The sequence below is a fragment of the Chitinophaga japonensis genome, assembly GCF_007830125.1.
Lineage (GTDB): Bacteria > Bacteroidota > Bacteroidia > Chitinophagales > Chitinophagaceae > Chitinophaga > Chitinophaga japonensis.
This window is the reverse complement of record NZ_VLLG01000006.1, coordinates 115,344-173,014: the sequence shown is the minus strand read 5'-3', so window position 1 is coordinate 173,014 and position 57,671 is coordinate 115,344. Positions and strand designations below refer to the sequence as shown.

Below are 57,671 nucleotides of genomic sequence, written 5' to 3'. Positions count from 1 at the left end.
TAAGACACCACCGAAGCAGGAGCATGGAAGCAAGACCGGCTATCATCCACGTATCGCAGGTTTCCTGTAGAAATTATTTCCCTGGGATCACACCTCCTTACCAAAATCTTATTGTAATGACGCAAATTACATTTACTCCGTATAGGCGTATACTTAACAGCATCCTGATCCTTGTGATATTACAAGGTATGTTCCCCGCCAGGACGCTGGGGCAGGCGCCGCCCGTGTTCAATTGCTCAACCGGCAAAGCCTATTTACTGCAGGGTAACCCCACAGTGCCTTACGAGGTGAACCTGGCTACCGGCGCCTCCTCCCAGGTAAGCGGGCCATTGATATCCGGCGCTAATGCCAGTCTCAATGCAATTGGTTATAACCCTACGGATAATTATATATGGGGCAAGGTAGAAGGAACCAGCCAGGTTGTGCGCATTGCCGGCGACTGGTCTGTTGATGTGTATACAGTGCCCGGGCTGATCGCCAACGGCATTAATGTGGGGGATGTCAGCAGCAATGGCATCCTGTACCTGTTTGGGAATGTGAACAACAACAACACCATTCAGCGGGTGGATGTGAACCCCGCTTCCCCCACCTACCTGCAGCGGTTGCCCAACCTGACCACCACTGCCAGCGACATTACCGACTGGGCTTTCAGCCCGGTGGATGGAAACCTGTACGCGCTGGGCAATGGCGGCAGTTATAACCTGTTCCGGTTTGACACCGCCACCGGCGCACGCACTGTTGTGGGCACAGTGAGCGGCGGCGGCATCCAGGGCGCTAACGAGGCGCCCTATGGCGCTGCCTACATGGATATTGATGGTAACCTGTACTTAAGCAGCAATACCACCGGCAGGATCTTCAGGATCGCCAGTCCGCACACCGGCGGGGTAACAGCGGTTTTAATGTCGCAGGGCCCTGCTTCTGATAATAACGACGGCGCGCGGTGTCCCGCAGTAGTAGCTGACGTGCAGACGGACCTGTCCATTGTAAAGAAAGGACCGGCCACAGTAATGCCGGGTGGAGTGCTGAGCTACCAGCTTTTAATATCAAACAACGGCCCCGCTGCTGTGGCCAACGTGATTGTAACAGATCCGGCAGCGCCCAATTTCACCGCTACCGGTGTCACCTGTGCCGCTGGTAGCGGGGCAGGAGGTAACGCCGTTTGTCCTTCCGGCCTTACGGTGGCCGCGTTACAGGGGAGCGGGCTGCTGGTCCCTTCGTTGCCCGCGGGGGCTTCCATTACCCTGACCGTTACCGGTACGGCAGGAGACAGCGGCACTATTACCAATGAGGCTACCGTGTCGGCATCGGCTGCTGTTAATGACAGTTTGCTAACCAACAATCTAAGTACTTTTACAACCGTCATCAGGCCCCCCTGCACGGGCACTTCATCCGTTTATTCTTTTGATCCGGCTGCCACCCTGAGCGGCGCCGGTACGATCGGCGCCAACGGCGGCACGGTAGACCTGGTATTTACGCTTAGCAGCGGACCCGCCGTTCCCGGGCTGGGCGCCAGCTTTACCATCCCGCTGACCTATTCAGACTTCCACCAGCGCTTCAGCGGAACGGATCATACCTGGCGCGGTTTTAACAACCTGGGACCGGCAAGCTGGGATGGCGTGAACAGTACCACCGGCTTCACGATCGTACCCAATGTACAGAGTTTTTACGCGGCGCTGCCGGCCAGCAATACCAGCCAGGAGCCTGTTGTAACGCCCAATACCACGGACAACTTCTTTACCACCTACCTGGCTGACGGTACGCTGGACCAGTTGGGCACTTTTGATATTACGATCGGGACTATTCCGGCGGCGCCCAATGGCATGCAGGTCATAGCGGACAGTATCCGCATTTTCTCCAGCAATAACCTGAGCACCAATGGCAACGGGTTTGACCAGGGGGGCTGGTGGCTGAAACCTGTTGCACAGCACCGGGTATATACAAGCAGCGCCGCTTCACAAACAATACCCTTGTCCGTACCCTACGGCAACACCTATACGTACCGATACAGCGCCTTTACCGAAGGTACCCAGTTGCCGGGCGATGCAGGCAGGGGCGTAATGCTGGATATGGGCGATATTGTGTTTTGCAGGGACACGTTGCCAACCTTCGCCTGTACAGAATCTACCGGCTACCTGTTCCAGGGGATTCCCACCAGCGCTTACCAGGTGAACCTGACCACGGGAGACACCACACTGGCGAGAAGTAATTTGCTGAATACGCCTGTTAACAATGAAATAAACGGCATCGGGTACAACCAGGCAGACAATAAGCTATGGGGCATGCGCATGTACACGAACCAGGTGGCGCGTATCCATGCCGACTGGTCGGTGGATACCTTTGCGATTGCCGGCCTGCCAACCACGCCCAACCTGTATGTAGGGGATGTGAGCGCCGATGGCGTGCTGTACCTGTTCAGCGCCGATGGCGGTACGGTAAATACCATCAGGCGGGTGGACGTAAATCCATCATCACCCACCTACCTGCAGCAACTGCCTGCACTGACCACCACGCCAAGCGATATTTATGACTGGGCATTCAGCCCGGCAGACAGTAACCTGTATGCCTTACAAAGCGGTACCTACCAATTGTACCGCTTTAACCCCACCACCGGAGCGCGTACCACGGTAGGTACGGTGGCCGGCGGCGGCATCCAGGTGGATAATGGCAGCAATCCCTTCGGCGCCGTTTACATGGATGCCAACGGCAGCCTGTTCGTAGGCAATAATGCGACCGGCAAGGTCTATAAGATCGCCGATCCGCACCTGGGCAATACCACGGCGGAATTTGTTACCAACGGCCCCGTCTCCGGCAGTAATGATGGCGCGCGTTGCCCGCTTACCATTATTGCAGTGCCGCCGGTAGCGGTAAACGATACCGCCGTAACAGATGCCGGTGTGCCGGTGATCATCCCCGTGCTGCAGAATGACAGCACCTCGGCAGACGGCGCACCGCTGGACAGCGGCAGCGTGTCGATCACCCGTCAGCCGCAGCAGGGCACGGTTACAGTAGATGCCGGTGGTAAGCTCACCTATACGCCCGGCGCCGGCTATACGGGAATGGATACGCTGCAATACATAGTGAAGGATACCGCAGGCCTGGCCGATACGGCTACCGTATTTATCAGGGTAACGCCGGTACAACCTGTATTCGACTGTATATCCGCTACCGGCTACCTGGTACGGGATAATCCCGCGGATATGTACCTGGTGGATATTTCAACCGGCGCTGTCACGCTGGCAAAAGACAACCTGTTGGGCGGCGCCAATGCCGGGATGAATGCAATGGGCTATAATGTAACCGATAACCTCCTTTGGGCGGCGCGTAACGGTACCAACCAGGTCGTGCGTATAGGCAGCGATTGGTCGGTGCAGGCGTTCGCCATTGCCGGGCTGCCTGCCAGCGGTAATTTTAACACCGGCGACATTGACAGTGATGGCATCCTGTACCTGTATGCCGGTTCTCCCGGCACCAGTACTACCATATACCGGGTGGATGTGAACCCTGCATCCCCCGGCTACCTGAAAGCATTGCCGCCATTGACCACAACGGCTTCCACTATTTCAGACTGGTCCTTCAGTCCTGTGGATAGCAGCTTATATGCAATTGATGATTATAACTGGCAGTTGTACCGTATCAATCCTGCAACCGGTGCGCGTACCCTTGTAGGTGCGGTAAGCGGCGGCGGTATCCGGGGCGCTCAGACCTTTGGGTCTTCCTATATGGATGCGGCGGGCGATCTGTATGTGACCAACAATACTACCGGCAACATTTACCGGATTGCCAGTCCGCATACGGGCGGTATCACTGCTGCTCTTATTTCGCAAAGCCCGGCGGGCGGAGGCGATGGCGCCCGCTGCCCGCTGGCCGGCCTGCCGCCGGTTGCCGTAAATGATACGGTGACGACAGACGCGAATAAACCGGTTGTAATACAAGTGTTATATAATGACAGCACGGTAGCGGGAGGCGCACTGCTGGACAGTAGCAGTGTGACCATTACGGCGCAGCCGCGGAACGGTACGGTTACGGTAGATCCGGCCACCGGGCAGGTCACCTACACCCCGGCCCTGAACTTTACCGGCCGCGATACGCTGCAATACCTGGTAAGGGATACGGCGGGCATACCGGATACGGCGATGGTGTTTATCAGGATCGTGGCGGCGCAGCCACCCCTGAACTGTAATGCGTCTGTGGGCTTCCTGATACAGGAGAATCCTACGGACCTGTACCTGGTGAATCTCAGCAACGGCCAGTATTCCATGGTGAAGGACAACCTGCTGGGCACCGGCGCCAATACCGCCATGAACTCCATGGGGTATAATGTGAAGGATAATCACCTGTGGGCGGTTCGTTCCGGCACTAATCAGGTGGTGCGCATTGGTAGTGACTGGTCCGTGCAAACATTTGCTATTGCCGGGCTCACCGGCGCCTATCACAACGGGGACATCAACACGGATGGTATCATGTACTTCTACGCGGCAAGCACTGAAATTTTCAGGATAGACCTGAACCCTGCTTCTCCGAATTACCTGAAAGCGTTGCCGCCATTGACCACCGTAGCCACAGCTATTGCCGATTGGGCCTTCAGTCCCATTGACGGCAACCTTTATGGTGTTGAGATTGTCAATGCTATTCCCCGCCTGGTCCGCTTCAACCCCAACACCGGCGCACGCACTGTTGTAGGCGACGTTGCCGGCGGCGGCATTCGGGCTGCCACCGGTTTTGGCGCCGTATACATGGATGTGGAAGGTAGCCTGTACCTGAGCGATAATGCCAGCGGTAGCATCTTTAAGATCGCTAACCCGCATAATGGGAACCTGACAGCCACCTTTATGGCAAGTGGCCCCTCTTCCGGCAATAATGATGGCGCCCGTTGCCCGCTGACGCTGGTGGTATCCACACCTGTAGCGGTAAATGACAGCGCCGCCACTCCCGTGAATGTGCCGGTGACCCTGAATATACTGGACAATGACAGTACGGCCACAGATGCGGCGCCGCTGGACAGCAGTGGCACAACGGTTATTACGCAACCGCTGCATGGCAGCATTACCCTGGATTCCAGCGGTAACCTTACCTACACGCCCGACAGCGCTTTTGTTGGCCTGGACAGCCTGCAATACGTGGTAAGCGATACCCTGGGTGCTACCGATACTGCTACGGTATATATAACCACATTGGCAGATCGCGATAATGATGGTGTTCCCGACATTACCGATCCTGACGATGATAACGATGGCATACCGGATACGGTTGAACAAGGCCCTGACCCGGACAACCCTCGGGATACCGATGGCGATGGCGTACCGGATTACCTGGACCTGGATTCCGACAATGATGGCATTGTAGATAACATAGAAAGTCAAAGCACCGATGGCTACATACCACCCAGCGGCTCAGATACGGATGGCGATGGCCTGGACGATGCCTACGATCCCACGAATGGATTTGGCGGACCTGGCCTGGCGCCGGTAAATACCGACAGCACCGATACGTCGGATTATTTAGACCTGGATACAGACAATGACGGCAAGCCGGATATTATTGAAGGCTGGGATACCAACGGCAATGGTGTGATAGATGGTGCAGAAAAACAGCCTGACACGACAGACGTAGATAACGACGGCCTGCTGGATGGCTTTGATGCGGACACTACTGTCATCAATCCCACTAACGGCACTACCCCAACGAGCTACCCGGATATGAACAACCCCGGCGATGACCGCGACTGGCGTGACCCGGTACCTGCTAAGGATACGGATGGCGATGGTATACCCGACATTACCGACCCTGACGATGATAACGATGGCATACCGGATACGGTTGAACAAGGCCCTGACCCGGACAACCCGCCGGACACTGACGGCGATGGCATACCGGATTACATCGACATAGATGCCGATAATGACGGCATTGTAGATAACATAGAAAGTCAAAGCACCGATGGCTACATACCGCCCACCGGCACAGATACAGATGGTGATGGCCTGGACGATGCCTACGATCCCACGAATGGTTTTGGCGGACCTGGTCTAACACCGGTGAACAAAGACAGCTCCGATGTACCGGATTACCTGGACCTGGATACGGACAATGACGGCAAGCCGGATATTATTGAAGGCTGGGATATCAATGGCAATGGCGTGATAGATGGTGCAGAAAAACAACCCGGCACTACTGATGCCGATAACGATGGCTTGCTGGATGGTTTTGATGCGGACACCGCTGCCATCAATCCCACCAACGGCACCACGCCTGCCAGCTACCCGGATATGAACAATCCCGGCAATGACCGCGACTGGCGTGACCCGGTACCTGCTAAGGATACGGATGGCGATGGTGTTCCCGACATTACCGACCCTGACGATGATAACGATGGCATACCGGATACGGTTGAACAAGGCCCTGACCCGGACAACCCTCGGGATACCGATGGCGATGGCGTACCGGATCACCAGGACCTGGACAGCGATAACGACGGCGTACCTGATATCATAGAAGCCGGCGGTAGCGATCCTGACGGCGACGGTATGGGCGATCCCACCGACACGGATAACGACGGTGTACCGGATGAATTTGATCCGGACCAGGGTGGCACCCCGCTGACCCCGCCGGATACAGACGGCGACGGCATACCGGATTACATCGACATAGATGCCGACAATGATGGCATTGTAGATAACATAGAAAGTCAAAGCACCGATGGCTACATACCGCCCACCGGTACAGATACGGATGGCGATGGCCTGGACGATGCCTACGATCCCACGAATGGATTTGGCGGACCTGGTCTGACGCCGGTGAACAAAGACAGCTCCGATGCACCGGATTATCTGGACCTGGATACGGACAATGACGGCAAGCCGGATATTATTGAAGGCTGGGATATCAATGGCAATGGCGTGATTGACGGTGCAGAAAAACAACCCGGCACTACTGATGCCGATAACGATGGTCTGCTGGATGGCTACGATAACGACCCAACGACAATCAACCCCACTAACGGCACTACGCCTGCCAGCTACCCGGATATGAATGATCCCGGCAATGACCGCGACTGGAGAGAGCCGGTATCCGGCCCGGATAATGACAACGACGGCGTACCGGATGATATAGACCTGGATGACGACAACGATGGTATACCCGATACCACCGAAATCGGACCTGACCCGAACAACCCGGTAGATACCGATGGCGACGGCATCCCGGACTACCAGGACCTGGACAGCGATAACGACGGCGTACCGGATATCATAGAAGCCGGCGGCACGGATACCAATGGCGACGGACTGGTAGATGACCCAACTGACCAGGATAAGAACGGGGTGCCCGATAAATATGATCCTGCACAGGGCGGTACCCCGCTGACCCCGCTGGATACGGATGGCGACGGCATCCCCAATGCGCAGGACCTGGATAGTGATAATGACGGTATACCGGATGTGGTGGAAGCCGGCGGCACAGACGCCAATAACGACGGCAAACCGGATGGGCCGTTCACTGATGCAGACAAAGACGGGTTCAACGATGCGATAGATCCCGTGAACAATACTCCGACAGGCGGTACACCATTGGTAATAACCGGCCCGGATAATAACGCTGACGGCAAGCCGGACAGCTACCCGGCCGGGGATGACCAGGACAGGGATGGTGTACCCAACCTGTGGGATATAGACTCCGACAACGACGGTATTACCGATGTGCAGGAAGCCGGCCTCCCGGATACGGACAACAATGGCCTGGCAGACGGCGCAGATACCGACGGCAACGGCTGGAGCGACCCGGTGGATAACCTGCCGGCGCTGACACCACCCGACACGGATGGCGATGGCCTGCCGGATTACCTGGACCTGGATGCGGATAACGACGGTATTGTAGATAACATAGAAGCGCAAAGCACCAACGGTTACCTGCCGCCCACCGGTATGGACAGTGATGGCGATGGGCTGGATAATGCTTACGACCCCACGAATGGCCCGGGTGGTGCAGGTACAACGCCGGTAAATACTGATGGCGCTGATACACCGGATTACCTGGACCTGGATACGGATAATGACGGCAAGCCCGACCGCCTGGAAGGCTGGGATACCAACGGCAACGGTGTGATAGACGGTGATGAAAAGCAACCCGGCGCCGCCGATGCCGACAACGACGGCCTGCTGGATGGCTACGACGCTAACCCGGCGGCAGCGGACCCCACCAACGGCACTATGCCCGGCAGCTACCCGGATGTGAACAACCCGGGCAATGACCGCGACTGGCGGCAACCGGAAGCACCGGTAACCGACCTGGCCGTGACCGTAACGCCGCAAACCACCACGATCCGTACAGGCGATTACGTTACCTATACGGTGGAAGTAGTGAACAACGGGCCGGATAACGCTACCGGCGTGGTGGTGTCCAACCTGCTGCCACCCATGCTGAACGCGCCCAGGGACATACTGGTGGCCAGTGGCGCCGCTACCTACGACCCGGCTACGCACGCTATTATATGGAACGTGGGACCGCTGGCGCTGGATGAAAGACTGGTGCTCACCTTCACGACCCGCGTATTGAGCAACGGCAGCATGACTGACAGTGCGGTGGTGCGCGGCAACGAACAGGAGCTGGTGATGGACAACAACGAGGACATCGCGCCGGTGGTCACCGTGGAAGGAGAGGAGCTGTTCATTCCCAACACCTTCACCCCCAACGGTGACGGCAGGAACGACCGCTTTGTGATCAAAGGATTGTCAAGGTACACGAACGTACGCATAGAGATCTATAACCGCTGGGGCAACCAGGTATATCGTTCAGATAACTACAGCAATGACTGGGACGGCGCCGGGTTAAGCCAGGGCATCTACTACTACGTGCTGAAAGTAAGGGATGCAGCAGGCGCGGAAAAAGAATTCCAGGGCTGGCTTCAATTGTTGCGGTAATCATTTGTAGAACTTTAAAAATTGTCTTATGACAAGGAAAATAATCTCCATCCTGTTCCTGCTCACGGCCAGCGCAGCGGCCGTGGCGCAACAGAACCTGCAGTTCAGCCAGTATGCGTTCAACGGGTTAAGTGTAAACCCCGCATATGCAGGCTACAAGGAAATGTGGTTTCTCAACGCCACCTACCGGCAGCAGTGGACCAGCCTGCCCGGCGCGCCCAAAACCGGCTCCATCTCTATAGACGGGGTGGCGCCCGCCCCGGACAACAGGGTAGGGCTGGGGCTGCAGTTCATGTACGACAAGCTGGGGCCGCAGCAGGCGCTGGCATTGTATGCAAACTATGCTTACCGTATCCCATTGGATGAAACCGGCAATCGGCGCATATGCTTAGGCATAGGCGCCGGCGCCACCCAGTACTCGGTAGACGGGACGGCGCTTACCTATAACGACGATAACGACCAGGCTATTCCGCCTGGCGTGGCCCGGAAAATAGTGCCCGATTTCCGCTTCGGCGTTTACTTTTTTACCCCGCGGTTTTATGCCGGCCTTTCTGCCATGGACCTTCTTTCTGAAATTAACGATGGCACGCGCTATTCCTGGAAAGGGAATGATTACGCGACCATCAAAAAGATCCGGCACTACTACCTGACCCTGGGCACCATGTTCCCGCTGTCGGAGCACGTGTCCTTTAAGCCTTCCCTGCTGGTGAAGGAGGACTTCAAGGGCCCTACCAACCTGGACCTGAACGCCGTTTTCCTGGTCGTGGAAAAGATATGGCTGGGCGCCTCCTGGCGCACGGGGGTAAAGGTGTGGAATAAGGATCACCTGCAGGACAACCTGAGCCAGAAGGACGCCTTCAGTTTCCAGGTGCAGTTCTTTGCAACGGACTACCTGCGCATAGGTTACGCTTATGACTATACGACGAACGGACTGGCCAGCTACGAAAAAGGCACGCACGAAATAGGCATCGGTTACGGGCTATTCTCCCGGAAGAACAAAGCCAGGACCTTAAGCCCCCGCTATTTTTAATGTGCCGGTACGCACTTCAATAAATTGATCAGCTATGAAGCAACTTTTCCTTACGATAGTCTTTACCTCCCTGCTGCTGTCTGTATATGCGCAGGAGCAGCCAAGGGTCAGGAGGCAGGCGGACGAACATTTTATGCGCTACGAATACGGCAATGCCGCCCTCCTCTACGAGGACCTTATAAAGCACAGGAGCAAGGTAGACCCGGAAGTGATCACCCGCCTGGCGTATTGCTACCGGAAGATGAATGCTTACGAAAAAGCGGCCCAATGGTATGCAAAAGCTACGGCGGATGCAACGCATGCCAAAGCGGAGGACTGGCTGTATTACGGGGATGCCCTGAAAAGCCTGGGCCGTTATGAGGAAGCGGTAGCGCAGTACAACAAATATGCGCAACAGCCGGGCGCTGACCAGGCCCGGGTGAAAGATCGTATCGCAGGGTGCGACTCCGCAAAAATATGGCTGGCATCGCCGGACACGGATTTTGTTTTGCGTAATGCCGCACCGGCCAATACCAGCTATGCGGATTGGGGTGGCATTTTTTACAAGACCTCTTATGCCTTGTTCACCTCCGACAGCCTGCGCCGCGATGAGCTATCCGGCAAAAGCAAAAGATACCGCCGCTCCTATGGCTGGACCATGCAGGACTATGCGCGCCTGTACCTGGGACGCGAGGATAAATATGGCAGGATCACCATCCGCGACCTGTCGCCCAGGCTGAACAAATTCAAATATCATATCGGGCCCCTGGCGTATACCGCTGATTACGACACCGTGTACTTTACCATTACCAACCCCGACCGGCCGCACGGGAAAAAGATGAAAGGCTGGCCGGTATACGGTACCAGGCGCCTGATGGTCTTCTATTCCGTGAATAAGAACGGCGCCTGGCAAAAGCCGGTACCCTTTGCCTATAACCGGCCGGATTCCTTTTCCGTAGGGCATGTGGCGCTGAGTGCAGACGGCAGTGTGCTGTACTTCGCCTCTGATATGCCCGGCGGCTATGGCGAGACCGATATCTGGTACTGCGAAAAACAGCCGGATTCCACCTGGGGCACGCCGAAGAACTGCGGTCCGGTGATCAACACGCCGGAACAGGACGAGTTCCCCACGGTATCTGGCGGGAACGTTTTTTACTACGCCAGCAAGGGCCACGCAGGCATGGGCGGCTTTGACATTTTTGAAGCCAGCGGCGCCCGCGACCAGTGGAGCGCCCCGGTAAACCTGCATGTGCCGCGCAACTCGCCCGCCGATGACTTTTTCTACACGGTGATCCATAACGAAAAAGGCTTCCTGTCATCCAACCGCGAGGGCGGGAAAGGCGATGATGATATTTACTTCCTCAGCTTCAACCCGGAGCCCCTGCGTACGCCCATTAAGCCACTGCTCACCATTAAGCTGGAAGGCTCCACCTGTCCCAACTTCCTGGGCTGCTGTGTGTACCTGTATAACAAGCAGCGCGGCATCGGCTGGTGCTACCTGTTGGAAGATGGTCATTTTGAGGCCATGCTGGAAGCGGATACGGAATATGAGATCAGGGTGTACGTGAACGGAACCTTGCGGCAAACCATCCCCGTGGATACCCACGGCGTGCAGGATGCCACTACTATTGAAAAGCTGATCTGCCCCGGGCAGCAGTAAAATAAATAACCGGCTGGCTGGCGGTAAAGGCCAGCAGCCGGTATAAAAACGCATTGGCTATCAACCGATAGATGAATAGCATACGTGGAGGGGCTGCCTGTCCAGGCGGCCCCATTCTTGTATCTATTAACTACCGGAACGTAAAATTGTTCAGTATCCGTTTGTTTTAGCAGGCGAACGTTGAAAAATCAGGTATTTCTACGCATGGTTTATTCCGGGAAAAATGCCACCTTGCATACGTTATTAGCTCCGATGAACGGCTGTCAGTAACTTGCCATTACCCCAAAGCATCAGCAAGGATATATCCTGCGGACCCCAAAAGAATTCCTGGTTCACTAAAACAGTGATACATGGCTGCTATTCCCAATCCTCCCAATTACTACGCTAAAACGCCGCCATTTCGCAAACTGCGCGGGTATGCGTTTGATCCCAGCCTGTCCCTTAAAATAGACACGGCCGCCATTAACGACATTATTTACAAAGTGCCCTGGGAGCCGCTTACGCCGGGCCCGGTAGGCGAATACATAGAGGTGGTGGACTATGACCCGACCGTAGGCCGGTATTACAAGGCCGTGAACCTGGATGATGATTACATCCTGGCCCAGGACGGCATGGACCCCAGCGAAAGCGATCCGCAGTTTCACCAGCAGATGGTGTATGCGGTAGCCATGACCACCATCCGCAACTTTGAAAGGGCGCTGGGCCGCAAGGTGCTGTGGGAATCGCGCAGGATACTGAACGTGGATGTGAAGGAAGAGTATGTGCGCCGCCTGCGCATTTACCCCCATGCCATGCGCGAGGCCAATGCCTATTACAGCCCGGTAAAGAAGGCGCTGCTGTTCGGCTACTTTGCTTCCACACCGGCAGACGAGACCCTGCACATGCCCAATTCCGTAGTGTTTACCTGCCTGAGCCACGATATTATTGCCCACGAGATCACGCACGCCATACTGGACGGTCTGCATAACTACTATAACGAGCCTACCAACCCGGATGTGCTGGCCTTTCATGAGGCTTTTGCAGATATTGTGGCCCTGTTCCAGCACTTTACGTTTCCCGAAGTATTGAAGCACCAGATATCCAAAACCCGCGGCGACCTGGGCGCGCAGAACCTGCTGGGACAACTGGCGCAGGAGTTTGGCAGCGCCATTGGTGACTACGGCAGCCTGCGCGACGCCATTGGCGGCATAGACGAGACCACCCGGGAGTGGCAGCCGCACGTGCCGGACCCCGCGGCCTACCGGCGGGAAATGGAGCCGCATGCCAGGGGCAGCATCCTGGTGGCTGCCGTGTTTGAAGCGTTCCTTGCTATCTATAAGAGCCGGATCGCCGACCTGCTGCGTATTGCCTCCAATGGCACCGGCATCCTGCGCCAGGGCGACATTCCGCCCGACCTGACGGACCGCCTGGCCAATGAAGCCGCCAAGGCCGCCGGGCATGTGCTGACCATGTGCATCCGCGCGATCGATTACTGCCCGCCCATTGACATCACCTTCGGCGATTACCTCCGCGCCATTATTACGGCGGATATGGATGTGGTGGCGGACGATAACCGCGACTACCGCCTGGCCTTTATTGACGCTTTCCGCAGAAGGGGCATTTACCCGGAAGGGGTGAAGACCCTGAGCGTGGAAAGCCTGCGTTTCCCGCTGCGTAATATCGGCTACATACAGGGGGAGAACGGCACGGCGAACCAGGAGGACCATAACGGCTATACCAGCGAGACCACCAAAGAGCTGCTGGGCATCGTGAACGGCTTCCTGCGCGGCTACGGCAACGAGATCAAATACGTGAACGACCGGGAAAAGATCTACTACAAGACCCGGGAATACATTACCGGCCTGTATGAAGAAGGCAAGCCCCTGGTGCCGGGCCTGCACAGTTGCCTGAACGAGCGGTTTACTCACTCCATGGATTTTGCCCGGCTCACGGGGCTGGCCTTTGTAGAGAATTTCCGGGAGCTGGGCCTGCGCAGGTCCGGCAAGTACGAAGGCGCCTCTTTCCAGGTGCTGAAGCTGAGGCTGGTGTCCCGCGTAGGGCCCAATGGCGCGCAGGTCAACAATGTGGTGTTTTCCATTGTACAGCGCGCCGGCGTGGTGTTCCGGAACGGGGAGATCGTGGAGCATTATACGCCTGCCCGGGACCCGCTTTCCGACAAGACAGACGCCGGCGTGCCCGTTCCCGAAGGCGGCTTTGAGTTCAGGGGCGCCTGCACTCTGATATTTGACCTGGACTCCCAGCGGCTCAAATACGTGATCACCAAGCCTATACTGGATGTAGACAGCCTGGACAGCGACCGGCCGCCCGCGTTGAACCTTAAACGGATCCGCGCGCAGTATGCGTACCAGCACGGGGAAACAGATACCGGCATCAATGAATATTTCCGCTATTTCGGGAACGGCTTTCACCAGATGGCAGAGCCTTTCGCATTCCTTCACCAGCATTAACCGTTTACCATGACCACACCAATAAAAACAGGCCACAAGATCATGGCCACTCCCGCAATTACCCACGGTATACGTATGCCGCTAAAGTCCGACCGCGTGGCCATCCGCATGTATTGCCTGGGCACCGGCGATTGCTTTGTGCTGAAATTCATGAGCGGGAAGGCCCGCTGCTTTACCGTGATGATAGACTGCGGTAGCTGCAAGGGCGGCCCTGCGGAGTTCAGGCCCTTCCTGGAAGACCTGGCCGCCTATGTGAACAATACCATAGACCTGCTGGTGATAACGCACGAGCACAACGACCATGTGAACGGCTTTGCCAAGCACCCGGATATCTTTGAAGCCATGGACATCCGGGAAGCCTGGTTTGCCTGGACGGAAAACCCGGACGATCCCAACGGGCGTGCGCAGGAGCTGCTGAAGCAGCGCAGCCATATGCGCCTGGCCCTGCAAAATGCCATCCAGGCATACAAGGCCCGGCATGAGCAGCGGGAGCTGAAGGCCCGCAGCAACGGCCACCGTACCTTTGAGCAACTGATACTCAATAACAGCCGCGCTTTCCTGAACGGGCTCAACACCCTGGCGGAGATCAACCTGGAAGGCGCTGCAGGCGGGAAGTCACTGCCCGGCATGCGCATCATCAAACAGCTACTGAAAAAGAAAAAGACAAAGGTGCGCTACCTGGACCCCGGCGATATCCTGACCCTGCAGCAGGCGCCCGGCATAAAGTTCCATGTGCTGGGACCGCCTTCAAAAAGGGATTACATTTTTAAGAACGGCAAGCCGGGCGTGGATACCTATGACAAACACCTGGCCCTGGATGAAAGCTCGCTGTCCGTGAACGCCTTCCTGTCATTGAACAACAGTGTGCGGAATGATGTGCCTTTTGCCGTGGATTACCTGGTGAATGGCGACGATACGCAAAGCATATACGAAGATGCGCGCAACGAATGGCGCCGCATTGATAACGACTGGCTGTGCAGCGCCGGCTCCCTGGCGCTGCGGCTGAACAGCCATATCAATAACACCAGCCTGGCCCTGGCCATGGAGTCCGAAGCTACCGGCAAGGTGCTGCTGTTTCCCGGCGATGCCGAATATGGTAGCTGGGAGAGCTGGCATGAAATTGAGAAATGGAAGAGTAGGGGAAAGGATGGAAAGCACCTGGCGGAGGACCTGCTGAACAGGACCGTTTTTTATAAAGTAGGCCATCACCTGAGCTATAACGGCACCGCGCTGGAAAAAGGCATACTGATGATGGAAAGCGAGGAGCTGGCCGCCATGGCTACGCTTGACCGGCGCCGCATTGCAGAGAAATGGAAAAGCACGATGCCCAACAAATATCTGCTGCAGGAGCTGATCAGGCGTTGCCAGGGAAGGGTGTTTGTAATGGACGAATACCAGCTTGGTAACCGTCCTTCCCGGCAGTTGGACCCGCTTACGCTGGGCCGGAAAGTGTACGGTGAAGGATGGTCCGAAGATGGTAAAAGCATCCTCTACAAACAATATACTATCAGCCTTTAGCGGCCGGCCAGGTGTTATCGCCGGTATTGGCGTCCATGAAAATGCCGCCATCCAGCACCAGGGATTGTATTTTCTTTTTGGTGGCGATCTGCACGGCCGCGCGCTTTTGATTGACCTGCCATACCAGCGGCGTCTGGTGCAGGATTTCCGTGCTGCCATCCGTGTAGGTCACCTTTACATCAAAGGGCGCCGCCATGCCGCCCGGGTTGTCGATGGTGAGCGTATAGCCGGAGCCGTTAGGCGACACCTGCTTTACCGCCAGGTCTATATAGTTGGGTGAAAAGAACCAGTTGTTCCAGAACCAGTTCAGGTCTTTCCCTGCCGCGTTGTTAAATGTATAGAAGAAATCCCAGGGAATGGGGTGCTTGCCGTTCCAGCGTTCCATGTAAGTATGGAGGCATTTTTTGAACAGCGCATCGCCCAGCATGTCCTTCACGGCCAGGTAACCCAGGGCCGGCTTGCCATACTGGTTGCTGCCCAGCACCCTGCCGGCCAGCACGTCTCCCGGTGTAATGATCGGGATGTCTTCCTCCTGTGTATCGTCATTGATCCAGGGTGCTACGCGGAACCGTTTGAAAAACGTTTCCGCCTTTTCCGTGCCCAGGTCGGCCCGGCCTATCAGCAGCTCGAAGGTGGTGGCCCAGCCTTCATCCATGAAGCCGTAGCGGGTTTCGTTAATGCCCATGTAAAAAGGCATGTAGGTATGAGCTATTTCATGTTCCGCTACAAAGCGGGAGAAGGTGGGATCATCGTAGGTCTCGTCATTGGCCATCATCGGATACTCCATACCGGCATAGCCCTGCACGATGCAGGTTTTTTCATAAGGGTAGGCAATGCCGGGCCAGTGGTGCGAAAGCCAGTCCAGGGAATGCCGGCCGTATTGCACCATGCTGTGAAAATCCTTCGCGGTGTCATTATAGAATGCCTGTACGCCGGCGCGTCTTCCCGATATATCATCCACTACCACGCTGGCGGCATCCCATACATAATGATTGCTGAGGGCAAAGGCTACATCCGGCACATGGCTGGCTTTGAACTGCCAACTGTTGACGGCTTGTTGTGCGGTCACATTGCCGGCAGCCAGGTCTTCCGGTGTGACAATACGGATCACTTCATCAGCGGTTTGGGAGGCCTGTAATTTTTTTGCAAAAGCGGGCTGCAGCAGGGCGCCTGGCTGCTGCAGGGTGCCGGTGCCGCATACAATATAGTTTTGCGGTACATTTATAGTAACGGTATAATCGTTGAAGTCGCTGTAAAACTCCTGCGCGTCGGTAAACGCCATCCGGTCCCAACCGTTATAATCATCATATACGGCTACGCGCGGATAAAAATAGGCCAGGAACCAGGTAGTAGAATCGATCATGCCTTCGCGCCCGCTCTGCAGGGAGATGGGGTAATGCCACGCAAAGGAGAGCTTTACGGAATCATGTGGCAGCAGCGGCATAGGCAGCATCACCGCCTGCGCGGTAAAGGTGCCGGCACCGCCGGGCCATTTTTGCGTGGTCCCGTTTACAGCAAAGGCGTCGATCTGCATACCATCAGTCAGGTAATCTTTTCCGGCGCCACGCAGCCGCGGCGCACCTGGTTTATGAATGTTCAGGAAGAGCTTGATCACCAGCCGGTCCAGGGTGTCCGGGCTGTTGTTCACATAGGTGATCTCCTCCGTTCCCTTTACATTCCTGTTTGGTGGTAAAGCAGTGATCGTAATATCATAACGGCCGTAATTCTGCCAGTAATTTTTGCCTGGCCGCCCGTCCGGTGAACGGGTCTCTTTCTTATAGGCCTGCTTTACATCGCGTGGTATGTAGAGGGACTGGGCAATGGCGTGAAAAGAAATAACCACTGCAAATGCAGATAAGATGGCATGGCGGAACATAATGGTGGTGTTTAAGAGCTGAAGATAAAAATATTTTATTTAGCAAATAAATCAGCTTTCAGCCCTATCTTTGCAGCACATTGAAACAACTCGCCTCCATATTACTATTGATAGGCGTGCTGGCACAAACGTTCAGCAAAGCGATGATCGTGGCGGAGTACCAGTTGAACAGGGATTACATTGCCAAATTCCTGTGCGTGAACCGCGACAAGCCAAAGCTGCATTGTAACGGGCGCTGCCACATGATGAAAAAGATAAAGCAGGAGGAAAAGAAAGACCAGGACAACCCGGAGCGCAAGGCGGAAAACAAGTTCGAGATCATTACCGCCGCTTTCCAGCCCGCCAGCATCACTCCCTTCCGCACAGTATCCAATATGGAATATCCTGTTTTCCAGGAAAGTATCTGCACTGATTTTACTGCCTCGTTTTTTCACCCGCCCCAGGTGTAGGATTTAACTTTCGCTTTACAATTTGATTGCCTGAACAGCCGCCTGTACGCTGTTACAGCAGTCATGTATTCACCCGTTTAACTATTGAACATTATTGTCCGTACTGTCATGCCGTTGCGCATGCAGTCCACCTGTTCCTTTGCAGACTTGTGAGGGGATCGGAATGGACATACTATTGCCTTTGGATCATGAAAAGATTGTTATTGCTCTTTATTATAACAGCAGGCGCCGTACCGGTAGCACTTGCACAGGATACCACGCAGCCTGTCATGAAAGTCACCGATCTGCAGCAGGTGATCGTCAGCGCCAGCCGCTCCGCGCAAAAGCGCAGCGATGCGCCCATTGCCATCAGTACTATTACTGCTAAAACTTTGCAGGATGCCAAACCCAATCGCCTGGACCAGGTGCTGAATAAAGTGAGCGGCGTATTCATGGTGAGCCTGGCCAATGAACAGCATCAAATGAGCATCCGCCAGCCTATGACCACCAAAAGCCTTTTCCTGTACCTGGAAGACGGCATGCCCATCCGCACCACGGGCTTGTATAACCACAACGCCTTACTGGAAATGAATATGGCGGCGGCCAAACAGATAGAGGTGATCCGCGGGCCGGCATCCTCACTGTACGGCGCGGAAGCCATTGGCGGCGCCGTGAACATCATTACCCTTGCGCCTCCGCCGGTAAGGAGCGGTATGATAAGCATACAGGGGAACAACAACGGCTACAGGCGCGCCGACCTGCAGGCCGGCAGCACCTTCGGGAAATGGGGCCTGGTGGTAAGCGGTTATTATGCCAACCGCCACAACGGTCCGATCGACTACAGCGATTTTCACAAAACGGCCGTTACGCTGCGTACCGATTATAAAGCCAGCGAGCGGACCACCTGGAGCAACAGTATCAGCTTTATAGATTATTACAGCGATATGACCGGCTCCCTGGACAGTGCTGCTTTTGCGAACAAGGATTACACAACGCCTTATTCATTCACCTACCGCAAAGCGCGCGCATTGCGGGTACGCTCCTGGCTTACACAGCAATGGAACGATCGCAGCCAGACACAGTTGTCTCTCATGTTCCGCGACAATACCCTGAAGCAGAACCCGTCCTACTACATCAGCAACAACCGGACGAACCCGCTGCTGGCCAACGGGCAGGAGAACAACAGCTCCTTCAACAGCTACCTGGCGGTGGCCCAGCACCAGCAGCAATTCAAATGGCTGAACAGCAAGCTGATCGGCGGTATCAGCGCGGATATCAGCCCCAGCACCTATAACGCCCGCTACATACGGATCAACCGGGATGCAAAAGGTCATTACACCAGCTTTGCGCAAACGGATTCCACCCTGAGCGATTACGCCACCAATATCAGCAACCTGGCTTCCTACCTGCATTATGAAGTGGAACCGCTGGCCGGGTTGAAAGTAGTGGCGGCCCTGCGCTATGACTTCTACCATTTTGACTTCAATAATCATTTGTCTCCTTCCGCCAGTACAGGAGCGCCGTCTACACAGACGGACTTTAACCGGGTAACGCCCAAAGTAGGGCTTACCTATAATTACAAGGGCGTGGGCGTGTATGCCAATTACAGCCAGGGCTACGTGCCCCCGCAGGTATCCGAACTGTTCAACAGTGTGCAGGTGCCTTACCTGCAGCCGCAAACCTTTTTCAACTATGAGGCCGGCGGATGGTTTTCCCTCCTGCAGCACAAGCTGTATGCAGACTGGAGCCTGTACCTGATGAACGGTACCAACGAGATCATTTCCGTAAGGCAGGACGATGGTACTTTCCAGAACCAGAATGCCGGCAAAACCCGGCACCGCGGCATTGAATACGGCATTACCTGGCGCCCGGACCAGCAGTGGATGTTCCGCGTAAGCGGCACCAATGCCAGGCATACATTCACGGAATACAAGGAAAAGGGCAATGATTTCAGCAACAATGAAATGAGCACGGCGCCACGGTTCATCGCCAACGCAGAGTTTATGTACCACCCGGCTTTCATAAAGGGATTCCGCATAGGCCTGGAATGGCAGCACCTGGGTAAGTACTGGATGGACAACGCCAATACGCGGGAGTACAGCGGCTTCGACATCGTGCACCTGCGCACCGGCTACGCGCTGGGCAGGCTGGAGTTGTGGGTGAATGCCCTGAACCTGCTGAATAAGTACTATGCTACCATCGCCAGCAAATCTGCTTACGGCTACAGCTATAACCTGGGCGATCCGCGGGAATGGAATGTGGGCGTTGCCTGCCGCCTGGGGAAAATTAATTATTAATTATTCATGAGAAAGAAGATATATCAGGTGCACCGCACCCTGTCGCTCATTATTGCGGTGCCCGTGCTGCTATGGGCCGTGAGCGGCTTTATGCATCCGCTGATGACCACCCTCCGCCCGCAGGTAGCCACGCAGGCGTTGCCTCCGCTGGCGGTGGACAGCGCACAATTACAGACGGACCTGGCTACCGCCTTGCGGAAGAACAGGATAGACAGCATTGCCTGTTTCCGGCTGGTGCATATTGATACCACCTGGTTCTACCAAGTGCAACTGCACAATAAACAGGAGCCTGTTTACCTCAGCACCATCAACGGCCGTGAGCTGACCGCCGGCAACTGGCTGTACGCGCAATACCTGGCCCGGCAGTTCCTGGAAGGGCCCGCCCTCAGTGATACCACCGCCCCGCCGGTAGCGGTGGCGGAGCAGGAAAGCTCCCTGCATGATTGCTGTGACGCTGCTACCAACTGCGTGCTCAATGGCAGCAAAGGCAGCCAGGTGAGAGACGCCTCCATGCTGACGGCCTTTAACGAAGAATATAAAAGCATTAACCGGCTGCTGCCGGTGTACAGGGTGTCCTTTGACCGGGCGGATGGCATCCGGGTGTACGTGGAAACCACGCAGGACCGTTTTGCGTTTGCCATGGATAACAGGCGGGCGGTATTTGATACCGTGTTCCGGCTGCTGCACACCTGGGACTGGCTGAACTTTTCCGGGAAGGCCAGGCTTATCATCCTGTTCCTGCTGGCGGCGGCCGCCTGCTTTACCACGGTGCTGGGCCTGTACATTTTCTTTACCACCAAAAGCAAAAAGGTAAAAGGCAACGGCAGGGTCAGCGCCCGGCGCTATCACCGCTATACCGCCCTGGTGGCGGCGCTGTTTACCCTGCTGTGGACCTTCAGCGGCGCCTGGCATGCCCTTGCCAAGTGGAAGGACGATACCCGCGACCGTTATTTTTCGCGCAACAGCTTCCGGTCCGACAGCCTGTACCTCCCGTTCAGCGCCCTGCAGCAGGCGGTGGGATCGCCGCTTACAAATATCAGTCCCGTGAAGATGGAGGACGGCGCTTACTGGCAAGTATATACGAAGGATACGCCTGTGATCAGGTACCTGCGTATGCGCGACCTGGCCTTGCTGCCGCAGGGAGAGCAGCGCTATGCCGCTTACCTGGCCACGCTGTTCAGCGGCAATCCGCCGCAGGCGATCCGGGAGATCACGCCGGTCACAAGGTTCACGGACGAATATAACTTCACGGACAAGCGCCTGCCCGTATGGAAAGTAGGTTATGATGTGCAAAGGCGGGAAAGGTACTACGTGGAAACCCGGTCCGGCAGGCTGTCCGTACGGGTAGATGATGCGGACCTGCCCGAAGGGTATTCCTTCGCCTTGTTCCATAAGCATCATTTCATGGACTGGGGTGGGAAAGCCGCACGGGATTACAGCACCATGATATGGGCGCTGGCGCAGGTGGTGATGGTGATCGCAGGGCTGTATCTCTATTTCAGGATACGCAGCCGGGCAAAGATTTAAGCGGTTACGCCGGCCCTGTGTAGTGTTGTTGTATCAGTTGCGCCACCGCGCTGCGGGACAGGCCCGGGTCCTGTTCCGCAGTTTCTATTTTCTTTACCTGCTCCGCCAGGCCTTCATCGTTCACACAGTCCCGCATCCAGTTGGAGTAGTCGTGCCTTTTCAGGTGGAACAGCCAGGTATCGTCATCCACGCCCTGCGCCAGCTCTGCAAAGGTGTGCAGGTTATTGGCTTTCAGGCGCAGCTTGTTTGCCGGCCCGGTAAAGTAGAAGCTGTCCGGCCCCATATCGCCGGTAGCGTATTTTCTTTTATGCCGCTGCAGTATATGCTGCGGTACCATGGTCCTTACCAGGAAGGGCGCTTCACCGGAAGGCCGGTGCCATACCAGCGCTTCCCCTTTTTGCAGGGAAATATCGGGCAGGGCAGGGGCGGTTTCGCCTTTCAGCTCGGCATACCGGCGGATGGTTTCCTGCGGCGCATCGCCCACGGCCGCAATAGTGGTGGCCTGCTCCGGTAAGGAGCGGTGCAGCAGCTCCGGGCTGGTGGTAATGACCATGAAGTTGCGGAAGGTGGTGAGCGTGGCAAATGTTTGCGGGTCGGCCACGGCCGGTGCCAGGTGGTGCGCCTCATCCAGCAGCAGCCAGTGCGGGCGGCCTTTTTCCTGCTGCAGGGCCTGCATGGCCGCCAGCAGCTTTTGCAGGAAAAATGGCTTTTCTTCCATGGACAGCGCCAGCGTACAGGCGATCACGCTCTGGTAGGGTTTTTCCAGCAACTGCAGCAGCTCTTCCATGGCCGGCGGCTGGTCCACATCGCCAATGGTGACCACGTCCTGCAGCCCCAGGTAGTCGCCCTCGGGGTCCACCATGCAGAACTGGTAGCCATGCTGTAGCAATATTTCCATAAAGGCCGCGGTCAATGTGGTCTTTCCGCCACCGCTGGTGCCGGCCAGGATAATGCTGCTGCCGTATGGGCTGATCTGGAAGGGCGTGTTGTCAAAACGGTCGCCCAGGGGCAGGTAATGCCTTTGCAGCATCGGGTCCAGCGACAGCAGGTCCTCTTCCCGCATGCGATCGGCCAGTTGCATCACGCCGGCCCCGTGGTCTGCCGGCGTCACCCAGTCACTGATGTCCCGCAAGGAAGGCAGCGCGTTGGCCACGCTTACCGCGCATTCCGCCGCCTGCAGCAGGGCGGTGTCGTTTTCCGCATCACCTACCGCCACTACGTTATGCCGGGAAAAGCCCAGGGCTGCCAGGGCCGCCTCTAGGCCTTTTGACTTGTTGATGCCGGGCGGCAGCACCATTACCGCGCCCTTGTTGAAAATGATCTGGTGCTCCAGTCCCATTTCTTTGATCACTTCCAGTACCGTGGCCTGGTGCGGCTCCCAGGTAGCCACGATCACCCGTCCTTTGGAAAGGGGTTGTACACCGCGCGCCAGCAGCTTTTCCACGAAGGCAGGCGGCGGCGGGGCGCCCAGCCTGGTTTCCTCCAGGGTAGCCGGATCGTAGATCAGCGCCCCGTTTTCTGCTACAATGCGTTCAAATAAGGTGTGCGCCGGGAAGATGGACTTCAACTCGTCCAGCTCCCGGCCCGTTACCAGCAGCAGGACGCGGCCGCTGGCCTTCAATGCTTTCAGCGATTCTACCACTTCGCCGGGAACCGCTCCATGGTGCGCGATGGTGCCATCGTAATCCGTGGCCAGTACACAGTATCTCATGCCGGAATGAGGTGCAGGAATTGTACCATACTGCCATAATATCCCTACTTTTGTATAACAACGGCCTTATCCGGGAGCGGGTACAACTATATGCAGACGCCTGGGCTTACTGTTATGAAAGACCGAACAATGTCCGTGATGAATATTTTGATGAGGCTGGTGCATGCACCAGGTAAACTGTCAAATTGCATGCAATGAAAAATGGATGTACATATTAATGCTTTCCTGCTCCCGTGTACAGAACATTACCGCACTTAAGCAAAGGATCACCAGGCGCCTGGAAGAAATTTAAAAAATCCGTCGATTGTGTCAGGTTGGCGTATATGTGTTGACTATACGTGTAAAGTTCATTACTCACCAATAAAACTGACAACAATGGAAAACAAGAAAAAAGCCCTGCTTACCGGTTCCCTGCTGGCCGGTGCTTTAATGGCCACTGCTTCCCTGCAGGCGAATGCCGCCACGGACCTGTTCCGTTTCGATAACCTGGGCACCGGCGAAGCCGTAAGGTCCCGGCTGCTGGAAGGCAACAGCCACGCCCGCAGCCTGGAGCTGAACTGCGGCGAAAAGAAAGATTCCACTTCCATGAAAAAGAAGGGTAAAGAGGGCAAATGCGGCGAAGGCAAATGCGGAGAGGGCAAGTGCGGCGAAAAGAAAAAAGACAAGAAAATGAAGAAGGACAGCACCGCGGTGAAGCCCAAGTCTGCAAAGTAAGGTCAGCCGGCTGTCTGCAGTTGGCAGTCTGCGGCCTTCACCGGCTGCCGATTGCTGACTGCTCCTGCCTTGCCTTTTCACGTAAAAACATGCAATCATGGTTGGAATTGGTTTTCGAAAAGATTTTGCAGCCACCTTGCTGCAAAGCCCGTCCTTTCACCCCGCTTTTATCGAGGTGGCGCCGGAGAACTGGATAGGCGTAGGGGGCTACTGGAAAAAAATGTTCCGGCAGGCCCTGGAAAAATATCCGCTGTACACCCATGGCCTCTCGCTCTCCATCGGCAGCCCGGATGAGCTGGACCTTGTTTTCCTGCAACAGGTAAAGCGCTTTCTGCAGGAAACAAACGCCCGCGTTTATTCCGAGCATCTCAGCTATTCCAAATGCGATAACGCACACCTGTACGACCTGCTGCCTATTCCCTTTACTACCGATGCCGTGCAGCATGTGAGCCGCCGCATCCGGCAGGTGCAGGATCTGCTGGAAAGGCGGATCGCCATAGAGATCGTTAGCTACTATACGCCGGTAGCGCCGGAGCTGACGGAAATAGCGTTCATCAATGCCATCCTGCAGGAGGCGGACTGCGACCTGCTGCTGGATGTGAACAATGTATATGTAAACGCGTTTAACCACCAGTACGACGCCAAAGCATTCATCGACCAGTTGCCCCTGGAAAGGGTGAGCTATATTCATATGGCGGGGCATGAGCAGGTATCGGAAGACCTGATCATCGACACCCACGGGGAAGCTATTATTGACCCGGTATACGACCTTTTTGCCTACACCATGCAGCAGTTGGGCCACGATGTGCCTGTATTGCTGGAAAGGGATTTCAACATCCCGGCGCTGGACGAGCTGCAGCAGGAAATGGACCGCCTGCAGGCCATCAAAACCGTATACCTTAAAAAGCATCAACATGCCGCTGTCTGACCTCACACGCCGGCACCAGTCGGCCCTGGCATCCTATTGCCGCACCGGGCAGTACAACGCTATTCCGGGCGTGCACGCGGGGCATGTCACTCATTACCGCCGCCTGGTGTATAACGTGGTGGACGATATGCTGCAGTCCGCCTACCCGCTTACCCATCACCTGCTGAAGGCAAAGGAATGGAAAGCCCTGGTACAGGAGTTTTTCTCCAACCATCCCTGCCAGTCGCCGCAGGTATGGTACATGCCCGGGGAACTGTACCAGTACATGCTGCAGGTGCAGCACCCGTTGCTGCAGCAGTATGACTGCCTGCAGGAGCTGCTGTGGCTGGAGTGGACGGAGGTGGAGCTGTTCATGATGGAGGACCGGCCGGTGGAATACACCCCGGATGGCGACCTGCTCACCGATGCGCTGGTATTGAACCCGGAGCATCGCCTGCAGCGGTTCCGCTACCCGGTGCACCTGAAGCCGGCCAGGCAGATCACTGCAAATGACCAGGGTGATTATTTCCTTGTATTGTACCGCAAACCGGATACCGGCGAGGTGAGCTTCCTCAATCTGTCGCCGGTGCTGGCGCATATGCTGGAGTTGCTGGCGGAAGGTCCGCAGCCCGTGTCGGAGCTGATCCGGCAATCCTGCGCGGCCTGGCAACTGCCGCTTACGCCGGACATTGAGGCGGCGGGCAGCGCTTTTTTTTCACAGGCGCTGGAAAGCGGCCTGATCCCCGGGTTTAAAATAAAAAAAGATACATGAAGGCAATTCAATCCTACCACCGCACCACGAATGCCCTGGAAAAGGGTCGGGACCTTCCGCTCCTGTTGTTCAGGCTGATACTGGCCTATGGCTTTTATGAACCGGCCAAAATGAAATGGTCGGATATGAATAGTATCATACAGTGGTTTGGCAGCGCCAAATTCCCGGTGCCGGCGCTCAGCGCTTACCTGGTAGCCATCAGTGAAGGCGCAGGTGTAGTGCTCCTGGCGCTGGGACTGTTTACCCGCTTTATTACCGTGCCGCTCATGATCATTATGCTGGTAGCCATTTTTGCGGTGCACTGGTCAGCCGGCTTTGCCGCCAGCGACAACGGGTTCGAGATACCGCTGTATTACCTGCTGATGTTGTTTGCGCTGTTTATCATGGGACCGGGCCGCATCAGCCTTGATCACTGGTTGCGCAAAAAATACGGCAACTAATTTCCTATCTCCATACATACCAGCTTCCCGTCTGCCGAGGAGGCGATCAGGGTATGGGCATTGACCGGCTGCACGGTATTGACCAGGCAGTTGGAGAACTTGTGCCGCCATTGCAAGGCGCCGTCCTTTGCGGAGAGCGCGTATACCACACCGGACTGCGTAGGCACATATACGGTACCGTTATGCTCGTTGATAGGAGAAGGACATATTTCATAACCCAGCTCCACCGGTGATTTCCAGGCCATTTCCTGTACATCCGCATGGGTATTGCAGGCAATGACCGCTCCCTGCATGGTTTTCGCGTATACACGCGCGCTGTCTTCCGAAAGGCCCATGGATTCCCTTACCCAGTTGGCCGTATCGCGGTTCCGCCATAATTCCCTGCCGGTAAGGGCGTCCAGGGCGGTCATGTAGCGGTCCGGCGCTACAATGTACAGGGTATTACCTGTGGCTACCGGCCAGCAGGCGGCGGGGGAGAACATGCGGTTGGAAGCGCCGTTGTTCCAGGTCCAGATCCGCCTGCCGGTAGCGGCATCCAGCGCATAGAAATCGTTGCCCCAGGAGCCGAAGTATACTTTGTCCTGGTATACCAGGGGGCGTGTTTCCACGAAATTGCACACGCTGTCAAAATCCCATTGCAGGCGGCCGGTGGGGATGTCCCAGGCCCGGCAATGCCCGTCGGAGCCGGCTATAATGGCCATATCCCGGTACCGGGCGGCGCTGCTCACGATCGCTTTCCCGGTGGCCTGCTGCCATTGCAGGCGGCCGCTGCGGGCATCCAGGCAGTATACCTGCGCGTCTGTACAGGGCACGATCACATAATTATTGTGTACTAAGGGGGTAGCATATATTTTCCCTTTGGCATGGAACTGCCATACAGGTTGACCGGTTTCCAGGCTGACCGCTTTGATGTCGCCGTTGGTATTGGTGTAGATCACCTTACCGCCAGTAATGGCTACAGCGCTGCCAATATCGCCGGGCTCCTGTATGCTCCACCTGGTGCGCACCTGGGGGAACTCCTCGTTCATGGCGTAGGAGGGGCGGGGCGGGTTTGGCATCCATTGCGGCGCTCCGGAACTGTGCAGCGCCACGGCATGCCAGGCCGGCAGGGTTTCGCGGCCGGGACGCCGTTCGTTGAACACCAGCGAATCATGCACCAGCGAAACGATGTTGTACCCGCCGATGTCTTTTTTTGCCCGCAGGTTGGAACGGCACATAATGCCGGGAATGCCTTCAAAGTTGAGCGCCCGGTTGGCATGCCCGTGCCCGCAGATGATGGCTTTCACATTACGCCCTTTCAGGCGGTCCAGCGCTTCATACCAGTTATTCAGGCCGCTGTCCTGCGGGTAGTGGTTCACATAGATGATGGGCAGCTTTTTATCCGGGTGCTGCTCCAGTTGCTGCTCCAGCCATACAATGTTCTCCCGCGGCACCTGCCCGGGGCCCATGCGCATATTGGGGCCGCTATTGGTGCCGATGAACCAGTAGCCCTTGTATTGAAAGCTGAATGTTTCGCCGCCAAAAACGGTGCGGAAGGTATTGCAGCCGCTTTCAGACCATTTGGTGTCATGGTTGCCCGGCACGATATACCAGGGCTTTTGCAACTGGTCAAAAAGGCTTTTGGCCAGCCGCAGCTCTTCATCAGACCCGAACTCCGTAATGTCGCCGGAGATCATCACAAAGGCGATGCCGGGTTGCGCATTTATATCCTGCACGGTCATTTCCAGGTCTTCTTTTGCCGTGTGGTTGCCGATGTGCGTGTCGGACAGCATGGCAAAACGGAATAGTGTATCCTGCGCAAAAGCCGGCAGCAGCAGGCACAGCCATGCACAACAAATAATAAGTCTCTTCATATACACAATATATATTTCCTGTCGCTTATTACCGTTCCCTTAGAATATCCGTGCAAAGAAAGCTTTCATGTCCTGCCAGGAAGCGCTGTCTGCTGCGGCGTTATAGGCAATAGGCAGGTTGAATTGCTGACCGGTTTTCGTAGCATCCGGGTTGGTGAAGGCATGCGTGGCGCCGGGGTAGGTTTTAAACGTATAGTCGGCGCCGATGGAGTCCAGTCCTTTTTTGAACTGCGCTTCTTCCCCGGCGGAGACGAACTTGTCGGCGCCCCCGTGGCATACCAGTATTTTAGATGTCAGCAGGTCCTTGTTGGGTGTAACGCCAGCCAGGCTGCCGTGAAAGCTCACCACGCCCTTGAAAGGCAGTCCCATTTTAGCTGCGTTCAGCACCATGGCGCCGCCAAAGCAGTAGCCGATGGCGGCAATGCGATTGGTATCGGTCTGTGGAAAGGTTTTGATCTCCGCCAGTGCAGCGGCCATGCGTGATTTTATAAGCCCGGCATTGGTGTAGAATACGCCGGCGGCTTTGCCCGCTTCGTCCGGGGTGGGAGCCAGCTTGCCGTTGCCGTACATATCAACGGCCAGGGCAATGTAGCCCAGCTCGGCCAGTTGCCTGGCGCGGCTCCGGGGATAGTCGTTCAGGCCCCACCATTCCGGCACCACCAGCACGCCCGGGCGCTGCCGGTCGCTGGCTTCGTTGTACACCAGGTACCCGATGAGGGTGGTGGTATCATCCTGGTAGGTAACGGTGGCTTCCTTCAGTTTTATTTCCGGTGCGGCTGTTGAATCAGCGGCGGTCTCTTTGGACGCAGTCTGGCTGTTGCAGGCAACAGCGCCGGTCATGGCTGCCAGCAGGCAGGCAAAAAGCAGGGTATTTCCTTTCATATGTGTTGTATAAATAGCGGTTTTAAAGGCGTGCTCATTTGAGGGATAAATGTCGGGGTTTTCGGGCATATATAAAAAGCCGCCGGTGGAGCGGCGGCTTTTTATTTTATGCGTGGGGCATGATCAGGCGCCCATCAGGTCGTCCTGTTGGGCAGCAATGGCTTTCTGTTCCCGCACCTGCTCCTGGAAACGTTGCTCGTCCAGTACGCTGTCTTCCTTTCCAAAATGCCTCAGCAGGTAGTAGCGGTCATCTTCCCTGTTACCTGTATGCAGCCACAAGGCTTCCAGGTTCAGGGCCGGGAATTTCAGCAGCCGCAGCTCGCCTTCCACATTTTTGTCCCGCAGGCTGGCTTTCAGCTTTTCCATACCGTTCTCAATGCGGGCCAGGTAGTCATCGTCCGTGCTTACCTGCAGCAGTTGCGGATCTTCCGCCCGGGTAGACAGGTCGTAGAGGGCTACGGGGCTCTTTTCATCCATCTCGATCACGCGGAGTGAGCTGGGCTCGGCGGGTATCCTGATCTCCTGGTTGATGTCCTGCAGGCCGATCACGTAGGCATGGTGCGGAAAGGACAACTGCAGATCCGCAGCGCTCTTTTCCAGGTTCAGTTGGGGGCGCTGCATGCGCAGCAGCGGCCGCACTTCCGGGATGGGCTTGAGCAGTTCCGGCCTGATGGCGATGTCTTTTAACCACATAAAATAGAAGTGTTTTTTCGTGATGTAGCTATGTGTCCAGGAACCAGAGCCCTGGTAATTGTTGCTGAACTGGTCTACAGTCAGCACGCTTTTGCCGTAGATGGGATCATCGATGTGAAAGTACTTTATACTGAGCACTTTCGATACGCCGTAGATCACCATAAAATGTCCGCCGCCGCCGGACCAGCCCACGCGGGCGCCTACTACAAGCCCCTGGTCTATCTGGTCCTTTACGCTTTCCCAGGTCATCGTGCCCTGGAAGGATACGAAATTGTTGGTACGGGTAAGGGCCCTGTCCAGGTACCAGGGAACATTACAGGGGCCTGGCACCGGCGCGGTGCAGCAGGTTTCTCCGAGCTCTGCGGAAGCGATCTTGCATTGCGACCAGGGGTTCAGGAAACTGGAATAGAAGAAGGAGACGCTTTTGGAGGTGGCTGCCCAGCACCAGTTGGACTGCGTTTGCGGCTCCATGTTGAAGTTGAGCACCGTGCTCTGGTAAAGCTTATTCAGAATGCTCAGCTCCTCCAAAACAGGTTTCCGGATCACCTGTTCCTTGAGATTGGAAAAGTTCATGATCTGTTCAGTTTTTGGGGTTGAAAAATAAAAGGTTGCGCCAGGTCTTTGCGCCGGCGTGTACACAAAGGTACGCCCTTCCCGCGTCCGGTAGCCAGGTAGAAATACGCATTTTCCAGGGGATTTGGAATTTGAGAATTTTACTGTTATTTTGGTAACCGGTAAGATACTTGCCGTAATGGTAGATAGGGAACAACGTTATGGAAAAAGAATGTTATTCAGCGTGAACATGCCCCCTGTATGCATTGTAAGACTATATCCATATTGAAGAATTTAACTAGGTGCTATCTATGTATAACCTGCAAGGTGTAAAGGAACTGTATGACCGCATTTGCCTGAAAAGTGACCTGGATGCCTACCGGCAGTTGTTCCAGTTGATGGAAAACCCGCTGATCGCATTTATACGGGCGCTGGTAGGAGCAGAGGAAGTAGCGGAAGAGCTGTACTCCGACCTGTTTGTAAAAATATGGGCCCGGCGGCATGCCCTGCCGCTTACCGCACACCCGCGCAATTATATTTACACCATGGCCCGCAACCTGGCGCTGGACCACCTGAAGAAAGAACGTCACCTCCAAAGCATAGAGTTTAACGAGATCAATACCCTGCTGGTGCAGGACCAGGCGCCTACCCCGGAAGAGCAGGTGATCTCCAAGGAAATGGTGCGCAAAATAGAAGGCGCTATCAATGTGCTGCCCGCCCGCTGCCGGCTTATATTTAAAATGGTAAAGGAAGATGGCTTTAAGCACAAGGAGGTGGCCGCCCTGCTGGGTATTTCCGTAAATACGGTAGAGGTGCAGATGTCCATCGCCCTCAAGAAAGTAGCCGCTTCCGTAAAGTTCAAAACCCTGGTCTGAGGCCTGACATCCCGTTCCGGGAAATTTTTTTTCCGCCCCTTTAATGGTAATCTCTTTTTTCCGCCGTCTATTATAACTGTATATGATACAATAAATGAACGGACCGGAATCTATCTTTTACAAGCTGTTGTTGAAAAAGATCAGCGGAACGCTAACAGAAGAGGAGAAATGGCTGCTGGCAGACCTGCTGAAAGCATATCCGGCATTCTCTGAAGCATATGAAACGGTGCAGTGGCTTTGGAATGAAGCGGAAGTCACCTCCCTGGAAAGACCGCGTGAGCAATCAAACAAACTGCTGGAGCAGCACCTGCAACGCCTGCAGGATGAGGGGCTGCTGCCGGAAGGGGAGGAGGTGCCTGTTCCCGGTACGGCCGGCCGTGTAAAAAAGCGCCGGTATTACCTCCTGGGCGCGGGCATGCTGCTGACCATTTGCCTGGCAGCGTGGTGGTTGCTGCAGCGGCAGACCGGAGAGATCTTTATACAGGAGGAGCGCTATCCCAATATGGTGATGACACGCCCCGGTTCCCGTACCAAGCTGATACTGCCCGATGGCAGCACGGTATGGCTCAATGCCAGCAGCAAGCTTACCTATGGGGATGACTTCCTGGAAAAAGAACGCCGCGTACAGTTGGACGGGGAGGCTTTTTTTGATGTGGTAAAGAACGAAGGCAAGCCTTTTATTATCAATACCGCCATCATGGACGTAAAGGTACTGGGCACTTCCCTGAATGTACGGGCCTATGCCGGCGACAAAAAGGCCGAGGCCGTGCTGGTGAAGGGGAAAATAGACATACAGGTAAAACGGAGGCCGCAGGAGCATTACCTGCTCAGCGCTTATGAAAAGCTCAGCGTGGCGGCAGACCCGGACATTCACCCGAAAAAGCAGCTCACCATATCCAATGTAGAAGTAGTAGGGAAGGACAGCGTAATCGCGGAAACCGCCTGGGTGGATAATGAGCTGGTATTTACGGGTGAACCGCTGGGAGAGCTGGCCGGCAGGATGGAACGGTGGTTCGACCTGCGCATAAAGGTAAGGGGGGAACGCCTGCAGCACTTCAAAATGACAGGGGCTTTCAAGGATGAATCGCCGGAAGAAGCGCTGAAGGCTATCAGCCTCATTACCGGGTGCAGGTACCAGCTAAAGGATCATGCAGCCGTATTATATGATGAGTAAAAAACAAACGATCAACATTCTCTAACCAAAACCACGTTATGATGATCATCCGGAACAAAAGCGTATAAAAAAACGGGAAACGTAGCGGCGTTCCCCGTAAAAGCCAAAATCTCATGCTGGTAATTAGCGGTTACCAGGCATGTCGTTTTTATAACCTTTCAAACCAAATGTATGAAAATTTTTGACTTGTTGGAAGGCAGGCACGCCCGTGCCTGTAAGTCAATGCTCTGTATGAAGTTAACGGTCATCTTACTCCTCGCCGGCATATTGCAGGCTTCCGCAAATGTATACTCACAGGAAGCCCGGGTTACACTTAAACAGGAGAACAAAAGTATCAAGCTCCTGTTCAGGAAAATTGCGCAACAAACGGACTACCGCTTTATCTACCAGGAGGACGCGGCTTCGCTGGACCACCTCGTAACGGTAAACGTGCAGGCCACGCCTGTATCCCAGGTGCTGGCCATGGCCCTGAGCAATACCGGCTTCGGGTTCAGGATGGTCAACAATAACCTGATCGTGATATCGCCCAGGGGAAGCATGGTGCAGGACATTGTGCTGAAGGGCAAGGTCACGGACAAGAATAATCAGGCCGTGCCCGGCGCCACCATCAAGGTAGAAGGCACCAGCCGCGGCACCACTACGGATGTTAACGGCGCTTTCACCCTCACGGTGCCGGAATCTGCAAAGATCACCATCAGCGCCATCGGCTTCCTGCCGCAAACCCTGACGGTTACGGATAATGGTCCCCTGAACATCGTGCTGCAGGAAGATACCAAAGGACTAAGTGAAGTGGTGGTAGTGGGCTATGGCTCGCAGAAACGCGAGTCCGTTACCGGCTCTGTAGCTACCATCAAAGGAGCCGACCTGGTGAAATCGCCCGCCACCAACCTGAGTAATTCCATCGCCGGCCGCATGCCCGGCGTGGTGGCCATGCAGAATACCGGCGAGCCGGGGCAGGACGGTTCTACTATACGCATACGCGGTTCCAACACCCTGGGCAACAACGATCCCCTGGTGGTGATAGACGGGGTAGCGGCACGCGCCGGTGGCCTGGAAAGACTGAACCCCGCCGATATAGAAAGCATGTCTGTGCTGAAGGACGCCTCCGCCGCCATTTACGGCGCCAGGGCGGCCAACGGCGTAATACTGGTAACCACCAAGCGTGGCAGGTCCGGTAAGCCGGTACTCACCTACAACTTTAACCAGGGCTGGTCGCAGCCTACTGAGGTGCCGGAAATGTCCAATGCCACGGAATATGCGCAGATCAGGAATGAGCTGAGCATGTATAAGAACGTGGCGCCTACGGAATGGGGCGATGCCTGGAACGCCTTCAAGCAGAACGGCAGCTATACCTCGCCCAATACCGGCAATACCTGGACGCCGCCCTTCAGCCAGGAGGACCTGGACCTGTACAGTAATGGTACCGATCCCTGGGGCCATCCCAATACCGACTGGTACAAGGCTACGCTCAAAACCTGGTCGCCGGTGGCCAATCATACCCTGCAGCTTTCCGGCGGTACAGACGCTATCCGTTACCTTACCTCTTTCGGTTACCAGAAACAGGACGGCTATTACAAAAATTCCGCTACCGGTTTTGACCAGTACAGCCTGCGCATTAACCTGGATGGCCGGATCAATAAATACATCAACGTGAGCGTGGACATGCTGGGCCGCCAGGAGCAGCGTAACTTTCCAACCAGGAGCGCAGAAGATATTTTCCGTATGCTGATGCGCGGCAAGCCCACAGAGCCGGCTTTCTGGCCCAACGGCCTGCCTGGCCCGGACATTGAGTACGGTAATAACCCGGTAGTGATCACTACCAGCCAGACCGGCTATGACCGCGACAAGCGCTACTACCTGCAGACCAACGCCCGCCTGGATATCTCCATTCCCTGGGTACAGGGGCTGAAGCTGAGCGGCAACATCGCGTTTGACAAATACCTGAAACGCACCAAGACCTGGATGACCCCCTGGTACCTGTATACCTGGGACGGCACCAGCTATGAAGAGGACGGGGTTACGCCAAAGCTTACACGTAGTAAACGCGGCACTGATCAGGCCACGCTGGAGCAGGGCGACGAAGACCAGACCAACCAACTGCTGCGCGGCCTGCTCACCTATGACCGCACCTTTAACAATGATCATACCGTAAACCTGGTGTTTGGTATGGAAAAGGAAACCGTGAATAATGACAACTTCTCCGCTTCACGCAAATACTTCATCTCTTCCGCCATTGACCAACTGGTAGCCGGCGGCGACCAGGAAAAGAACAATGACGGAGGGGCCTGGGACCGTGCGCGCCTCAATTACTTTGGCCGTGCCGCCTATAACTATAAGGAAAAGTACCTGGCGGAATTTGTATGGCGGGTAGACGGTTCGTATATGTTCCCGGCGGAACACCGCTTTGGTTTCTTCCCCGGCATACTGGCCGGCTGGCGTATTTCCGAAGAGAATTTCTGGAAGGACAATGTACGCTTCATGAACTACCTGAAACTGCGTGCCTCCTGGGGCCGCCTGGGTAATGACCAGATCTATTTTGACGATGATGGCGATGGCGAGCTTACGTTGCAGGAATACCAGTATTACGGCACCTATGGCTTTAACAGCTATATCCTGAACAATCAAATGACCAAGTCCATTTTTGAAGCGCGCCTGGCCAATCCCTTCATTACCTGGGAAGTAGCCAACAACTACAATGTGGGCCTGGACGGACAGTTGCTGGGCGGCAAGATCTATTTTGAGCTGGACGCCTTCATGAACAAGCGCTCCGGCATACTGGTACGCCGTAATGCCTCCATCCCGCAAACCACCGGTATGACCCTCCCGGCGGAGAACCTGGGCAAGGTGGATAACAAGGGATTTGAGTTCCAGGTAGGCTACAACAACAATGCCGGCGAGTTCCATTACAATGTAAGCGTGAATGGCGGCTACGCCAAGAACGAGATCAAGTTCTGGGACGAGCCTCCCGGCGCGCCCGAGTGGCAGCGATCCACCGGTAAGACCATGAACACGGAAATTTATTACGAGTATGACGGCGTGTTCCGCGATTATGACGACATCAAGAACAACACCATCGACTACAGCGCCCTGACCAACGACCTCCGCCCCGGCGATATGAAGTTCAGGGATATTAATGGAGATGGCAAGATAGACGGCGATGACAAGGTGCGCATGTCAAAGAACAATCAACCCACCTTTACGGGCGGCCTGAATATAAACATGCAGTACAAGGACTTTGACTGCTCTATTCTTGTACAGGGCGCTACCGGCGCCGCTTTGCACATCAATACGGAATCCGGCGAAATAGGCAATTTTACCAAGGACTACTATGACCACCGCTGGAGCCCCGACAATCCCAGCAGCGTGCATCCCCGCACCAGCGACCGGAATGACACTTACTGGGCTACCGGCAATACGTACTGGTTCAGGAGCACCAATTACGTGCGCCTGAAGAACATAGAGATCGGCTATAATCTTTCTGATCTGCTGAAGAAACGCATGGGCATTAATGCAATGAGAGTATATGTTAACTGCCTTAACCTGTTTACCATGGACAAGCTGAAGATACTGGACCCTGAATCCGTTAGCGGCAACGGCCAGTACTACCCGCAGGCAAGAGTGATCAATGCAGGTTTTTCATTAACATTTTAAAGCGTAACACTATGCAGTACTATAAAATAAAGCGTATATACTTTGGAGTGGCCCTGGTGATAGGCGGGCTGATAACGGCATGTAACAAGGATTTCCTGAATACCCAGCCCCGGGATGAAGCGGCGGAAGACCTGGTGTTCACCGATCCCGGTCTCACCGAAGCTTTTGTGAACGATATCTATAACGGCCTTAGCAGCGGCGGTTTCCTGGAAACCATGCTGGCTTCCGCCACGGATGAGACCATGTTCACCCACGGCTACGGCATGAAGAACATGGTAGAGGCCACCATCAGCCCTACCGATGCGGAATATGTTACCAACCGCAGCACCATGCGCTGGGGCGAGCTGTATAAAAGGATCAGGGCCTGTAATAAACTCTTTTCCAAAATTGAAGGCGTACCGTTTGACGACGGCAGTGTAAAGGACCGTTTAAAGGGGGAAACATTTTTTCTGCGCGCTTATTTTTATCACCAACTGGTACGTGGCTACGGCGGGGTACCGCTGGTGGACAGGGTATATGAACTGGGCGAAACAGACTATACCATTGCGCGCGGCTCATTTGAGGATTGCGTGAACTTTATCGTGAAGGATTGCGATTCCGCTGCCTATTACCTGGAAGGAAAAGAGGGCAGTATCGTAAAAGGCCGCGCTACAGCCGGCGCTGCCATGGCCCTGAAATCGCGCATACTGCTGTACGCCGCCAGCGACCTGCATGATGTGCCTACGGCGCAGGCTAAATCTTCTGTAATAGCCGGCTTCAGCGATCCGGAGCTGCTGGGCTACACCGGCGGCAGCCGCACAGAGCGCTGGCAGAAAGCAAAAGATGCCGCCAAAGCCATTATCGACCGGGGCATGTATGCCCTGCAAAGCCCGGACCCTGCCAGCGCGGAGGAAGCCACCGCCAATATACAGGCCATGTTCCTGGCAGACAACAGCGAGAGCATCTTTTCCCGCTATTTTATAAATGACAAGGACGAGCCGGGTGGCAACATCGGGTTATACAACGGCCCTAACGGCTATCATAACTGGGCCGGCAACACGCCTACGCAACTGCTGGTGGACGACTACCTGATGAGCGATGGTACAGCCTTTGACTGGAGCAACCCCGCGCATAAGGCCAATCCCTACCAGAACCGCGACCCGCGCTTTTATGCTACCATCCTGTACGACGGGGCCAACTGGCGCAAGCGCCCGGCAGATGTGCAGGCGAAAGATCCTTTTAACCAGGTGCAGACCGGCCGCTACGAAGTGTATAATGGTTCCCAGAACGTGCCCGTGGCCGGCCTGGATACGCGCCAGGGTCCGATAGAGGACTGGAACGGCACCTTTACCGGCTACTACTTCAAGAAGTTCATTGATACCACGATAGACGCACAGTTCTATAACCAGCAGGTGCCGTACCCGTTCTTCCGCTACACGGAAGTGCTCCTGAACTACGTGGAAGCCTGTATTGAGCTGGGCGAGGAAGGCGAAGCCCGTACCTACCTAAACATGATCCGCCGCCGTGCATTTATGCCCGAGATCACCGCATCCGGTAACGCGCTCCGCGATGCTTACCGCCATGAGCGCGAAATAGAGATGGCGCTGGAGGAACAACGCTTCTATGACGTAAGGCGCTGGATGATACCGCAGGCTACGGTAGGCCGCCCCCTGAAGGGCATCAACATTACGGCTACCCTGAAGCCGGGCAGCCAGCTTACCATTTACAGGTATGATCCCAACCACTATAATTACACCTATACACCGGTGACCCTGGAAGCGGAAAAACGCCTGTGGCTGGATAAAATGTATTTCATGCCCATACAGCGTGATGAAATAAACCGGAATAACCAATTGGTGCAAAACCCGGGCTACTAGCTCCGGTAATTCCAAATCCCAGCGTCCGGATTCCAAACTAACGGCAGTTTCTCAACTATTTGGTAACAGCGCCGTATTATTGCAGGTCCGCCTGCATTTTGGGATCTGGATGTTGGGATTTGGTATTTTTTACACCTGCCGCTTGTAAAATAGCGGGAAGGAAGTCAAAAAATCGGTTTAATTTGATGCCTCATTACTGCTTTTAAAACGGCTATTATTTATGCAGATGGAACCGGTCCGCCGGCTGGCGGGAGGTTCCATGAGACCGCTAACAAAAAATTATTGACGAATGAAAACATGCTTAAGACTGTTGCTGGTGATCACCGGCGCCAGCATTCTTACTTCGTGTGGGCAACAGGGGGGTACCGGCTCCGGCCAGGATACTACCGCACTGCCTGAGATCACTCCGGATGCAGATACGGCAGGGCTGAAGCTGCCGGCCGGCTTTGGCGCTATCAAAGTGGCGGACAGCATCGGCAAGGCCCGTCACCTTGTAGTGACCAGTGAGGGCGATATTTATGTAAAACTGGCCAGCGTAAAAGATGGCAAAGGCATTATAAGGCTGCATGACGCTGACGGCGACGGCAGGGCAGAAGAGCAGAGTGGTTTCGGCGATTACGGCGGCACCGGCATTGCCCTTAAGAACGGCTACCTGTACGCTTCTTCCAACACGGATGTATACCGCTACAAGCTGAACGAGCACAACCAGGTGGCTGCTTCCGCGCAGCCGGAAAAGATCGTGACCGGGCTGATAGACCGCAACCAGCACGAGTCCAAATCCATTGTGCTGGACAACGACGGCAATATTTATGTGAACATCGGGGCCTTTTCCAATGCCTGCCAGCAGCAGGACCGTACCGCCGGCTCACCCGGCATGCAGCCCTGTCCCGTACTGGACTCTGCCGGCGGCATCTGGCAGTTCAAGGCGGACCAGCAGGATCAGACCTACGGGAACGGCGTGCGCTATGCCACCGGTCTGCGCAACGTGGTGGGGCTGGACTGGAACCAGCAGACGAATGCGCTGTACGTGATGCAGCACGGCCGCGACCAGTTGCATGATATGTTCCCTAAGAAATTCACGCAGGAACAGTCCATCAACCTGCCTGCAGAGTGCCTGTACCGCATCGATAAAGGCGCTGATGCCGGCTGGCCCTATATTTATTACGATGGCGGGCAGCAAAAGAAAATACTGGCCCCTGAATATGGCGGCGATGGTAAAAAGACCGGCGGCGAAAATGCCATAGACCCCCTGGTGGCCTTCCCGGCGCATATGGCGCCCAACGGCCTGCTGTTCTATACCGGCGATATGTTCCCGGAAAAGTATAAGAATGGCGCTTTCATTGCCTTCCATGGCTCCTGGAACCGCGCCCCTGAAAAGCAGGAAGGTTACTATGTAGCCTTTGTGCCCTTTAAGGACGGCAAACCTTCCGGCAACTGGGAAGTGTTTGCAGACGGCTTTGCCGGTACGGACAATATCGTTTCTCCCGGCGATGCCAAACACCGTCCCTGCGGCCTGGCGCAAGGCCCCGACGGATCGCTGTATGTATCTGATGATGCAAGGGGAACGATCTACAGGATCGTGTACAAAAAATAGGAAGCCGGCATGCCGGAATATTAAGATGCCGATGTGCTAAGTAACCAGCACATCGGCATCTTAGTTTAGGGGACCGGCGGCAGGAGGTGTTTATTGTTGATGCCGATTAGCTGGTCCGGCCCGCTGCTCAATTTTTTTCCTGTTTTTATTGCAAAATTCTGGAGAATATTTGTAGCTTTAAAACCAGTTCGAAGAATAAAACCCCAACAGACAGGCAGGAAAGTACCCCAAAATTCCACATATCTTTTAATAAGAAACCATGACGGAACCCCAATTAACGGCATTGCTGGAAAGCATTACCGGTCACCTGCAGGCAGCATCTCCTGAACAGGAATCCGCATTACAGCAGGCGCGCCTCCGGATCGCCGCCTCCCTGTTGCACAACGATGATACCGGCAGCGAACAGTTGTTCGCCAATTCCGATCTCTATGCGCGCGAAAAGATCAGCGCCGCCAGTATGAACAATATTTCCAGGATCGTAAAACAAACGCTGCAGCAGCAGCCCGATGAAGGCCTGCGCGTGTTTGTGCGCAGCGTGCCGGTACGTAATGCGCAGCTTTCCGGCAGCGTGCCGGAATGGGCGGCCGGCGCCAAAGCGGTGGAAACCCTGGGCCCCTTTCTAAACAACGAAGGCCGCGAAATATGGGTGGACGTGTATAAGGTCGTAAAGCTGGTTACCCTGTACATGGGGGCGCAGCCGGTGCTGCTGTTCAAGGCATCGGTGGGCAGGCTGTCGCCCGCAGCCACCACCAGCTATACCATTGTTGCCGGCAGCGTATGGATCAATGCCCGTTTGCTGTCGCCTGCCGCGCCGGTCAACCGGTTTACCGGTATCCGGGTAAAGGGCGGCACGCTGCAGTTAAGCCTGGCGCCTGCCATGCAGAACGGCAAAATAACGCTGAACCCCGGCGCCAACATTACCCTTTCCCTGCAGCCGGCGCCCGATGAGGACGAGGGCGCGGTCGGGACCTCCGCTCATGGCAGTGACGCGCGCGCCGCCCAATACCAGTTGCCGGCGGCCTGGAGCTTTACCTGGAGCGGCGTGGCCAAGCGTATCGTGACCATGAAAGTGGGGGAAGCCACCTGCCGCCTGTACGGCCAGGAAATGAGCCTCAGCTACCAGCCGGTGCCCAATCCCCCGCTTACCTATAACGATCTTTTTCACCTGGTGCTGATCCCCTGGAAGGCCAGTGTGCCGGAACTGCAGGTGTCGGAATGCCATAGCCCTTTCATTACGCTGTCCGGGACTGCGGGCATACAAAAGAGTTACTGGAGCCTGGCGGCGGCGGTGCTGGATGTGAACAATCCCCTGGAAGCAGCCGGCAACGGCGGCCTGTTCCTGGAATGCGACGAAGGGTTGCGGGCGGTGTGGACCAACCTGCAGCACGAGGAGCTGCGGCTGACGCAGCCGTTTATAGCCGGTACGCCGGGCAGCATCGTCATCGGCGACCTGCAGGCAGGCATTGCCGGCGCCTCCCAGCACCTGGAACTGTGGAAGGATGCCGGGCATCCGCACCGTTGCGCGGTAGACCTGGTATTCCCCGCTACGGCGCCTTTCTTTTACAGCAGCAGCAGTCCCCAGGGACAGGAGCTGCTGACCACCCTCTGCAACAGCGATTTTAAAACAGACCGGCCGGTAAAGGTGAACGGGGAGGTGTTTGACATCCGTTCCCGCTCCTCGCTGCTGATGTTGGGCGCCAGCGACGCCCGCGGGCTGATCTACCTGTACGATGATAACATTATCGCGGATAATGCGCCGGCTACCGCTACGGCCCCGCCGGCGATCCGGCCGGTGGCCATTGCCCTGGAGAATGCCCTGTTCACCGTATCGCCGGTGAATGCCTGCCTGCTGTTCGGCGAATGCGACGCCGGCTGGCAACGGGTAACAAAGGGCGTGCTGTTCCTTTCGTTCTACCTGTACCGTTATATGCCTACTTTACCGGACCCCTATGTAGGCAACCTGCGTACCTGGGACCGCCTGTTCCGCGAAACCTTGTCGCACGCCGGCAGGGCCGGCGCAGGCCCGTTGAGCGTACTATTGTGCGCCGTGCAGTATGAGCCGGTGGATGATGAAACGGATCATGTAAAGACCAGCTTCCATTTTGGCGCATTGCCGGCCACTGCTACCGCCACGGTGGCGGGTACGCCCGCGCCCGCTACGGCTACCATTACACGCAGTGCCCGCCTTTCTTCCGCCCGCTCCCTCTCCGGTTTTGGAGCGGTGCGTGGAGCGGTGAAAATCACGGCCGCCAGCCTGGAAAGAACGGCGGCGGAGAACAACGCTTTCCTGGAAAGGCTTACGCTGAAGCCCGAGATCGCCGCTTTACAGGAAGCCGAACCGGCGCTGAATCCCAGCGTTACCGGCGATATATTGCAACAGGCCATCCAGCAAACCAACAAAGGATATACCTACAGTAATTTCTGGGACAATCACCTGGTGGGCAACCGGCTGAACGCGGAGCCTTTTGCCCTGCTGGATGTGAGCAGCAACGCCAACCAGATGGGCATCAGCGTAAGCGGGCAGATGATCATTGTAAAAACGGGCGCCGTAGTGCCGGGCGTAGCTGCCGGCGAGGCCGCGGTGGTCAGCAGCAATACCGGTTTTCCTTTTATCGTGGACGGCATGGAAGTAAAATCACCCGGTGTGCTGGTGCGCGCCTTCACCTTGCCGCAGATCGCCTGGGAGCCGGAGATCAACCTCACGCCGCCGGACCGGGATGATCCGCTGGACCCTACCTCGCCCAAGCTGGCGATGGACCCCGAAGCCGGGTTCATGTATTATACGGATGATGGCGGCCCGACCCGCATCTGGAACAACAATACGAAACCGGTGGCCCTGGCTCCCATACCGGTGATACAGTCGCTGGTGCATGAGTTTAAGAATAACCCGCAGAATTTCACGGTATCGGCCTTTACGCTGCCCTTCGGGCTGAAGGCGATCAATTACGTATCCCGCAATTTCGTAGAGCCGCAGCCGCCGGATATCAACACCATCCGCCCGCTGTTCCGCGAGAATGAGGACGGCACGCACCGGCTGGAAGGCGGCATACAGTTGCGCATGACCGCGGGCACTTTTGGTAAAACAGATCCTTTGCTGGGCAATGACTCCTCCATGTTCCCCGGTTATATCATACAGCTCAACAACCTGCTGGGCGTGACCGGGCAGCCTACCATGGCCAGCAACCTGGGCCACCGGGTTACGGAGATCTTCAACAACGAGTTCCTGACCGGTGTGCTCAGCCTGTCCACCCTGGTGAAAGACTCCAGGGGCGTACCGCTGGAGCGCATGGACATTACCGGCTACGGCGCCAGCATCTTCAGCAACTGGGTAAGCCCTTCCGCCGCCATGGCCCAAACCAGCCAGGCAAAATTCGACGTGATGCTGGGACGTACCGCCCATGAAGTGATACAGGTAAAGAGCATCCTGTATCCCTGGGGCATACGGGTGGTGCGCACCATCACCGTGTTCCGCACGGCCACCGGTTATGTGTTCCGCACGGACAGCGGCTGGAAGGCGGAAAGTGATGGTAAGTTCGATTTCTCCTTCCGCTACAAGAAAAAAGGGGTGGACCCTTATACCACCAACCCTGCGGACTTCGTAACCGAGCAGGCGCCCTACGAGTTCCATCCCGGTGTGATCAAAGGATTATTTAACGTCCGCAATATCAGGGATGCGCCTTCCGTAACGGAATACACCTCCACCAACGATATTCCCAACAATACGGATTACCTCAACGGCATCAAAGGCCAGATCTATACCAACACTTCCGGCAGCACCCTGCATGAGCCGGTGAAATGCGGCGGCGTGTACTTTGATGCCGATGTGGAAATAGAGAACGTGGTGCAGGGGCATGTGAATAAAAGAGTGGTGTCCAAAAAAATACTGGGCTATGTGCAGGTGGCCCCCGCAGGCAAACCGCTCACCCCGCAGCAACTGAAAGCGTTGCTGGCCCTGCAGGGAGGTTGCATAGGCGGGGACCTGGACTGCGTGGTGGACATCAACAACAGCGACCAGCAGATGCGCCTGAACCGCTTTGATGTCAATAACTCCACGGATGCCGGCGGCAACCCCGTGTTTGTAGTGGCGGCCCGCGGCAACGTGTTCCTGCCCAAGGACGGCAGTTGGTCCATGGTGCAGCACAATGCCGGCACCGGCGATGTAACGCCCCTCCCGTCCAATGTAACGGTGCCGCTTATACGTACCGGTAAATGGAAAAAAGATGTGGTGATAGACCCGGCTGTGGTCACCAGCCAGTTGCTGCGCATTGCGCACCCGCTGGAGGTGCTGCGCCCGCCCGGCGCCAGCACCGTCAATTTCGGCTACCTGCAAAGCACGGCCACGCAAAAGGCCCTGTTCCTTACCCCCGCATACGGGTTGGGGCAAAAAATGCTGCTCAGCAAAACGCCGCCCATTTTTGCGGACGCCTACCGCCTGATGACGGGCAGCGGCATCTTCCCCAACATCGGCAACGCCATTGATAATTTCGGCAAGGCCATGCCTATGCTGAACGGCCTGGACAGCAACAGCAACCCGGCCGTAGCCTTCGTCACCAACGCGCTGTCAGACGGCGGCGCCCAGGTGCTGGAACTGCTGGAAGTACAGGCGGAAAAAGCCGGTGAAGCGGTGATAAAGCAGGGTATGAGCCTGCTGCAGAAAGGCGCCAACGGCGTACTGGACAAGGCGCTGAAATTTGACGTGCCTTCGTTTGACATTCCCCTTGTAGATACCGAAGCGCTGCGCATTTACATAGAGTACAAAACAGGCGGTAAGGACGAGCCGCCCGCCAGCTACGTGGACAGCAAGCTGAATTTCGATGTAGACTCCTTTGCCAGCGATATGGGCAACCAGTGGAAAAGCCGGCTCAATAACCTGGCCATGGTAGTGGACCTGGGCGATATGAAAAGGCTGATGACCATTAAAGGCAATTTTGACGCCAGCAAGAACAAGGAAAGCGGTTATGAAGGCGGCAATGCCGGCGGGGTGGGGCTGCCGGTGCCCGAAATAGAGTTCAGCGATGCCCTGCAGCCGGTGATAGACATCCTGGAAGTGCTGGCGCAACTGAGCCAGGGCAATTATGCCGAGGCCATGAAGAAAGGGCTGAAGATCGCCATGAGCAACAGCGGCGAGATATGGGAATACAAGTTCGAAGCCTCCAAGGAGATCCCGCTGGTGCGCTTCCCGCCCACGGACGAGCTGTATAACAGCGCCCAAACTCCGCTGAAGCTGGAGGCCTCCCTGGGCGTAGGCGTATACTTCAATGCCGCGCTGAAGGTCACTACTGATCCGGGGCAACTGCTGCCTACGGCCGGCGCTTTCCTGCAGTTCCACGGCGGCATCAGCGTAATGTGCATGTCCGTAGGCGTGGGCTCCATTTTCGCGCTGGGGTCCGTAGATGTAAAGATCGCCTGCGATACAAAGGTAGGCCCCAACCTTACGCTGGCCTTTGCTTTTGGCGTACAGATCGTAGTGAGCTTCCCGGTGGTGGGCAATGCCAGCGTTACCTTCATGGTGGGCGTGGAAATGTATGCCGACAAGGACAAGGTCGTGATCACCGCCCTGATGCTGTTCCGTGGCAATGCCGAGCTGCTGGGCGGGCTGGTATGCGTGACCATCACCATAGAAGCCAAAGGCATCGTGGAAAGGAGCGGCGGTAAAACAGAAACCTCCGCGCAGGTCACCTTTGCGCTGGACATCAGCATTTTCCTCATCATAGACATCAGCTTCTCAAAAACCTGGGGGGAAGACCGGCAGATCGCCTGACCCCTGTAAAAACTGATATACACATGGAAGCCAAAAGAAGATATACGGTCATGGTTTTCCCGCAGGGGTTTGACGGCACCCAACTGGCCCTGAACATTGTGCTGATCCCCCGCAATCAGAACCCCTTCGATCCTTATGCAACGGGCTTGCCCGCACCGGATGACGCCGCTACGCCCTTTGCGGACCTGGTGCCGCAGTTTGAGCTGGGCGTGGTGAAGGGCCTGGATGAATGGCCGCTGAGCAATGCCACCGCCCCCGGCCGCATCCCGGTAAAGATACCCGTGACCGTTACGGCCGCCGCCAATAAAAAGCCCCTGCTGCAGGCCATTGCCGCAGACCTGGGCGCTAAAATAAATGTAGACAACACCACCGACAAGGCAGAACCGGTGATCGCCAACGAAGCCCTGACGGTGCGCAAGTACCTGCCGCTGAGCTACCGGGAATCTTTCAATTTTACCACGCCCCGGCATCCCAATGCCAGCACGGACGACAGCTACCATTGCGCCATTCGCAAGGACACCAAGAAGAAGCCCGGCTGGGCCAACAAGGACGACCTGAGCTGGGGGCAGGTGTTTGCCCACATACTCCGCCAGCCTTTGCTGGCAAGGGCCTGCGGCATGATCTACAGCACCACGGTGTCTGTGGAGGACAATGCCGCCCTGTTTGAAAAGGGCTGCTACCTCTATGCCGACCTGGTGAACGCAGATTATGTGCCCATACAGGACGCACTGCTGGAGGATGCGGACGGGCCTTTTGTTAAAAGATACGCCGCCCGGCTGCCCAAATTGGAGGTGGATACGCCGCGGCCGGTGTTTGCGCCGCTGCTGTTCCCCGTATTGTACCGTAAAGCGATGGATGCCGTGGACCCCGAGCCCAAAGGGCAGTGGGACAAAATATTTGCGGAGCTGAATGAATATAACGACGGCTTCGCCAGGATCGTGCACGCCGCGCAGCCAGTGAGCTGCAACCTGCTGGCCGAACAGCAGGACGGCGAGCACCCGGTAAAGGATGCTGGTATACGCCTGGCCTGGGACGATGAACAGATCATGATCTGGTACATCCGGCAACTGGGCCAGAACCCGGAGGAGCCGGGCAAACGGCTGGATGCGCCCCTGGGCGTGTTTGGCTACCGCATTGATGTAAGGGAGCAGGGCGCGGCCAACTGGAGCAGCCTGAACCTGGTGCGCAGCAGGCAATCCTACAACATTGGCGATGCCGGCGTAGGCAATGGGGCCAACGAGGAAGTGGAGCTGCCTTACCAGGTGTTTCCCACCCAACTGGATAATGATACCTCCGCCGCTTACTGGTTGCCCATGTACTTTACCGGCTGGATTGGCAAAAGCCTGGTGCTGAAGGATACGGACGCAGTACAGATCTACCGCAATACCGAAGGGCAGACCAGCCCGGACGATCCTACGCCGAAGAACGTGGCGCCCGGCAACCTGTTTGATGAAGTAGCGGCCGAAGCGCAACTGCGCTATGGCCATACCTACGAGTTCAAGGTGCGCATGGCGGATATCAGCGGGGGCGGCCCTTCCGTGTCGGAGGAAGTGTTCAATAACGCACCATCGCCTACGGCTACACGCCATTTTAAAAGATACATCGCGCCCGGCCTTTGCCGTATTGAGAAGCCGGCTGCCCTGCTTACAGCGCAGCAGGAGTTTTTTAACGGCGCCATCGTGGACGGCGATACGGTATTTGATGCGGAGCCGGTGTTGCAGATACGCCGCCCGGTGCTCAATTATCCCGCCGTGGTATTTACCGGCAGGTACCAGGCCGCCGGGCAGGACCCGGTGCAGTTGCTGGTGCAGTCCGTGCAGGCGCAGGGCGACAGCAAGGTGCCCGCCATTGCGGACCCGGATGTGACCCGGGTGGAGATCAGGGTGGAAGTGGAAACGCTGCGCCTGGACAACCTGCTGAGCGACAGCGGGCGGGAAAATTATATTACGCTCTACCGCACTACCCGCAGCTTTGATCCCGGCTTTGAAGATGAGCTGGAGCTGCCGGTGGTATTTCACGATGTGCCCGTGCTGAACCTCGGCAACGAGGATGATCCTTTTAACGACGCTACCCTCAACAAACCGGCCATTGACGCGATGACAGATATACCGCTGCCCACCGCCCGCAAGATACGGTTGACCGTACGGGCCGTGTGCGACGGCGACAGCAGCTATTTCGGGTTTATCAACGAGGCCAACCCGGACCTGGACAGCCGCTATGGGAAGACCACGCAGCTATGGTTTTACAAGGAGTCCGGCAGCGAGGAAGACCTGCTGCTGCCCAGACCCAATGTATCGCCGGTGCAGGCCATTTACCTGCAGCCGGACCCGGTACTGCCCAATGATGGTTCCCTGGCGTTCATGTTCTTCCTCCGCGAAAATGCCATGCAGATGCCTGATATGGTGCAGCGCCTGGCGCAGCAACTGGGCGTGCAGTCCAATGGCCTTACGCTTACCGGCAAAAAAGGAGAGCGGGTGGTATTTGGCTGCAACAGCAAAATACGCCACCACCTGGCGCCGGACCAGAGCAGCATTACCTTCTCCTCCAAGGGCGACCTGGCCAACCACTGGCTGGGCTGCCTGGTGTACCGCCTGCACCGCGACTGGAGTTGGGACGCCCTGCAGGACGTGAGCTTCGTGATAAGCCGCAATAAGAAATTCAGCCGCGATACGCCCGCCGAAACAGAAACACTGGATGTGCTGGGCGATATCGAGCTGAAGCATTACGCCTCCTTTGAATCCCTGACGCCGGATGAATTCGGGATCGTGAACCGGGATTACACCACGCTGGTGTTCATTGACGCCATTGAGCCGAAAGCCTCACTGAAACGCCCCAACGGGCAGTTGCGCTTCCCGGACGAGCTGGAAGTGGATTACACGATCACGCCGCAGTTCAAGCCGGGACACGGCGCGCCGGCCGCCATTACACCGGACCCGCTCCGGCTGCCCACCACCGTAATACCTGCACAGGTGCCGAAGATCGCCAGCGTGGGCATCGCATTCTCGCCCTATCGTAAAAATGAGCAGTACAGCGCTACAGAGCCCCGGCAGCGTTACCTGTGGGTGGAGCTGGAAGAGCCGGTGCAGGACCCGCATGACACCCTGTTCTGCAGGGCGCTGCATTATGCGCCCGACCAACTGATCAGTAATAATATCGGTATTGTGAATGATGTGGCGGAAGACCCGCCGCTGCCCATAGACCCGGAATACATCCGCAGCATTACGCCCGGGCAAACGGACGACATGGCGGGCCTCAGCGCCATGCAGGCTATGGAAAAAGCCAGCGGCAATGACGATGTGCATTACCTGCTGCCCCTGCCGCCGGGATTGCATGCGGAAAGCCCGGAGCTCTTCGGGTTCTTTACCTACGAGTTCCGGGTAGGCCACGGCCACTGGAGCAATGCAGACGAACAGGAAAACCTGTGGAGTACGGCGCAGGGCAGGTTCGGCAGGCCACTGCGCGTAACCGGCCTGCAGCATCCTGCGCCCACGCTCCTCTGCAATGTAGACCGCGATAAAGACCGGGTATATGTGAACGCGCCTTACGCCAAAGCCGTATGGAAGGGAAAGAACGTAACCCCTGATCCGCCGCGCACCCAGTTGCATTGCGTACTGTATGCGCAGGTGAAGCAGGCGGACGGGCTGGCCTACCGTAATATCCTGTTGGGTGAAAAGCTGATGGAGCTGCACCGGCCGGCGGAAAGCATTGCCGTGCCCGGCCGCGACCTAGGGCTGTTGTACCAGGCGGCCAAAACGGAGCTGCACCGCTGGACCGTAGAACAGACCGATGAACCGGCCAGGGCCGGGATACTGCTCACCAACCTTACTTTGCTGGATGAAGTGAATACCCTCCGGCTGGACCCCGAAACACAGCGGAAAGTAAATGTATTGATAAAGGAGCGTGCAGCAGGCAGGATCATGGAGCCTGACCGGGAAACCGCCCGCAAACTGCTGCAGGCTTATGATGCATTGCAGGAGAGCATCGCAGTACCCGTGCAGCCTGTTGCGGCGCAAAGCTTTACGGACGCTTCGCTGGTGGCTGGCGCCAAGGTGGCTATTTTGAAGGACCAGGTGAAAACAGCCGTCACCACCTGGGACAATAAGGAAATAGCCGCCCTGCTCACAGGACTGGGGTTGCCGGAAGATGCGCCGTTGAGCGTGCTGGTGGTGGAAGTGTTCGGTAATATAACCAGCATTTATGAGCATATCGGGCTGTCATTACCGGAGATCAAAAAGCTCACGGCCAACAACCCGGAGATCTATGCAGCCATAGAAGGACGGCGCCTGCAGAGCGAACGGGCGCTGTCGGATGCGCTGGGACGGTACCGCATACTGCGCACGTCGCCGCTAACGGAAGTGCCGTTTGTATGCTGCCCGACCTGCGCGGTTTGAAGAACTGGCGTGTAACAAGCATAAAAAAAGCCTCCCCTTTGGGAGGCTTTGAATATTAACGCATTCGTGCTTAGTTGTTTCTTGTAGCATACACTGCTTCTGCTGCCTCGGGCGTTTTTTTCTCCGGGGCTTTTTCCCATTCATCTGCATTGGCAATGCCCAGCTCCGTTGGACGGAATACCGGGTCCAGGCCGGCTTTCCGTTGGGCGCGGTAATCTTTCAGCGCTTTCAGTGCGGGTTTTTGCAGGAAGATAATGGCGATCATGTTCAGCCAGGCCATCATGCCTACGCCGATATCGCCCAGGGCCCAGGCGAGGGAAGCTGTTTTAACGGAACCATAGAAAGTGGTAACGAGGATCAGTATACGAAGGCCCCATATCATCCAGCGGCCGTTCCCTTTTTTATCCAGGTAGCTCAGGTTGGTCTCTGCAATATAGTAGTAAGCCATAATGGTAGTAAAGGCAAAGAACAGCAGCGATATGGCCACAAAGCCGCCGCCCACGGCGGGGAAGTGAGTGTTTACCGCGTGCTGTGTAAAGGCCGGTCCTATTTCCACGCCGGGTATATGCTCTACCAGGAAACCGCCGGCAGGGTTCACCACGTTATACTGGCCGGTAAACAGGATCATAAAGGCGGTAGCGGTGCACACCAGCAGGGTATCCACGTACACCGAGAAGGCCTGTACCAGTCCCTGCTTGGCCGGGTGACTTACTTCCGCGGCGGCAGCGGCGTGCGGCGCAGTGCCCTGGCCGGCTTCATTGGAGTAGATGCCCCTTTTCACCCCCCAGGCAATGGCCGAGCCAAAAAGCCCGGAAAAAATAGCTTCGCCGTTAAAGGCGGAACGGATGATCAGCGCGATCACGGCCGGTACTTCTGTAATATTCAGCACCATGATGATGAGGGCCATCAGGATGTAAGCGCCTGCCATAAAAGGTACCACCAGTTCGGCTACCTTGCCGATCCGCTTTACGCCGCCCAGTATGATCAGGGCCAGCAGCAGGGTCACAACACCCCCGGTAACGGCTACCGGCACGTTGAATGCCTGCTTCATGCCCAGTGCGATGCTGTTGCTCTGCACGCCCGGCAAAAAGAAAGCGGTACTTAAGATGGTGGCAATGGCAAAGATCACGGCGTACCATTTCAGGCCCAGTCCTTTTTCTATATAATAGGCAGGGCCGCCGCGGTACTGGCCGTCCTTCACCTGCTTGTAGATCTGGCCGAGGGTGGCTTCCACGAAAGCGGAGGCCGCGCCCAGGAACGCGATCAGCCACATCCAGAAGATGGAGCCGGGGCCGCCCATGGCAATAGCGGTAGCTACGCCGGCAATGTTACCGGTGCCCACCCGGCCCGCAATGGCCATGGTAAAGGCCTGGAAAGAGGTGACACCTTTTTCTGATGCCGGCCCGCCGAACAGCAGCCGGATCATGTCCTTTATATATCGGATCTGTAAAAAGCGGGTTACAATCGAAAAGTAGATACCGGCGCCGAGGCAGAGAATGATGAGGGCATTGCTCCAGACGGCGTCGTTAATTGTTTTGATGATAGCTTCCATATTCATTCATTGTGTAGCCAGTTGGCACGATGGCTGGTTTTTTGCAGGTTGCTGAAATTAATAAAGCGTTAAATTAAGTGAATTTTTACGAGAAATAAGCCGAAAGGCCTGTATTTTCTGATATCCACCCGGTTAATTCAACGAATTAAAATTATTTCAATATAACATCGCAGGGCTGCCAACCGGCTACCAATGAAGCATTTACATGTTTTCTTCCAGCCATTTCACCACTAACCCGGTGGTCTGGGCCACGGCTGCCGGCTGATAATAGAAGTCAAACTGGTTGTACTGGTTCAGCCAGGTGATCTCTTTAGATGCTGGTAATTGTGCATAGAACTGCCGGGCGCCATCGGGAATGGCCGCGTTTTCACTGTGTATAATATATACCGGCTGTTTTACCTGCCTGGCAATGGCTACACCGTCAAAGCCCAGCCATTCCGGCCAACTGAGCACGGCCAGGCGGTTGGGCCATTCCGGTATGGCGCCCTTGGCCGGGTTCAGGTAGTAGTCCAGCGTATCGCCGGGCCAGTACATGGCGGCGCTGCTGTCTGTATTGCTGGCGGCGGGAATGGTAAGCGTTTTCCCGCTGGCCGCAAATTCATGGGCGGCGGCTTCTCCTCCGGCGATCAGGCCGGCCACTCCGCCGGGGCGGCTGCCGTAAATACCTTCCAGCAGGGCGGCATTGTGGAGCCAGGGCGCAATGGCCACTACCGCTTTCACGCGTGGGTCGGCCGTGGCGGCGTCCGCCATATAGCCAGCACTGGCGCAGATACCGGCCAGGGCTATACGATCTTTGTCGGTAAAGGGTTGTGCATGCAGCCAGCTTACGGCTTCCTGTATGTCGGCTATCTTGGCGCGCGGGTTTTCAAATTCCCGGGGCTGTCCTTCGCTGGCCCCGAAGTAACGGAAGTCGAAGGTAAGCGCTATATAGCCCTGGGCCGCCAGTTGCCGCGCATAGAGCGCCGGCATCTGTTCCTTTACCGTGATCCAGCTCCCCGCGACTATCACGGCAGGATACTGCCGGTGCCCGCTGAAGCCCGGCGGCAGGTACAGGTGCCCTTTCAGCACCAGCCCGTTGCTGGTAAAGGCAATGTCCCGGCGGGATACCTGGTCTGCGGCGGCGCCGTTCACATTAAAGCTGCGCTGCAGGGTACTGCCAAAGGCCGCTTCCAGTATGAAAGGATCGAAATATTCCGTAACGGTTTTGATCCTGTTTCCCTCTACCCGGAAAATGTTCACGTAATTATTATTATAGGCGCCGCCGTTTTTCAATTGTATGTTGCCGCTGAACTGCGCGATCACCACATCCGGCCGGTCTGTGGCAAACAGCTTGCGGGGAAACCGCATGCTGCTGTAATTTTCCGGCAGGGCTTTGTATTGCTGGTGAATGGCCTGCCTGTCCGGCAGCAGGGAGGGAAAGCCGGCCGGGGACAGGGGCATTTCCTGCCGGGCATCCTCACTCCATACTTCCATGAAGGCGTTGATATCCATTTTTTCCAGCGCGCTGAAATAGCTTTCCACCGCGGCGCGGGCATTGGCAGTAAGCGTGGCGGGCGGCCATGGCCTGCCTGCCTTTACCTGTTCCTGCGCCAATGCCGGTAACTGCAGGTTGCCTGCCTGCTTTTGCAGGTTCAGCCGCATGGCGCTTACTTTCCAGGCGCCGTGCTGCCGCCGCAGGGAAAAATCGTAGGTGCCGGTCACTACCCATATATTATTGTGTGTATCGTTGGGCAGGTAATGCAGCGCCAGGCCGTGACAGGTGGCGGTGGCGCTGTCGCCCTGTACCTCTGCTGTGAATGAGCCTACCTGGTGATGGGTGCTGTAAAAGCCGGGCAGCACCTGCTGCCAGGCGTTGGTGATCTGTTGCGGTGTGAGCGTGACCGGTTCGCCGCCGGCCAGCGAAGTGTAGTCCAGTATTACTTCCTGTGCAAAGGACTGCTGTACTTTTTCCCATTGGCGGGCATCGCTGCTCTCGAAGATGTTGAGCAGGACGGCGATAATGGCGGTTGTTTCCATGTGCTTTGTGTTTTGTAGCGCAAAGATGGGCGCAAAGCAGGCAAGGGGATAACAAACAACAAAGCAAGCCTGACAAATTTCAAATACTTACTGCTGGTGTTGCTCCCGGTATTGTGCCGGGGTTTGCTGCATGTATTTCCTGAAAAAGGCGCTGAAATGGGTGGCTTCGCGGAAAGCCAGCAGGAAAGCGATCTCCTTGATGCTTTTATCCGTTTGGGCCAGCATTTGCCGGGAAAGGAGCAGCAGGTGCTGGTGCACCAGTTGGCGGGCCGTTTTGCCGGTAATGCGCTTTATCACCGCGTTCAGGTAATTGGGATGCACGTGCAGTTGCTGGGCATAGTAGGCAGGGGAGTGCAGGGCGGCATCCTGCGGCGTATGGAAGAAGCTGTATTCTATCAGCGTCTGGAAGCGGGAGAGGAGTTGGATGTCCGCATTCCGGTTGTGCTGCTGCAAGTCCTCGCCGGTAAAGGCATGCGCCTCGAAGAAGCGTTTTACGTACAGCAGCAGCAGGTGTGTGTAGGCATATATCAGTTGGAAATTGTCCGGGTGGGAGGAATGGTATTCCGTGTATATTTTTTCAAACAGGACCTGCAGGTATGCCAGCAGGTCGGGCGGTACATTGAAAGGGATGGCCTTGTCTGTACGGCAAAAGGGAAAGTCCGCCAGGAAATGCTGCCACAGGGGATTGCCATTCACGAAATCTGTATCGAAAAGTATGTAAAAACCTTTCCAGTCCGGCAGTATATCCCAGGATATTACCTGGTAAGGCGAGTTGAAGAAGATGTTACCGTGCAGCAAGGCCCCGTTCACCTGCCGGTTGCTGCCCGCTACCCGGAGGGCAATGGCATAGCATTCATGGCGGAACGGCGCTACTACGGTATGCACGGTTTTCATATTATCCTCAAAGCGGCGGATGTCATAATGCGGATGCCGGGGCGGCGGAATGTTGATGTGCCGGCAGTACTCCTGGATGGAACGGACTAAGTGCATGCACCCAAGTTAAAGAATTTATCATTTTTCAATTACTTGACTTTGTCAAATAAATAGTTGCTTTTGTCAAATATAGTCCGGATATTTGTGAAGCGATTTAAGAGGATTTGCCATGCCTGTCAAACCAGCAACTATTCTTGCCATCCGGCAGTTCAACCGTTTTTATACCAGGCTGATAGGCCTGCTGAACCAGCATATGCTGGACAGTCCCTATTCTTTATCGGAAGTGCGGGCCCTCTACGAGATCGGGCATACGGATAACTGTACGGCGGGGCTGCTTACAGAGCGCCTGCAGATAGACGGCGGTTATCTCAGCCGTATGCTGAAAGCATTTGAGCGGGATAAAATAGTAAGCCGCCGGCAGTCCGCCACAGACGGCCGTACCTGGTACCTGCAGCTTACCGCCAAGGGGAAGCGCCTGCTGCAAACCCTGGACGAGCGCTCCAATGAGCAGATAAGGCAGGTGCTGGCCCCCCTGCCGGAGGTACAGCAGCAGGAAGTGACTGAATCCATGCAAACCATCCGCCAGTGCCTGGGAGAAAAGCAGCCACTCACCCTGCAGGACCTGGTGTTTCGGCATCAGCTACAGCCGGGAGATGTGGGATACCTGATTTACCTGCATGGAGATATTTATGCGAAAGAAACCGCCTACAACCTGGAGTTTGAGACCTATGTCTGCAAAACCTTTTACGATTTTCTGCAAAATTATGATCCGGGTAAGGACCGGGTATTCCTGGCTACCTGGCGCGGCCGCATTGTAGGCGCGGTAGCCATACTGGGGCATTCCGCCACGCTGGCGCAACTGCGCTGGCTGCTGGTGCACCCGGACATGCGGGGCATCGGGTTGGGTAAAAAACTGGTGGAGGATGCGCTGGCTTTTTGCCGCGAAAAAGGTTACCGGCAGGTATACCTGCTCACCACCAACCAGCAGACCACGGCGGCGGCCTTATACACCCGCGCCGGGTTCAGGAGAACGGAGGTGACGCCCCAGGAAATGTGGGGCCACCGGTTGTATGAGGAAAGATATGAATTGGAGATAACTACTCACTAACGTTGCTGTACTTGCTCAGCAGCACGATCTGTCCCAGGTGGTACGAAGCATGGTCCACCACGCCCTGGAAATAGTAGGCCGCGGGGTGGCTGGTGCCGGGAAACAACTCATATAGCTTCTCTTCCGGGAAAGCGCGGATGGCGCTCGCCAGGTGCTCTACCGAATGCTCCAGCCGGTGCCGGGTGGCTTCCCAGTTTTCCTCCCCATGATTTTCCGGCAGGTAAAAATCCGGCAGGTCGCCTTCCTGCTCAGGCTGTTCATTGTGCATATAGCGCAGCACCCGCTGGTTCCAGTAAATAAGGTGGTTAACGATCTGCCATATACAATTGGAGCCGTTAATGCGCTGTACGGCCTGCTGTGCGTTCACCCGTTTGAGATGTTCGGTGAAAATAACGTCTATCCAGGGAGAGCCGTCATACAGGTTTTGCAGTGATTGCGCCAGGAATTCCAGATGTGACATGGTAATTGCAGGTTTATGTTTACCGTGAACTTAAATTTACAAATATTTTGCCGTATCCGTTTTTCCATGCCACTTTTTACCATGTCTTTATTCTTCGTTACATTTAGAGCCTAAATACAACAGCTATGGATCAACAACAACTGGAGATCAACCGGAATGAGGATGCCATGCGGATGGCCATCAGTACGCTGAAGCAGCGCCTGGCCGTCATAGAACAGGGCGGGGGGAAAAAGAATATGGAGAAGGTGCGGCAGAAGGGCAAGCTCACCCCCCGGGAAAGGATCGCTTATCTCACGGATAAGGACTCCCCGTTTACCGAGATCGGCGCCTTTGCCGCTTACGATATGTACACGGAGCATGGCGGTTGCCCGGCGGCTGGCACAGTAGGCGGCATCGGCTATGTGAGCGGCCGGCAATGCATGATCGTAGCCAATGATATGACCGTAAAAGCGGGCGCCTGGTTCCCCATGACCGGTAAAAAGAACCTGCGCCTGCAGGAAATAGCCATGGAAAACCGGTTGCCCATCATTTACCTGGTAGACAGCGCCGGCGTATACCTGCCCATGCAGGACGAGATATTCCCCGACAAGGAACATTTTGGCCGTATTTTCTATAACAACGCCCGCATGAGCGCCATGGGCATTACGCAGATCGCGGCGGTCATGGGCAGTTGCGTGGCTGGCGGCGCCTACCTGCCCATTATGAGCGACGAAGTGCTGATGGTGGAAGGCAACGGCTCCATTTTCCTGGCCGGCCCTTACCTGGTGAAGGCCGCCATTGGCGAAAGCGTAGATGCGGAAACGTTAGGCGGCGCCGTTACCCATACAGAGATATCCGGCATTGCGGACTACAAATTCAAAACAGACCAGGAATGCCTGGACCAGGTGCGCAGCATTATGAGCCGGCTGGGATCGCCTGCCAGCGCCGGTTTTGACCGGGTAGCACCGGTAGCGCCCGCCAAAGACCCGGAATTGCTGTACGGCATCCTGCCGGCGGACAGCACCCGGCCTTATGACATGCTGGACGTGATCGCGCAATTGACTGACGGATCGGAATTTGAACAATACAAACAGGACTACGGCAAGAGCATCCTTTGCGGCTATGCCCGTATTGACGGCTGGGCCGTAGGAATCGTAGCCAACCAGCGCAAAATAGTGAAAAGCAAACGCGGCGAGATGCAGATGGGCGGCGTGATCTATAACGACAGCGCGGACAAGGCGGCCCGTTTTATCATGAACTGCAACCAGAAAAAAATACCCCTGGTGTTCCTGCAGGATGTTACCGGTTTTATGGTGGGCAGCCGCAGCGAACATGCCGGCATCATCAAGGACGGCGCTAAACTGGTGAACGCCGTGGCCAACTCCATTGTGCCCAAGATCACTATCATTATCGGCAATTCTTACGGGGCCGGTAATTACGCTATGTGCGGCAAGGCCTATGGCCCGCGCTTCATTTATGCCTGGCCTACCGCCAAAATAGCCGTAATGGGCGGCGAGCAGGCAGCCAAAACCCTGCTGCAGATACAGGTAGCTTCCCTGAAAGCAAAAGGGGAGGAGATCAGCCCGGAAGAAGAAAATAAGCTGCTGTCGGCCATTACAGAACGGTATAACAGCCAAACCACCCCTTACTACGCCGCTGCGCGGTTGTGGGTAGACGATATCATTGATCCTGCGGAGACGCGCCGCGTGATCTCCGAAGGCATCACTGCCGCCAACCAGGCGCCCCTTTCCGGGGAGGAGTTTAAGCTGGGCGTATTCCAGGTGTAGCCAGCAATTAATAATGAAGAATTAATCATTAATAATTAATAATACTCGTAGCACAAGTGTTCTTTTGAAACACCGATGCCACGATTATTAATTATTAATTCTTCATTATTAATTATTATTGCACCCTTATGTCAGCAATTACGATCTACACAGACGGCGCATCACGCGGTAACCCGGGCCCTGGCGGTTATGGCGTAATATTAATGTGGGGCAAGCTGCGCAAGGAACTGTCGCAGGGATACCGCCGCACTACCAATAACCGTATGGAGCTGCTGGCCGTTATTACCGGGCTGGAAGCATTGAAGAAGGACGGGCTGGCCGTGAATATCTTTA

Annotated in this window: 31 protein-coding genes (1 of these 31 only partly in view); 22 read left to right on the top strand and 9 right to left on the bottom strand. The window is 55.9% G+C overall.

Annotated features, from left to right (window positions below):
• Nucleotides 1–173: 173 nt before the first annotated feature.
• The 5 genes from LX66_RS25075 to LX66_RS25055 all read left to right on the top strand — a co-directional run bounded on the left by LX66_RS25075 (nt 174) and on the right by LX66_RS25055 (nt 15,549).
• Nucleotides 174–8,915 carry a DUF6923 family protein gene (locus LX66_RS25075; protein ID WP_158642754.1) on the top strand — a complete coding sequence of 2,914 codons (8,742 nt, stop codon included), beginning with the start codon at nt 174–176 and terminating at the stop codon, nt 8,913–8,915.
• 28 nt (nt 8,916–8,943) lie between these two features.
• On the top strand, nt 8,944–9,945 hold the full coding sequence (locus LX66_RS25070; protein ID WP_145718625.1) for a PorP/SprF family type IX secretion system membrane protein: 1,002 nt from the start codon (nt 8,944–8,946) through the stop codon (nt 9,943–9,945).
• A gap of 34 nt (nt 9,946–9,979) precedes the next feature.
• Complete coding sequence (locus LX66_RS25065; RefSeq protein ID WP_145718623.1) at nt 9,980–11,584, top strand: tetratricopeptide repeat protein; 1,605 nt, start codon at nt 9,980–9,982, stop codon at nt 11,582–11,584.
• Between the two features lie 350 nt (nt 11,585–11,934).
• Nucleotides 11,935–14,031, top strand: coding sequence for a gluzincin family metallopeptidase (locus LX66_RS25060; protein ID WP_145718621.1), 2,097 nt, complete (start codon nt 11,935–11,937; stop codon nt 14,029–14,031).
• A gap of 9 nt (nt 14,032–14,040) precedes the next feature.
• The gene (locus tag LX66_RS25055) at nt 14,041–15,549 is read left to right on the top strand and encodes an MBL fold metallo-hydrolase (RefSeq protein ID WP_145718620.1); all 1,509 of its coding nucleotides are present in this window, start codon (nt 14,041–14,043) and stop codon (nt 15,547–15,549) included.
• Here LX66_RS25055 and LX66_RS25050 read toward each other — a convergent pair.
• Nucleotides 15,539–17,425, bottom strand: a complete 1,887-nt coding sequence (locus tag LX66_RS25050; protein WP_145718617.1) for a M1 family metallopeptidase — start codon at nt 17,423–17,425, stop codon at nt 15,539–15,541. The two genes, LX66_RS25055 and LX66_RS25050, sit on opposite strands and share 11 nt — an antisense overlap.
• A gap of 80 nt (nt 17,426–17,505) precedes the next feature.
• On the opposite strand from LX66_RS25050, the gene LX66_RS25045 reads away from it, so the two are divergent.
• The 3 genes from LX66_RS25045 to LX66_RS25035 all read left to right on the top strand — a co-directional run bounded on the left by LX66_RS25045 (nt 17,506) and on the right by LX66_RS25035 (nt 21,677).
• The gene (locus LX66_RS25045; RefSeq protein WP_145718616.1) at nt 17,506–17,874 is read left to right on the top strand and encodes a hypothetical protein; all 369 of its coding nucleotides are present in this window, start codon (nt 17,506–17,508) and stop codon (nt 17,872–17,874) included.
• Between the two features lie 188 nt (nt 17,875–18,062).
• Entirely contained in the window at nt 18,063–20,150 is a 2,088-nt protein-coding gene (locus LX66_RS25040; RefSeq protein WP_145718614.1) for a TonB-dependent receptor, read from the top strand.
• A gap of 6 nt (nt 20,151–20,156) precedes the next feature.
• The gene (locus LX66_RS25035) at nt 20,157–21,677 is read left to right on the top strand and encodes a PepSY domain-containing protein (RefSeq protein ID WP_145718612.1); all 1,521 of its coding nucleotides are present in this window, start codon (nt 20,157–20,159) and stop codon (nt 21,675–21,677) included.
• 4 nt (nt 21,678–21,681) lie between these two features.
• Here LX66_RS25035 and LX66_RS25030 read toward each other — a convergent pair whose 3' ends face one another.
• Complete coding sequence (locus LX66_RS25030; RefSeq protein WP_145718610.1) at nt 21,682–23,388, bottom strand: HAD family hydrolase; 1,707 nt, start codon at nt 23,386–23,388, stop codon at nt 21,682–21,684.
• A 375-nt stretch (nt 23,389–23,763) separates the two neighbouring features.
• Between LX66_RS25030 and LX66_RS25025 the strand changes: the two genes are divergently transcribed.
• The 4 genes from LX66_RS25025 to LX66_RS25010 all read left to right on the top strand — a co-directional run bounded on the left by LX66_RS25025 (nt 23,764) and on the right by LX66_RS25010 (nt 26,221).
• Entirely contained in the window at nt 23,764–24,102 is a 339-nt protein-coding gene (locus LX66_RS25025) for an HvfA family oxazolone/thioamide-modified RiPP metallophore (RefSeq protein ID WP_145718608.1), read from the top strand.
• Between the two features lie 97 nt (nt 24,103–24,199).
• Nucleotides 24,200–25,030, top strand: a complete 831-nt coding sequence (locus tag LX66_RS25020; RefSeq protein ID WP_145718607.1) for an HvfB family MNIO-type RiPP peptide maturase — start codon at nt 24,200–24,202, stop codon at nt 25,028–25,030.
• Nucleotides 25,017–25,781 (top strand): HvfC/BufC N-terminal domain-containing protein, encoded by a 765-nt coding sequence (locus LX66_RS25015; protein WP_158642753.1) that lies wholly within the window; start codon nt 25,017–25,019, stop codon nt 25,779–25,781. Before LX66_RS25020 ends, LX66_RS25015 begins: the two co-directional genes overlap by 14 nt.
• Entirely contained in the window at nt 25,778–26,221 is a 444-nt protein-coding gene (locus tag LX66_RS25010; protein WP_145718604.1) for an HvfX family Cu-binding RiPP maturation protein, read from the top strand. Before LX66_RS25015 ends, LX66_RS25010 begins: the two co-directional genes overlap by 4 nt.
• Here the strand turns inward: LX66_RS25010 and LX66_RS25005 are convergent.
• The 3 genes from LX66_RS25005 to LX66_RS24995 form a co-directional block, all read right to left on the bottom strand.
• Nucleotides 26,218–28,074 (bottom strand): outer membrane protein assembly factor BamB family protein, encoded by a 1,857-nt coding sequence (locus tag LX66_RS25005; protein WP_145718602.1) that lies wholly within the window; start codon nt 28,072–28,074, stop codon nt 26,218–26,220. The two genes, LX66_RS25010 and LX66_RS25005, sit on opposite strands and share 4 nt — an antisense overlap.
• Before the next feature lie 39 nt (nt 28,075–28,113).
• A complete protein-coding gene (locus tag LX66_RS25000; protein WP_244620509.1) occupies nt 28,114–28,956 on the bottom strand; it encodes a dienelactone hydrolase family protein in 843 nt (280 codons plus the stop codon).
• Between the two features lie 123 nt (nt 28,957–29,079).
• On the bottom strand, nt 29,080–30,222 hold the full coding sequence (locus LX66_RS24995) for a papain-like cysteine protease family protein (RefSeq protein WP_145718600.1): 1,143 nt from the start codon (nt 30,220–30,222) through the stop codon (nt 29,080–29,082).
• A 290-nt stretch (nt 30,223–30,512) separates the two neighbouring features.
• Between LX66_RS24995 and LX66_RS24990 the strand changes: the two genes are divergently transcribed.
• From LX66_RS24990 to LX66_RS24960, 7 genes are all read left to right on the top strand, one after another.
• On the top strand, nt 30,513–31,076 hold the full coding sequence (locus LX66_RS24990) for an RNA polymerase sigma-70 factor (RefSeq protein WP_145718598.1): 564 nt from the start codon (nt 30,513–30,515) through the stop codon (nt 31,074–31,076).
• A gap of 94 nt (nt 31,077–31,170) precedes the next feature.
• On the top strand, nt 31,171–32,250 hold the full coding sequence (locus LX66_RS24985) for a FecR family protein (RefSeq protein WP_145718596.1): 1,080 nt from the start codon (nt 31,171–31,173) through the stop codon (nt 32,248–32,250).
• Nucleotides 32,251–32,481: 231 nt separating this feature from the next.
• The gene (locus tag LX66_RS24980; RefSeq protein WP_244620508.1) at nt 32,482–35,901 is read left to right on the top strand and encodes a TonB-dependent receptor; all 3,420 of its coding nucleotides are present in this window, start codon (nt 32,482–32,484) and stop codon (nt 35,899–35,901) included.
• 11 nt (nt 35,902–35,912) lie between these two features.
• Entirely contained in the window at nt 35,913–37,757 is a 1,845-nt protein-coding gene (locus tag LX66_RS24975; protein ID WP_145718594.1) for a RagB/SusD family nutrient uptake outer membrane protein, read from the top strand.
• 289 nt (nt 37,758–38,046) lie between these two features.
• Nucleotides 38,047–39,351, top strand: coding sequence for a PQQ-dependent sugar dehydrogenase (locus tag LX66_RS24970; protein WP_145718592.1), 1,305 nt, complete (start codon nt 38,047–38,049; stop codon nt 39,349–39,351).
• A gap of 259 nt (nt 39,352–39,610) precedes the next feature.
• Nucleotides 39,611–45,112 carry a hypothetical protein gene (locus LX66_RS24965; RefSeq protein WP_145718590.1) on the top strand — a complete coding sequence of 1,834 codons (5,502 nt, stop codon included), beginning with the start codon at nt 39,611–39,613 and terminating at the stop codon, nt 45,110–45,112.
• A 23-nt stretch (nt 45,113–45,135) separates the two neighbouring features.
• Nucleotides 45,136–49,503, top strand: coding sequence for a hypothetical protein (locus tag LX66_RS24960; protein WP_145718588.1), 4,368 nt, complete (start codon nt 45,136–45,138; stop codon nt 49,501–49,503).
• Between the two features lie 70 nt (nt 49,504–49,573).
• Here LX66_RS24960 and LX66_RS24955 read toward each other — a convergent pair whose 3' ends face one another.
• The 3 genes from LX66_RS24955 to LX66_RS24945 all read right to left on the bottom strand — a co-directional run bounded on the left by LX66_RS24955 (nt 49,574) and on the right by LX66_RS24945 (nt 54,061).
• The gene (locus LX66_RS24955; RefSeq protein ID WP_145718586.1) at nt 49,574–51,055 is read right to left on the bottom strand and encodes an alanine/glycine:cation symporter family protein; all 1,482 of its coding nucleotides are present in this window, start codon (nt 51,053–51,055) and stop codon (nt 49,574–49,576) included.
• 201 nt (nt 51,056–51,256) lie between these two features.
• Nucleotides 51,257–53,071: a nuclear transport factor 2 family protein gene (locus tag LX66_RS24950; protein ID WP_145718584.1), complete on the bottom strand. Its 1,815-nt coding sequence runs from the start codon at nt 53,069–53,071 to the stop codon at nt 51,257–51,259.
• A gap of 87 nt (nt 53,072–53,158) precedes the next feature.
• Complete coding sequence (locus LX66_RS24945; RefSeq protein WP_145718582.1) at nt 53,159–54,061, bottom strand: helix-turn-helix domain-containing protein; 903 nt, start codon at nt 54,059–54,061, stop codon at nt 53,159–53,161.
• A 112-nt stretch (nt 54,062–54,173) separates the two neighbouring features.
• On the opposite strand from LX66_RS24945, the gene LX66_RS24940 reads away from it, so the two are divergent.
• A complete protein-coding gene (locus LX66_RS24940) occupies nt 54,174–55,112 on the top strand; it encodes a bifunctional helix-turn-helix transcriptional regulator/GNAT family N-acetyltransferase (protein WP_145718580.1) in 939 nt (312 codons plus the stop codon).
• Here the strand turns inward: LX66_RS24940 and LX66_RS24935 are convergent.
• A complete protein-coding gene (locus tag LX66_RS24935) occupies nt 55,102–55,572 on the bottom strand; it encodes a DinB family protein (RefSeq protein ID WP_145718578.1) in 471 nt (156 codons plus the stop codon). The two genes, LX66_RS24940 and LX66_RS24935, sit on opposite strands and share 11 nt — an antisense overlap.
• 125 nt (nt 55,573–55,697) lie before the next feature.
• Between LX66_RS24935 and LX66_RS24930 the strand changes: the two genes are divergently transcribed.
• Both LX66_RS24930 and rnhA read left to right on the top strand, forming a co-directional pair.
• Nucleotides 55,698–57,338, top strand: coding sequence for an acyl-CoA carboxylase subunit beta (locus tag LX66_RS24930; RefSeq protein ID WP_145718576.1), 1,641 nt, complete (start codon nt 55,698–55,700; stop codon nt 57,336–57,338).
• Nucleotides 57,339–57,466: 128 nt separating this feature from the next.
• Nucleotides 57,467–57,671 carry the beginning of a ribonuclease HI gene (gene rnhA, locus LX66_RS24925; protein ID WP_145718574.1) on the top strand. Its footprint extends 251 nt past the window's final position, so only the first 205 of its 456 coding nucleotides appear in the window; its start codon is at nt 57,467–57,469; its stop codon lies off the right edge, out of view.

Excerpts from the sequence above, each read along its gene's own strand:
- LX66_RS25070 (WP_145718625.1), top strand. The coding sequence starts at position 8,944 with ATGACAAGGAAAATAATCTCCATCCTGTTCCTGCTCACGGCCAGCGCA.
- LX66_RS25065 (WP_145718623.1), top strand. The coding sequence starts at position 9,980 with ATGAAGCAACTTTTCCTTACGATAGTCTTTACCTCCCTGCTGCTGTCT.
- LX66_RS25060 (WP_145718621.1), top strand. The coding sequence starts at position 11,935 with ATGGCTGCTATTCCCAATCCTCCCAATTACTACGCTAAAACGCCGCCA.
- LX66_RS25055 (WP_145718620.1), top strand. The coding sequence starts at position 14,041 with ATGACCACACCAATAAAAACAGGCCACAAGATCATGGCCACTCCCGCA.
- LX66_RS25050 (WP_145718617.1), bottom strand. The coding sequence starts at position 17,425 with ATGTTCCGCCATGCCATCTTATCTGCATTTGCAGTGGTTATTTCTTTT.
- LX66_RS25040 (WP_145718614.1), top strand. The coding sequence starts at position 18,063 with ATGAAAAGATTGTTATTGCTCTTTATTATAACAGCAGGCGCCGTACCG.
- LX66_RS25035 (WP_145718612.1), top strand. The coding sequence starts at position 20,157 with ATGAGAAAGAAGATATATCAGGTGCACCGCACCCTGTCGCTCATTATT.
- LX66_RS25030 (WP_145718610.1), bottom strand. The coding sequence starts at position 23,388 with ATGAGATACTGTGTACTGGCCACGGATTACGATGGCACCATCGCGCAC.
- LX66_RS25025 (WP_145718608.1), top strand. The coding sequence starts at position 23,764 with ATGGAAAACAAGAAAAAAGCCCTGCTTACCGGTTCCCTGCTGGCCGGT.
- LX66_RS25020 (WP_145718607.1), top strand. The coding sequence starts at position 24,200 with ATGGTTGGAATTGGTTTTCGAAAAGATTTTGCAGCCACCTTGCTGCAA.
- LX66_RS25015 (WP_158642753.1), top strand. The coding sequence starts at position 25,017 with ATGCCGCTGTCTGACCTCACACGCCGGCACCAGTCGGCCCTGGCATCC.
- LX66_RS25010 (WP_145718604.1), top strand. The coding sequence starts at position 25,778 with ATGAAGGCAATTCAATCCTACCACCGCACCACGAATGCCCTGGAAAAG.
- LX66_RS25005 (WP_145718602.1), bottom strand. The coding sequence starts at position 28,074 with ATGAAGAGACTTATTATTTGTTGTGCATGGCTGTGCCTGCTGCTGCCG.
- LX66_RS25000 (WP_244620509.1), bottom strand. The coding sequence starts at position 28,956 with ATGAAAGGAAATACCCTGCTTTTTGCCTGCCTGCTGGCAGCCATGACC.
- LX66_RS24995 (WP_145718600.1), bottom strand. The coding sequence starts at position 30,222 with ATGAACTTTTCCAATCTCAAGGAACAGGTGATCCGGAAACCTGTTTTG.
- LX66_RS24990 (WP_145718598.1), top strand. The coding sequence starts at position 30,513 with ATGTATAACCTGCAAGGTGTAAAGGAACTGTATGACCGCATTTGCCTG.
- LX66_RS24985 (WP_145718596.1), top strand. The coding sequence starts at position 31,171 with ATGAACGGACCGGAATCTATCTTTTACAAGCTGTTGTTGAAAAAGATC.
- LX66_RS24980 (WP_244620508.1), top strand. The coding sequence starts at position 32,482 with ATGAAGTTAACGGTCATCTTACTCCTCGCCGGCATATTGCAGGCTTCC.
- LX66_RS24975 (WP_145718594.1), top strand. The coding sequence starts at position 35,913 with ATGCAGTACTATAAAATAAAGCGTATATACTTTGGAGTGGCCCTGGTG.
- LX66_RS24970 (WP_145718592.1), top strand. The coding sequence starts at position 38,047 with ATGAAAACATGCTTAAGACTGTTGCTGGTGATCACCGGCGCCAGCATT.
- LX66_RS24965 (WP_145718590.1), top strand. The coding sequence starts at position 39,611 with ATGACGGAACCCCAATTAACGGCATTGCTGGAAAGCATTACCGGTCAC.
- LX66_RS24960 (WP_145718588.1), top strand. The coding sequence starts at position 45,136 with ATGGAAGCCAAAAGAAGATATACGGTCATGGTTTTCCCGCAGGGGTTT.
- LX66_RS24955 (WP_145718586.1), bottom strand. The coding sequence starts at position 51,055 with ATGGAAGCTATCATCAAAACAATTAACGACGCCGTCTGGAGCAATGCC.
- LX66_RS24950 (WP_145718584.1), bottom strand. The coding sequence starts at position 53,071 with ATGGAAACAACCGCCATTATCGCCGTCCTGCTCAACATCTTCGAGAGC.
- LX66_RS24945 (WP_145718582.1), bottom strand. The coding sequence starts at position 54,061 with ATGCACTTAGTCCGTTCCATCCAGGAGTACTGCCGGCACATCAACATT.
- LX66_RS24940 (WP_145718580.1), top strand. The coding sequence starts at position 54,174 with ATGCCTGTCAAACCAGCAACTATTCTTGCCATCCGGCAGTTCAACCGT.
- LX66_RS24935 (WP_145718578.1), bottom strand. The coding sequence starts at position 55,572 with ATGTCACATCTGGAATTCCTGGCGCAATCACTGCAAAACCTGTATGAC.
- LX66_RS24930 (WP_145718576.1), top strand. The coding sequence starts at position 55,698 with ATGGATCAACAACAACTGGAGATCAACCGGAATGAGGATGCCATGCGG.